This is a genomic window from Streptomyces sp. NPDC048171 (assembly GCF_043202655.1).
Classification (GTDB): domain Bacteria; phylum Actinomycetota; class Actinomycetes; order Streptomycetales; family Streptomycetaceae; genus Streptomyces.
In genome coordinates this window covers 111,808-169,478 of the sequence record NZ_JBIDAU010000006.1, presented here as the reverse complement: position 1 = coordinate 169,478, position 57,671 = coordinate 111,808, and the positions used below count along the sequence as shown (strand labels likewise).

Sequence of the window (57,671 nt, the reverse complement as noted above, 5' to 3'; positions counted from 1 at the left end):
GATCACCACCTTGACGATGCCGGTGAGGGCGATCTGGGCGAGGGAGAGGGGGACGAGGAGGGTCCAGGAGAGCTTCTGGAGCTGGTCCTCACGCAGTCGCGGGTAGGTCACGCGCAGCCAGATCACGACGAAGGCGAGGACCGCCGTCTTCAGCAGGGTCCACACCCAGCCCAGGCCGTCCGCGCCCCAGGGCCCGTGCCAGCCGCCCAGGAAGAGGACCGTGGTCAAGCCGCACAGGACGACGATCCCGGCGTACTCGGCGAGGAGGAACAGAGCGAAACGCAGGCCGGTGTACTCGGTGTAGGCGCCGAAGATGATCTCCGAGTCGGCGACCGGCATGTCGAACGGAGGGCGTTGCAGTTCGGCCAGCCCGGCGACGAAGAAGACGATCGCGCCGACGATCTGCCAGGGCAGCCACCACCACTCGAAGGCGTTCAGGATGCCGACGAGTGAGACCGTGCCGGCCGCCATGGCCACCGAGGCGGCGGTGAGCAGCATCGGGAGTTCGTAGGCGAGGAGTTGGGCGGCGGTGCGCAGGCCGCCGAGGAGGGAGAACTTGTTGGCGGAGGACCACCCGGCCATGAGCGAGCCGAGGACGCCGACGCCCATCACGGCGAGCACGAAGAAGACGCCCGCGTCGACGACCTGGCCGACCGCGCCCTCGCCGGGGCCGATGGGGATGGCCAGGAGCACCAGGAGGTACGGCAGCAGGGCGACCGCGGGGGCGAGCTGGAAGATACGGCGGTCCGCGTCGGCCGGGACCACGTCCTCCTTCTGCGCGAACTTCACACCGTCCGCGACGAGCTGGGCCCAGCCGTGGAAGCCGCCGGCGTACATCGGGCCGAGGCGGCCCTGCATGTGGGCCATCACCTTGTGCTCGGTCTGACCGACGATCAAGGGGAACGTGAGGAAGACGGCGAACACGATCAGGAGGCGCAGGGTGACGTCGAGGGCGTCGTTCACCGCGGGCCTCCTGGGGGGTTCGGGGGGTTCTTGCGGTTCTCGGGGTGCTTCCGGTCCGACTCCTGAGGCGCGTCCGACTCCTGAGGCGCGTCCGACTCCTGAGGCGCCTCCGACTCCTGAGGCGCGTCCGACTCCTGAGGCGACTCCGGCGCGGCCGCGTCCCGCGCGTCGGGAGTCTGCGGCTCCCCGGAGGCGTCGCCTTCGGCGCGCTTGTCCGTCGGCTCGTCGAACGCCGGGCGGTCGTGATGCCACGGGGCGTCCGGACTGCGGGGTGCGGAGGCGGGGGCCTCGCCGGACGCCCCGGTCTTCTCCGGCTGTCCCGCGTCGGTGGCGGCCCGCTGGCTCGCCGAGCCCTGCGACGCGCTTCGGCTGCGTCGAGGCGCCGGCGCCGCCGAAGACCCCTCGGCCGGAGACGTCTGACCGGCCGGAGGCGTCTGGCTCGCCGAGCCCTCCGCCGCCGTACGGGAGCGACGCGGAGTGGACGGCGCTTCGGTGCCGATGTCGGTGTCGGTGCTGGGCGGCGATGCCTGACTGGCGGAGCCCTCGCCCGCCGTACGGGTGCGGCGGACCGGCCGGTCACCGGCCGCGCGAGCCGGGCGTTCTCCGGCCGCACGTCCCGCGCCGCGTGCCGGGCGGGCCGGGGCGGGCGGCAGCTGGCCCTTCTGCGGGCCCCACTCGTTGGGGTCGGGGACGCCCGGCGGCAGCATCTGGCGGCGACGGGGTCCGCCGTGGTCGGACTCGCCCGGTTCCTTGGCACCGGGCCAGGCCTTGGCCACGCGAGCGGCAAGGACGAAGTCCTTCCGCAGCGGGTGGCCCTCGAAGCCCTCCGGCAGGAGCAGATGGTCCAGCGCGGGATGGTCCGCGAACTCGACGCCGAACATCTCGTGGGTCTCGCGCTCGTGCCAGGCCGCGCCCGCGTACACCGCGACGGCGGTGGGCAGGGCCGGGGACTCGTGCGGGACCGTCGTGCGCAGGAGCAGCCGGCGTACGGGTCCCAGGGCCACGACGTGTGCCGCGACGCGGAACCCGGTACCCGGCTCGTCGACCGCGCTCAGCCAGTCGAAGTACGTGCAGCCCAGCCGGTCACGCGCGGTCTCCAGGGCGGAGATCCAGGAGGTCGGCGGTACGTCGACGGTCAGGACGTCGTACGACTCCTCGGCCGTGGCTTCGGGGCCGAAGAGCTCCTCGGTGGCGGCGGGCAGCCAGCCGACCGCCGTCATCGCGCACCCCCTGAGCCCGATCCCGATCCCGAGCCCGAGCCCGATTCCGGTCCGGCCCCCGACCCCGACCCCGACCCCGGCGGTCGCACCAGTCCGCTCTGCAGCGCGGCCGTCGACGGCCGGCCCGACGTGCCGTACCGCTCGCCCAGCGACTCCCGTGCGATCTTCTCCTGGAGCTTGAGGATCCCCTGGAGCAGCGCCTCGGGGCGCGGCGGGCAGCCGGGGACGTAGACGTCGACGGGGATGATCTGGTCGACGCCCTTCGTCACGGAGTAGGAGTCCCAGTACGGGCCGCCGCAGTTGGAGCAGGCGCCGAAGGAGATGACGTACTTGGGCTCGGGCATCTGCTCGTACAGGCGCTTGACGGCGGGCGCCATCTTGTCGGTCACCGTGCCCGAGACGACCATCAGGTCGGCCTGGCGGGGGCCCGGCGCGAAGGGGATGACGCCGAGCCGGATGAAGTCGTGGCGGGCCATCGACGCGGCGATGAACTCGATCGCGCAGCAGGCGAGGCCGAAGTTGAAGACCCAGAGGGAGTAGCGGCGGCCCCAGTTCAGGACGACCTTCATCGGCTCGGGGGCCAAGCGCGCCAGGGTGCCCAGCCGCTTCGGCTCGGGAAGCGGTACGGGCTCCGGGAGCGGTACGGGTCCGGAGGGGTTCACGTCCACGACAGGACGCCCTTCTTGTATGCGTAGAGCAGGCCCACGGCCAGGAAGCCCAGGAAGATGAACATCTCCACGAGGGTCGTCGCTCCATAACCAGGATCGGCGAAGACCGTCGCCCAGGGGAAGAGGAAGATCGAGTCGACCGCGAAAATGACGTAGAGGAACGCGTAGACGTAGTAGCGGACCTGGGTGTGTGCCCAGCCCTCGCCGACGGGGTCCACGCCGCACTCGTACGTCAGCAGCTTCTCGGGCGTCGGGACCACGGGCCGCAGCAGCCGCCCGGCTCCGAAGGCCACGGCGACGAAGAGCACGCCCACCCCGGCGAGCAGTGCGACGACCGAGTAGGACTGGAAGTAGTCCGCGGCGAGCCCGACGGTCGGTTCCGGCACGTGCGCCCCCTCGATCCCTGTCCTGAACGCCTGCTGATCGACGATCTGTACGCACGGGAGTCTAGGGCCTGATAAAGAGACGGTAAGCAGCCCGTCGTACGTTGAGACGTGGGCCGGGGCCGGGGTGGGGTTTTCCTCAGTACATCCCGGCGGTCCACCTCATGGCGCGGTGCCGTGCCGCACGGCACGCTGATCCGTATGACCGAACACCTCGCGACTTCGCCCCCCGCCGGGACCGCCGGTGGGGCGGACGGCGACCGCCTGCCGCCGGCCCGTCTCGCCTTCGACTGGCACACCTGGAAAGAGATCGCCCACCTGCTGGCGAACCTTCCGGCGGCGCTGCTCGGCTTCGTCTATGTCTCGACGGTGCTGTCGGTCGGGTTCGGGTTGACGGTCACGGTGATCGGGCTGCCGCTGCTGGCGGCCGGACTGCTCGGCGCGCGTCAGCTCGGCAAGCTGGAGCGGGCGCGGGCCCGGGCACTGCTCGGAGTGCGGGTGGAGGAGCCCAGTCCGCTGCCGCTGCACGGCGGGGGCGGGTTCTTTCCCCGATTGTGGATGGCACTGAAGGACCCGGTGGGCTGGCGCGCGGTCCTGTACGACTTCATGCGGCTCCCCTGGGGAGTGGTCACCTTCGTCATCACGCTGACGTCGCTGTTCGTGCTGTGGCCGGTGCTGCCGTTCATCGCGCGGGGCCTGGCCAACGCCGACCGGGCGATGGTGCGCGCGCTGCTGTCCCCGTCCGACGAGCTGGAACGGCGGATCGCCGAACTGGAGTCGGACCGCGGGGTCGTGGTGGACACGGCCGCGGCCGACCTGCGGCGCATCGAGCGCGACCTGCACGACGGGGCACAGGCCCGTCTGGTCAACCTGGCCATGGGGCTGGGGCTGGCCAAGGAGAAGCTCCTGGAGGATCCCGACGCGGCGGCGGCGATGGTCGACGAGGCGCACGGCGAGGTGAAGCTGGCCCTTCAGGAGCTGCGGGACCTGGCGCGGGGCATTCACCCGGCCGTCCTGACCGACCGCGGTCTGGACGCGGCGCTCTCCTCGGTCGCCTCCCGCTGCACCGTGCCGGTCAGAGTGACCGTCGACCTGGCGGAGCGTCCGGCGGCGGCCATCGAGGGCATCGCCTACTTCACCGTCTCGGAGCTGCTCCAGAACGTCAGCAAGCACAGCGGGGCGCGTTCCGCCTCCGTGGAGGTGTGGCGGTCGTCCGACCGGCTGCTCATACAGGTGGGGGACGACGGCCAGGGCGGCGCCCGCCTCGACGCCGGTACGGGGATGAAGGGCCTCGCCGACCGGCTCTCCGCGGTCGACGGCCTCTTCGTCGTCGACTCGCCGGAGGGCGGACCGACGGCGATCACGGCCGAGCTGCCGTGGCGCGACCGCACCGCGGCGGACGCGGCTCCCGGCGCGTCCGACGCCGGCCACGCGCGGCCGGCGTCCGGGACGCGGTGACGGACGACACCGCCCCGCACGCGGGGCACCCGGGCGCGCGCACCTCCCCGCCCGAGGTCTCGGGGCCCCGGGGTAGGGAAAACCCCCCTCTCCAGACGCCGACGGGCTCCATGGCCCGTGGAGGCGCGGGCGAGGAGGCTGAAGTTACGACAGCAGAGCCGTAGGACGAGGAGAAGGACGGCACCGATGGCCACGGATTACGGACAGGGTTACGGGTTCGGGAGCGGGCCCGGCTTCGCCGGGGACACCGGGGCGCGCCGCCACCGGCTGCCGGCCGGGCTGCGGGCACCGTTCGAGGCACGCAGCTGGCGTGAGTTCGGCTATGTGCTGGTGGGCCTGCCGATCAGCATCCTGCTCTTCACCTACGCGGTCACGATGGTGTCGCTGGGAGCGGGCCTGCTGGTGACGTTCCTCGGGGTGCCGGTGCTGGCGGCGGCGCTCGCGGGCTGCCGGGGCTTCGGGGTGATGGAGCGGGCGCGGGCCCGGGCGCTGCTGGGGCTCGAGGTGGCCGACCCGGAGCCGCTGCGGGTGCGGAAGCGCGGTGCGATGGGCTGGATGGGGGCCGTGCTCAAGAGCGGCACCTCCTGGCGGAGCCTGCTGTACGCGTTTCTGCAGTTCCCGTGGGCGGTGTTCTCGTTCGTGGTCGCCGTGAACTTCTGGGCGGTCGGGTGGGCGATGCTGACGTACCCGCTCTGGTTCTGGGTGTTCCCGATGTACGCGGGCCAGGACGGGCTCCAGCTCTACGGCGACGAGACGCACCGGATCTACCTGGACAATCCGTTCGAGATCGCCGTGACCGCACTGGTCGGGCTGCTGTTCACGCTGGCGACGCCGTGGATCGTGCGGGCGCTGACGACGGTGGACCGGGTGATGGTGCACGGGCTGCTCGGACCGTCGCGACTGGCGACGCGCGTCGTGGAGCTGGAGTCGGACCGCGGGGTCGTGGTGGACACGGCCGCGGCCGACCTGCGGCGCATCGAGCGCGACCTGCACGACGGGGCACAGGCCCGCCTGGTCAACCTGGCCATGGATCTCGGCCTGGCGAAGGAGAAGCTGCAGGAGGACCCGCGGGCGGCGGCGATCATGGTGGAGGAGGCACACGGCGAGGTGAAGACGGCCCTTCAGGAGCTGCGGGACCTGGCGCGGGGCATCCACCCGGCCGTCCTGACCGACCGCGGTCTGGACGCGGCGCTCTCCTCGGTCGCCTCCCGCTGCACCGTGCCGGTCAGGGTGGAGGTCGACCTCACCGAGCGGCCGGCATCGGCGATCGAGGGCATCGCGTACTTCACGGTGTCGGAGCTGCTGCAGAACATCAGCAAGCACGCGCGGGCCACGGCGGCCGTCGTGGAGGTGTGGCGGGTGGAGAACCGGCTGCTCCTCCAGGTCGTGGACAACGGCGTCGGCGGGGCGGACGTGACGGCCGGCTCGGGACTCGCCGGACTGGCGGAGCGGCTCGACGCGGTGGACGGGATCCTGGTGGTGGACTCCCCGGCCGGGGGGCCGACGCGAGTGACGGCCGAGCTGCCCTGGCGCAACGAGCCGATATCAAGCTGAGGCGCGGCGGCGCGCCCACCCCGCTCTCTCTCTCCCCCCCCCACGCCGCTCCGGGCGGCCCGAGGGCCCCGGAGCGGCTGCGTGGGCGGCCAGGGCGGCCCGGGTGACGCGTTCACCGCGGGGCGAAATCCGGCCATCGTGGCGCCGAAGCCGGACTGTACGGCCGGGACTTGCCGTCCTCTTCCCGTTGCCCCCGGGCATCCGGCCTCCGATGCTGGAATGCTGGACCTGTCGTACGAACGGTTCGTGGACGCGGTGTGGGCCGCGGGGACCGTGAGGCGGACGGGCTGTGGGGGGCCGAAAAATCGTGGAGGACAGGGTGCGGGTGGTCATCGCCGAGGATTCAGTGCTGCTCCGGGAGGGGCTGACCCGGTTGCTGACCGACCGCGGGCACGAGGTCGTGGCCGGTGTCGGCGACGGTGAGGCACTGATCAAGACCATCACCGAGCTGGACGCCCAGGGCGAACTGCCGGACGTCGTGGTCGCGGACGTGCGGATGCCTCCGACGCACACGGACGAGGGAGTGCGCGCGTCGGTGCGGCTGCGCAAGGCGCATCCGGGCCTCGGGGTGCTGGTGCTGTCGCAGTACGTGGAGGAGCGGTACGCCACGGAGCTGCTGGCCGGTTCCAGCCGGGGCGTCGGTTATCTGCTCAAGGACCGGGTGGCCGAGGTGCGGGAGTTCGTGGACGCCGTCGTGCGCGTGGCGGACGGGGGGACCGCGCTGGACCCGGAGGTGGTCGCGCAGTTGCTCGGGCGCAGCCGCAAGCAGGACGTGCTGGCGGGGCTGACCCCGCGGGAGCGGGAGGTGCTGGGGCTGATGGCCGAAGGCCGGACGAACTCGGCGATCGCCCGGCAGCTCGTCGTGAGCGACGGAGCGGTCGAGAAGCACGTCAGCAACATCTTCATGAAGCTGGGTCTGTCCCCGAGCGACGGTGATCACCGGCGGGTGCTGGCCGTGCTCACGTACCTCAATTCGTGACTCCCGGTTCCTGATCCCCAGGGGCCGCGCACCGTGGCCCGGCGGCGCTCCCACTCGTCCGGCTCATCCGGACGAATGAGAAACCGGAGCGTGGGCGGGGGACGTCGTCATGGGTGTCGAGGGGCGGGAAATTCCCGGAATTACAGGGCTGTGGGCCATCTCGAAGTCGTGTCCATCATGCGAATCTCCACCGGAAGTCAGCATCCGCGGACGTAGGGTTGATCCTGGGACGGTCGCGGGAGACCTGTCCCCGGACAGCCGCCTCGAGGGAGGTCCAGTTCAGTGACCAGCCAGGTCAGCAGCCCAGCGGAGCAGGCCGACGGAACCGACGAGACCGTCGTGGGAGCGCAGCGCAAACCGGTCGGGGCGAAGGACGTCCGCCGGCTGGACCGGGTGATCATCAGGTTCGCCGGGGACTCGGGCGACGGGATGCAGCTCACCGGCGACCGTTTCACCTCGGAGACCGCGTCGTTCGGGAACGACCTGTCGACGCTGCCGAACTTCCCGGCCGAGATCCGCGCGCCCGCCGGCACCCTGCCCGGTGTCTCGTCCTTCCAGCTGCACTTCGCCGACCACGACATCCTCACCCCGGGCGACGCCCCCAACGTGCTGGTCGCGATGAATCCGGCCGCGCTGAAGGCGAACGTCGGCGATCTGCCGCGCGGCGCGGAGATCATCGTCAACACGGACGAGTTCACCCGGCGGGCGATGCAGAAGGTCGGCTACGACACATCTCCGCTGGAGGACGGTTCCCTCGACGGCTACCACCTGCATCCGGTCCCGCTGACCACGCTGACCGTCGAGGCGCTCAAGGAGTTCGACCTCAGCCGCAAGGAGGCCGAGCGCAGCAAGAACATGTTCGCGCTCGGGCTGCTCAGCTGGATGTACCACCGGCCCACCGAGGGCACGGAGAAGTTCCTGAACACGAAGTTCGCGAAGAAGCCGGACATCGCCGCGGCCAACATCGCGGCCTACCGCGCGGGCTGGAACTTCGGGGAGACGACGGAGGACTTCGCGGTCTCCTACGAGGTGGCGCCGGCGGCGACGGCGTTCCCGCCCGGCGTGTACCGCAACATCTCAGGGAACCTCGCCCTGTCCTACGGGCTGATCGCGGCCTCCCGGCAGGCGGACCTGCCGCTCTTCCTGGGCTCGTACCCGATCACCCCGGCGTCGGACATCCTGCACGAGCTGAGCCGGCACAAGAACTTCGGGGTGCGGACCTTCCAGGCCGAGGACGAGATCGCCGGGATCGGCGCCGCGCTGGGTGCCGCGTTCGGCGGCTCGCTGGCGGTCACCACCACCTCCGGTCCCGGCGTGGCGCTCAAGAGCGAGACGATCGGACTCGCGGTCTCCCTCGAACTGCCGCTGCTGGTCGTGGACATCCAGCGCGGCGGGCCGTCCACCGGTCTGCCGACCAAGACGGAGCAGGCCGACCTGTTGCAGGCGATGTACGGACGCAACGGCGAGGCGCCGGTCCCGATCGTCGCACCGCGCACCCCGGCGGACTGTTTCGACGCGGCGCTGGAGGCGGCGCGGATCGCGCTGGCGTACCGCACCCCGGTCTTCCTGCTGTCCGACGGCTACCTGGCCAACGGCAGCGAGCCGTGGCGGGTCCCGGAGACGGACGAGCTGCCGGACCTGGCGGTGCAGTTCGCGCAGGGCCCCAACCACACGCAGGACGACGGCACCGAGGTCTTCTGGCCGTACAAGCGCGACCCGCAGACCCTGGCCCGGCCCTGGGCCGTGCCCGGTACCCCGGGGCTGGAGCACCGGATCGGCGGCATCGAGAAGCAGGACGGTTCCGGGAACATCTCGTACGACCCGGCCAACCACGACTTCATGGTCCGCACCCGGCAGGCCAAGATCGACGGCATCGACGTCCCCGAACTGGCGGTCGACGACCCGGGCGGGGCGCGGGCCCTGGTGCTGGGCTGGGGCTCGACGTACGGCCCCATCACCGCCGCGGTGCGCCGGCTGCGCAGGGCCGGGGTGCCGATCGCGCAGGCCCACCTCCGCCACCTCAACCCCTTCCCGCCCAACCTGGGCGAGGTGCTGAAGCGGTACGACAAGGTGGTGGTCCCCGAGATGAACCTCGGTCAGCTCGCCACCCTCATCCGGGCGAAGTACCTGGTCGACGCCCAGTCGTACAACCAGGTCAACGGCATGCCGTTCAAGGCGGAGCAGCTCGCCGCGGTGTTGAAGGAGGCCATCGATGACTGACGCCAACGCGCTGCTCCACCTCGTCCCCAGGGCCGAGGGCAAGCAGTCCATGAAGGACTTCAAGTCCGACCAGGAAGTGCGCTGGTGCCCCGGCTGCGGCGACTACGCCGTCCTCGCCGCCGTGCAGGGCTTCATGCCCCAGCTCGGCCTGGCGAGGGAGAACATCGTCTTCGTCTCCGGCATCGGCTGCTCCTCCCGCTTCCCGTACTACATGAACACGTACGGGATGCACTCCATCCACGGCCGTGCCCCCGCCATCGCGACCGGGCTCGCCGCCTCCCGCCGCGACCTGTCCGTCTGGGTCGTCACCGGTGACGGCGACGCGCTCTCGATCGGCGGCAACCACCTCATCCACGCGCTGCGCCGCAACGTCAACCTCAAGATCCTGCTGTTCAACAACCGGATCTACGGGCTGACCAAGGGCCAGTACTCCCCCACCTCCGAGGTCGGGAAGATCACCAAGTCGACCCCGATGGGGTCGCTGGACGCGCCCTTCAACCCGGTCTCGCTGGCCATCGGCGCGGAGGCGTCCTTCGTCGCCCGGACCGTGGACTCGGACCGCAAGCACCTCACGGAGGTGCTGCGCCAGGCCGCCGAGCACCCGGGCACGGCGCTGATCGAGATCTACCAGAACTGCAACATCTTCAACGACGGCGCCTTCGACGCGCTCAAGGACCGGGAGCGGGCCGAGGAGGCGGTGATCCGGCTGGAGCACGGGCAGCCGATCCGGTTCGGCGCCGACGGCGCCAAGGGCGTGGTGCGTGATCCCGGGACCGGTGACCTGAAGGTCGTCACCGTCACCGCGGACAACGAGGCGGACGTCCTGGTCCACGACGCCCACGCCACCTCGCCGACCACGGCCTTCGCCCTCTCCCGGCTGGCCGACCCGGACACCCTGCACCACACCCCCATCGGGGTGCTGCGCTCGGTGGAGCGGCCGGTCTACGACACGCTCATGTCCGACCAGCTCGACGCCGCCGTCGAGCGGGACGGGAAGGGCGACCTCGCCGCGCTGCTCGCGGGCAACGACACCTGGACGGTCGTCGGCTGAGAGCGACCACTGGCGAGGACCGACGAGAACCGAGGGGCCCGGGCGGGGAACGCCCGGGCCCCTCACGCTTACCCAAGCGTTAGTACCTTACTTCAAAGTGGGCACTGTCCATAAGTTAGCGCAGCTCCTATGGTGGGTGACATCGCACCCCACAAGGAGTACTGAACCCATGAGCATCGTCGTCACCGGAGCCACCGGACACCTCGGCCGCCACGTCGTGCGGCAACTGCTGGAGAAGGTGCCGGCCGACCAGGTCACCGCGGTCGTCCGGGACCGCGACAAGGCCGCCGACCTCGCCGCCCGCGGCGTACGGCTCGCGGTCGCCGACTACAACGCCCCGGAGACCTTCGACGGCCTGTTCGCCTCCGGCGACCGGGTGCTGCTGATCTCCGGCAACGAGTTCGACAAGGGCCGCGTCCAGCAGCACACGGTGGTGATCGACGCGGCGAAGAAGGCCGGCGTCGCCCTGCTCGCCTACACCAGCGCGCCCAGCAGCCTCAAGGCCGCGCTCGCGGACGACCACCGCGCCACCGAGGACGTCCTCGTCGGCTCGGGCGTGCCCTACGTGTTGCTGCGCAACGGCTGGTACCACGAGAACTACACCGAGCAGCTCGCCCCGGTCCTGGAGCACGGCGCCGTCGTCCAGGCGACCGGCGAGGGCCGGATCTCCTCCGCCTCCCGCGCCGACTACGCGGCCGCCGCCGTCGCCGTACTGACCGGCGAGGGCCACGAGAACAAGGCGTACGAGCTGGGCGGCGACGAGGCGTGGGGCTTCGCCGAGTACGCCGCCGAGCTGAGCCGGCAGACCGGGAAGGAGATCGCCTACACCCCCGTCTCCGCCGAGGCATACACCGGCATCCTGGCCGGCGCGGGGCTGCCCGCGCCGCTGGCCGCCATCCTCGCGGGCGTGGAGGACTCCATCGAGAAGGGTGAGCTGGTCGTCACCAGCGGCGACCTGTCCCGGCTGACCGGCCGCCCCACCTCCCCGCTCGCCGAGGCGGTCGCCGCCGCGGTCAGGAGCTGACGCCCACGCGGGCCCGTCCCCGCCGCCTCCCCCACGGCACCCACCCCGCCTGTCATGACCGTATGGCGATACGGGCATGACAGGCGGCCGGGTGCGGCGCTACCTTTCGTCGTGGCATGCGTCCGTCCCGGCATGCCGTGTGCGAGAAGGAGGTGCCCGTGGCCGGGTCGTCCAGGAGTGAGCAGCGCATAGGCCTGCTGAACGGCTTCGCGGCATACGGGCTGTGGGGGCTCGTCCCGCTGTTCTGGCCGTTGCTCAAGCCCTCCGGGGCCGGGGAGATCCTCGCCCACCGCATGGCGTGGTCCCTCGTCTTCGTCGCCGTCGCGCTGTTCTTCGTACGGCGCTGGGCCTGGGCCGGTGAGCTGCTGCGGCAGCCGCGCAGGCTCGGCCTGGTCACCGTGGCCGCGGCGGTCATCACCGTCAACTGGGGCGTCTACATCTGGGCCGTGAACAGCGGCCATGTCGTCGAGGCCTCGCTCGGGTACTTCATCAACCCGCTGGTCACCATCGCGATGGGTGTGCTGCTGCTCAAGGAGCGGCTGCGGCCCGCGCAGTGGGCGGCGGTCGGCACCGGCTTCGCCGCCGTCCTGGTCCTCGCCGTCGGCTACGGACAGCCGCCGTGGATCTCCCTCTGCCTCGCCTTCTCCTTCGCCACGTACGGCCTGGTGAAGAAGAAGGTCAACCTCGGGGGCGTGGAGTCGCTGGCGGCCGAGACGGCGATCCAGTTCCTGCCGGCGCTCGGCTATGTGGTGTGGCTGTCGACACAGGGCGAGTCGACCTTCACCACCGAGGGCCTCGGGCACTCGGCGCTGCTGGCCGCCACCGGTCTGGTCACCGCGATCCCTCTGGTCTGCTTCGGCGCGGCCGCGATCCGCGTGCCGCTGTCCACGCTGGGGCTGCTGCAGTACCTGGCGCCGGTCTTCCAGTTCGCCCTCGGGGTCCTCTACTTCCACGAGGCCATGCCGCCCGAGCGCTGGGCCGGTTTCGCCCTGGTCTGGCTGGCGCTGACGCTGCTCACGTGGGACGCGCTGCGCACCGCCCGCCGGACCGCGCGGGCACTCAGGGAGCAGCTGGACCGGACGGGCGCGGGCGTACCGCCGGCCAAGGAGAGCGACGCGGCGCGGGACTCCGGCGATTCCGTTGCCCACTCGGCCACGTAACCCATATGACTGGTCCATGACCTCGACACCACGACCCGCTCCCCTGCACTTCAAGATCGTCGTCGACGCCGCAGCCCCGCACGCGCAGGCGGACTTCTGGGCCGCCGCCCTGCACTACGAGGTGGAGGACAACAGCGCGCTCATCGGGAAACTGCTGGGCCTCGGGGCCGTACCGGAGGAGCTGACCCTGGAGTCCCACGGGCGCCGCGCCTGGCGGGACCTGGTGGCCGTACGGCACCCCGACGACCCCTACGACGAGGAGAGCGGGACGGGGCTGGGGCGGCGGCTGCTGTTCCAGCGCGTACCGGAGGCCAAGACCGGCAAGAACCGCGTCCACCTCGACGTGCACTCCCGGGAAGGGGAACGCGAGGCGGAGGTCGGCCGGCTGGAGGCGCTGGGGGCGAGCGTGCTGCGGCGGGTGAGGGAACAGGGCGGGGAGTGGGTGGTGATGGCGGACCCCGAGGGGAACGAGTTCTGCGTTCACTAGGGATCGTCCGTGCTGCTCGGGCCGGGGGTGCTGCCCGTGCAGCCCGAGCAGCCCGTGCAGCCTGTGCCGCCCTGCCGTCCGCGCCGTCCCACGGGGGCCGCCCACCGGCGGGGTGCAGTTTCCGATATCCGCTACGCCATGGCCGAATAGCGGTCTTGACGGGCGGTCAGTCCCGGCCACACCATCCAGGCACCCCATTCACTGCGGAGTTCCCTCCCCAGGGACTCCCTAGGAATCCGGAGCCCCCCACATGAAGCTCCCCTACCCGAAGCTCCCCCTGTCCGGACGGGCGCTGACGGCCGGTGCCGTCGCGGTCGTCACACTGGCGGCCGGCGGTTCCGTGGCCGGCGCGGCCTCCGCCGCCGAGCGGTCCGGCCCGGCCCCGGGCACCGCGGCCGTCGCCGCAGCGCCCGACCTGCCGATAGCCAACATCAAGGCCCACCTCACCCAGTTCCAGTCGATCGCCACGGCGAACGGCGGGAACCGCGCCCACGGCCGCCCCGGCTACAAGGCCTCGCTCGACTACGTGAAGGCCAAGCTGGACGCCGCCGGATTCACCACCAGCATCCAGCAGTTCACCGCCTCCGGCCGCACCGGATACAACCTGATAGCCGACTGGCCCGGCGGCGACGCGAATCAGATTGTCATGGCCGGGTCACACCTGGACAGCGTCGGCTCCGGGCCCGGCATCAACGACAACGCCTCCGGCTCCGCGGCCGTCCTGGAGACCGCCCTCGCCGTGGCCCGGTCCGGCTACCAGCCCACCAAGCACCTGCGCTTCGCCTGGTGGGGAGCGGAGGAGCTGGGGCTGGTCGGGTCCCGCTACTACGTCAACCGCCTCTCCTCCGCCGACCGCGCGAAGATCAGCGGCTACCTGAACTTCGACATGATCGGCTCGCCCAACCCGGGCTACTTCGTCTACGACGACGACCCCACCATCGAGAAGACCTTCAAGGACTACTTCGCCGGGATCGGCGTCTCCACCGAGATCGAGACCGAGGGCGACGGCCGCTCCGACCACGCGCCCTTCAAGAACGTGGGCGTCCCCGTCGGCGGCCTCTTCAGCGGCGCCGACTACCGCAAGACGTCCGCCCAGGCGGCCAAGTGGGGCGGCACCGCGGGCCAGCCCTTCGACCGCTGCTACCACTCGTCCTGCGACACGACCGCCAACATCAACGACACGGCCCTGAACCGCAACGGCGACGCCATCGCGTACGCGATCTGGGGACTGTCGCAGTAGGACAGCGCTCCGAGGCGGGGCGGGCCGACCGGTCAGCCGGCCTGGGCCCGGGCGCGATCGGCGAGGCGGCCCATGCGGGTGCGGGCCGACTCCAGCTGCTCGGCGTCCTCGGCCGCCGGGCCCTCCTCGGCGGCGAGTTCGTCCCACAGGCCGACCAGGTCCTGCCCCAGCTCCATGCCCCGTTCGGGGTCGCGTACGGCGCGCCAGGCGGTTGCCGCGCTCTGGACGTTGCCGTACGCGGCCTCGGCGTCGCCCGCGCGGCGGTGTATCCGGGCCAGGTCCAGTGAGAGGCGGAAGGCCCGGTCGGGATCGCCGGACAAGTAGGCGATGTACGCGGTGAGCTCACGGAGCCGGAGCACCTCGGGGTGCTCCGGCCCCAGCGTCTGCGAGGCCTCCGCCACGGCCTCCTGCGCCAGCAGCGCCGCGTCCTGCGTACGCCCCTCCTTGACGGCCTCGTTGACCCGCGCGGTCGGCTGTGCGAGCAGCGCGGGGACGGTCGAGTCACCGGGCGCGGTGAGCGGCCCGTCCCCGAGCACGGCCTCGGCCACGGCGTCGAACCCGCGGGCGGGGGTCGGCTTGGGGTCGGGGTCGACGAAGGGGCCCGGGTCGACGAGGGGCTTGGCATTGGCGACCGGCTTGGCATCGGCGATCGGCTTGGTCTCGGCGACCGGCTGCGCGCCAGCAAGCGGCTGCAAGTCAGCGACCGGCTGCGCGTCGGCGACCGGTTCGTGCCCGGCGAACGGGCGGGGGCCGGCGGCGGGGCGGGCCGCGGGCTCGGACGGCTCGCTCACAGGCACCCCGGTCACCGGCACTCCGGTCACCGGCGCCCCGCTCACGGGCGCCTCGCTCACGGGCACCTCGCTCACGGGCATCTCGGCCTGCGACGCCGCCCCGGCCGCCGTCACGACCCCCGGCACGCCCCCTGACGCGTACCCGGCACGGGCGAACGGCCCCGCAGCCTCCGGCGGGACCACCCCCGTCGCGCCCCCGTCACCCTCCATCCGCGGCGGCGGTCCGAACTCCCCCGTCGGCGGCGCCACCGTGCCCGGTGCCGTACCGCCGGAGGCTCCCGGCAGGACTCCGAGGGTGAACGTCGGCGGAGAGTCGCCGGCCGGCGTCCGCTCGGCGTCGGGCACCGCCGGGAGCGGGAACGTCGGGGCGCTGTCCCGTACGGCCTCCAGCGACCGGAGGACGTGCGTGGGCCGGTCCCACCCGGCCGGCGCCTCCTCCTCGGGAGCCGTCGGCACCGGGTCGGCGGCGAGGTGGCTGGAGCCGTCCGGGTCGACGCGGAGCGGGACGGAGTAGCCGATGCGCCGGTCGTGGATCGTGGCGAGGACGGGGCGTCCGACGGCGAGGGCGAGGCGGTGGAGGCGGTTCAGGACGGCGTTCTGGATCTCCTCACCGGGTCCGGCGACGACCGTCGAACCGTCGATCGTGGCCGTCTGCGCGCCGGCACCGGCCTCCGGCACGCACACGTCGATCGGCGTCACCGCGGGGTCCGGCGAACCTTCGGCGTGCTCGTGTTCCCGCTGCCTGTCGCGACCGAGTCGAGACATCGTTCCCCCACTCATCGGCGGCTTCCGTCGGCGGTCCCGTGTTCCCTGCCGTCCAGAGCCTGTCATGCCAGTCCTGCACCTACTGTCGAGTCTCTCCGCTCGCTCGCGATTCTCACGTCACCGGGGTGTCACAGGCTCGTTCCAGGAGGTCACGCGCGTATCGGCGGGTCGGCGCGGGGCCGGTGGGCGGGGTGCGTGAGCCGGGGGGAGAGCGGGCAGGCGGTCAGGCATGCGACAGGGACCGGAGATATGGATCCGCGGACCGGTGGCGGCGCCCGAGTCGCCCGACCGGGGCCCGGCCGCCCCCGAGATGCCACGCGGCCCCTCCCCCACCGAAGCGCCGGGCTTCTCCTGGATCGGCGTACACGGAGGTGCCGGGGTGACGACGCTCGCCGGGGTGTTCGGCGGGCAGGACTGCGGACAGGGATGGCCCGGCCCCGGCGACCCGCCGTCGGTGCTGCTGGTGGCCCGCACGCACGCCGCCGGTCTCACGGCCGCCGGCCGGGCCGTGGAGGAGTTCCGGCTCGGACGGGTGCCCACGGGGGTCGGGCTCGACTCCGTCGTCCTCGTCGCGGACGCTCCCGGGCGGCTTCCCCGGCCGCTCGCCCAGCGGGTGCGGCTGCTCGAGTCGGCCGTGGACGTCCACCGCGTCCCGTGGGTCCCCGCCTGGCGCCTGGACGGGACGCACGAGGGCCCGCCCCGGGGGACGGAGTCGCTGGTCCGCCGCACGCGGCGGGTGCGCTGAGCCCGGTCGGCACCCATGGACGGCGACAGATAGATGCACACGCATGGACAAGTGAATGCGTACGCATATAATGCATGTGCTGGTATTCACTCTTCGCCGATCACTCCAGGGGACACCATGACGCGCCGCTTTCTCTTCCTGCTGGGCAGCAGCCGCCCCGACGGCAACACCGAGCTGCTCGCCCGCCGGGCCGCCGAACAGCTCCCCGCGGACGTCGAGCAGCGCTGGATCGACCTGGCCCGGCACCCGTTGCCCGAGTTCGAGGACCTGCGGCACGACAGCGACCACACGCGCCCCACCGAGGGCAACGCCGGTCTGCTGCTCGACGCCACGCTCACCGCGACCGACCTCGTGATCGCGTCGCCGCTGTACTGGTACTCGGTGTCCACGCCGGTCAAGCGCTACCTCGACCACTGGTCGGGCTGGCTGCGCACGCCCGGCCTCGACTTCAAGGCGACCCTGGCCGGCCGCACCCTGTGGGGCGTCACCGCGCTGGCGCACCAGGAGCAGGAGGTCGCCGACCCGCTGGTCGGCACCCTCAGCAACTCCGCGGCCTACATGGGCATGCGCTTCGGCGGAGTACTGCTCGGCAACGGCAGCCGGCCCGGTGACGTACTGCGGGACACGGACGCGCTGTCCCGCGCCAAGACCTTCTTCGCGGGTGAGGCACCGCTCGCCCGGTTCCCGTACGACAAGGAGACGGCCGCCGTCTGAGGACCGCCGCCGGAATGCCTACGCGGTGATGTCCTTCGCCGTGAACCGCGCCCACGCCGCCGAGCCGAAGACCGCCGCGTAGAGGGCCTGGAGGCCCAGGTTCTTCACCAGGTCGTCCCAGTAGACCGGTTCGCGCATCAGGTCGGCGAAGGACAGCCAGTAGTGCGAGAAGAAGTACGGCTGGAGCGCGTGCAGCTGGGGGATCTGGTCGAGGATCTGAACCGTGATCAGCAGCCCGACGGTGGTCGCCATCGCCGCGATGCCGCTGCCCGTCAGGGTCGAGACGAACAGGCCGAGGGCCGCGACGCCGACGAGTGAGGCGGCCACCACCAGGGCGATCAGCAGGGCGCGCCCCAGGCCCTCGGCGTAGCCGATCCGGGTGCCGGAGATGGTGACCAGGTCGCCCAGCGGGAAGAGCAGCGCCCCGACCGCGAGCGCCGAGACCGCGACCACCAAGGTGGCGGCGAGGCAGAAGGCGATCACCGTCGCGTACTTGGTGAGCAGCAGCCGGGTGCGCCCGGCCGGGGCGACCAGGAGGTAGCGCAGCGTGCCCGCGCTCGACTCGCCGGCGATCGCGTCACCCGCGACGACGCCGACGGCCATCGGCAGGAAGAACGGGAGGGTCGCGGCGAGCGCGGTGAAGACCAGGAACAGGCCGTTGTTGCTGATCTGCGAGATGAAGGCCGGGCCCTCGCCGCCACCCCCACCGCCGCCACCGAACGACGACGACCCGTCGCTCGTCTCGATCTTCACCGCGATGCCGACCAGGACCGGCACGGCGGCCAGGACGCCCAGCAGGGCGAGGGTGCGCCAGCGCCGGAAGGTGATCAGCAGTTCGCTGCGCAGCAGCCCGAGGGACCACAGCGGATTCGGTGTGCGAACCTCGTCCACGCCCGCACCCGCACCCGGCGTCTGGGCCCGCGCCACCGGCACGTTCCCCGTCTCAGCCCGCGACGTCTCAGCCCGCGACATCGAATCCCTCTCCGGTCAGGGCCACGAACGCGTCCTCCAGGGAGGCCCGTTCCAGCGCGAAGCCGCGGACACGGACATGGGCCGCGACCAGGGCCGCGTTGACCTCGGCCAGGTCGCGGTCCGGAGGCTCTGCGGTCACCCGGTCCTCGGCGACGACCACGTCCCCGGCGCCCTGCTCCTTCAGCACCCGCGCCGCCTCGCCCGCGTCCGGCGTGGTCACCACCAGCCGGCCGCGCGCCCCGGCCGACAGGTCGGCGACCGCGCCCTGGGTGATCAGGCGTCCCTGGGCCATCACGGCGGCGTGCGTGCAGACCTGCTCGATCTCGTCCAGCAGGTGGGAGGAGAGGAAGACGGTGGTGCCGTCGGAGGCGAGTTCCCGGACCAGCGCGCGGATCTCGCGCATGCCCTGGGGGTCGAGCCCGTTGGTCGGCTCGCCCAGGACCAGCAGGCGGCGCGGCTGGAGCAGCGCCGCGGCGAGGCCGAGCCGCTGCTTCATGCCGAGCGAGTACGCCTTCGCCTTCTTGCCGGAGGCGGCCGCGAGGCCCACCCGGTCCAGCGCCGCCCCGACGCGCTCGCGCCTGGTGCGCGGGTCGGCGGTCGGGTCGGCGGCGTCGTAGCGCAGCAGGTTGTCGCGGCCGGAGAGGAAGCCGTACAGGGCCGGGCCCTCGATGAGGGCACCGACCCTGGGCAGCACGGTGCGGGCGGCGCGCGGCATGGGCCGGCCGAGGACCCGGGCACTGCCCGAGGTCGGTTCGATCAGGCCCATCAGCATGCGGATGGTGGTGGTCTTGCCGGAACCGTTGGGGCCGAGGAAGCCGAAGACACTGCCCGCCGGGACGGTCAGGTCGAGACCGTCGACGGCGAGCTGTCCGCCGCGGTAGCGCTTGGTGAGCCCGCGGGTGGAGATGACGGCGTCGTCCGCCCGCTCCGGCTGTGGCTCCGGCTCCGGCTCCGTGACGGACGGTTCGGCCATCGGCTTCCTCTCCTGTGCCTCTTGTCGTACGGAAGGCCGCTGGGTTACTTCGCGGCGTTCGCGGCCTTCACCAGCGCGTCCTTGGTGACCGCACCGGCGTAGACCGTGCCGTCCTCGGTGATCAGGGCGTTGACCAGGCGGGTCTTGAAGACCGTGCCCGAGCCGAAGTCGCCCTTGACCTGGTCGCCGAGGGAGCCGAGGAAGCCGCCGAGGTCGCCGCCGCCAGCGGCGCCCGTGGGCAGGCCCTGGCCGCCGGTGTCGAACGCGGCGATCGAGTTCCAGCCCTCGCCGATGACCTTCAGGCCGTCCAGCTCCTTGGCGAGGTCGCCTTCGGCCTTGCGCCCGTGCTCGGGGGCCTTGGCGGCCTTCTCGTCGGCCTCGGTGACCTTCGCGCCCTTGGGCGGGGTGAAGTCGAACGTCGACGCGTCCGGCTTCGCGAAGCTGACCTTGGTGAAGCCCGCGTCCACGACGGCGGCGCCGCCGCTCGCCGGGGTCAGCGTGAACTTCAGCGGGGTGCCGGTCTCGGCGTCCACGGCGACGGTGATCGCACCGACCGTGGACCCCTTCTGCCTGGGCTCGACGACGAGCCGGTACGCGTCGCGGCCGGCCACCTGGGCGGTGCCGCCGACCTTCACGGACGTGGTGTCGTCGATCGCCTTGAGCGCCTGGTCGGCGAAGTCCTTCGGGGTGGCCGGCACGTCCTTCTCCGGCCGCTCCGCGCCGTCGGACGCCGAGTGGTAGACCTCGTTGGACTTGCTGTCGTAGCCCCAGACGTCCTTGCCGTCGTGGATGAGGCTGTACTCGGCGGCGTCCTCCAGCAGGGACACCTTCTGCCGGTCGGGGCCGTCGGCCGCGACGCGCAGGGTGTGGGAGCCGGAGGCCAGCTGGGTGAGCTTGGCCGAGGGGTCGGCGGACGAGCCGCCGTCCTTCCCCTCCCCGCCCGGACCGCCGGACATTCCGGACATCAGGCCGCTCTCCAGGCCGCCGAGGTCCGGCAGACCCAGGTCGGTGCTGATCCGGACCGTGCCGGAGAGCTGCTGGACGTCCGACTCGGCGATCTTCTGGACGAGTTCCTCCGCCGTGACCTTCGGCAGGTCGGGGTCCCCGGAGTCGGCGAGAGCGGGGACCAGCCCGATCGTCGCGGCCGCCACTCCCATCACCGCGACCGGGACGACGTACCGCGCGGCCTTGCGCCGTCGGGCACTCAGCTCCTCGCCCGCCCCGGGGGTCGTGTTGTCGTCGGAATCGATCGGTGCCATCTGTGCCCTACCTCCGTCGTCGGCGGCGGCTGTCTCGCGACCTCGCACTCGTTCACCCGTGAGCCGCCATTCTCACCCGAATCGGTGAGGATTGGTGTTTTCCGTGGTGTCCATCTGACCAAATCACCGGAGCGCAATCGTCAGACCGCGGGCTCAACTCCACGTACTCCTGCGGGATGACACCAAGGGGCGGTTCCTCCCCCGCCCCGTAGGGGACGGGTGCGCCGCCGGCCGGCGGAGGGCACCCGTCCGTGGCGCGGCGCACGGGCGGGGCGGGGTTCAGCCGGCCCGGTGCACCACGGCGTCGCACAGTTCCACCAGCGCGGCCTTCGCCTCGCACTCCCGCAGCGGAGCCAGGGCCGCGCGGGCCTCCTTGGCATAGCGGACGGTGTCCCGCCGGGCGTGCTCCAGCGCGGGGTGGGCGCGCAGCAGACGCAGCGCCTCGGCGTGCCGGGCGTCGTCGCTCAGGTCGGAGTCGAGCAGCTCGCTCAGCGCGATGTCCTCGGCGAGGCCCAGCCGGGCCGCACGCTCGCGCAGCCGGAGCACCGGCAGGGTGGGGATGCCCTCGCGCAGGTCCGTGCCGGGCGTCTTGCCCGACTCGTGGGAGTCGGAGGCGATGTCCAGGACGTCGTCCGCGAGCTGGAAGGCGACGCCGAGCCGCTCGCCGTACTGGGTGAGTACGTCCACCACCGTCTCGTCGGCGCCCGACATCATCGCGCCGAACCGGCAGGAGACGGCCACCAGCGAGCCGGTCTTGCCGCCCAGCACGTCCAGGTAGTGGTCGACGGGGTCCCGGCCGTCCTGCGGGCCGGCCGTCTCCAGGATCTGGCCGGTGACCAGCCGCTCGAACGCGAGGGCCTGCACGCGGACCGCTTCGGGCCCGAGGTCGGCGAGGATCTGGGAGGCGCGGGCGAACAGGAAGTCGCCGGTCAGGACCGCGACCGAGTTGTCCCAGCGGACATTGGCGCTGGCGACCCCGCGCCGCACGGCGGCCTCGTCCATCACGTCGTCGTGGTACAGCGTGGCCAGGTGGGTCAGCTCCACCACCACGGCCGAGGGCACGATCCCGGGGGCGTAGGGGTCGCCGAACTGGGCCGAGAGCATCACGAGGAGCGGCCGGAACCGCTTGCCGCCGGCCCGCACCAGGTGCTGGGCGGCCTCCGTGATGAAGGGCACCTCGCTCTTGGTTGCCTCAAGCAACCCTTCCTCGACCGCGACCAATCCGGCCTGGACATCGGCTTCCAGAGCCTGGTCCCGCACGCTCAGCCCGAACGGCCCGACGACGGTCACGAGGGGTCTCCTGTCTGCTGGTGTCTACTGGCGATTACCTGGTTTGTCGATAGGTCGCTGCCACCACTCGAGTCAGCGTATCCGGTCACCTTTCGATCACCGCTAGCGCCCACCGCTACAGGCCGGGCTGTATCGGATCATGAGCGGTATGTTTTTGATCAGTCGATATGAGCACATATTGGCCGATTTCAATATCGCCTCCCCGGCCCCGAACGGATGCCCGCCCGGCACACGAAAACACCGGAAGGGCGAAGCGCTCTGCATTGAGGGCCGGTTGGGGCATAGTTGGGACTAATGCCCGTTTTGCCGCGCTTGTTGAGGCCCGTGAGTTGGCTCACTCCGGAGCCCTCTCGGGCAACCCCGCCGCAACCTGTGCCCTCCCTTTGCCCCGCAAGCCAGTTGAGACTTGGCAACCGCAAAGGATCAAGAGCCTCAAACACCTCAGACCAAGGTCAACAGGACGTTGGGTGATTCCTGCACTTGTTTCGGACATGTGCTCTCGCATACGTTCCCGGCCTGTCGGGCGGACGCCGAATCCTGCCATCGCCCGTACGCACAGTCATCCACTCAACTCACTCGCCGGCAGGAGCGGGGGACCCAGGTAAGTCGCCGCACCGGTCACCACCGGAGCGGCTCGGGGTGAAGCCGTACCCGTCAGGGCGCGGCCGGGCACCTCCCCGCCCGAACCCGACAGCTCACCTCGCAGGCGTCAGGAGAGGGACACAGATGTCTGCCAACGGTCAGAACCGTCACGCCCGGACCACCCGGATCGCCCGCAAGCTCGCCCTGGCCGGCACCGGTGCCGCGGTGCTCGCCCTGCCGCTCATCGGCGCCACCGGCGCGTCCGCGGCCACCCCGGCCGCCCCGGCCGCCACCAAGACGGCCGCCACGGCGGCGACCGCCTACCCGGACAACCTCGACGGCTGGATCCGCGAGTCGCTCGACGTCATGGCGCAGCACGGCATCCCCGGCTCGTACGAGGGCATTCACCGCAACATCATGCGGGAGTCGTCCGGCAACCCGCTCGCCATCAACAACTGGGACATCAACGCCATCAACGGCACCCCGTCCAAGGGCCTGCTCCAGGTGATCGACCCGACCTTCCAGGCGTACCACGTCGAGGGCACCTCCTGGGACCCGTACGACCCGGTCGCCAACATCACCGCGGCCTGCAACTACGCGGCCGACCGGTACGGCTCGATGGACAACGTCTTCGGCGCGTACTGAGCCGCACCGCGACATTCAGAAGACCCGTTCGAGGACGACGGCCACGCCGTCGTCCTCGTTCGTCGTCGTGACCTCGTCGGCCACCGCCTTGAGTTCGGGGTGGGCACCGGCCATGGCGACGCCGTGCGCCGCCCAGTCGAACATCGGGATGTCGTTGGGCATGTCGCCGAAGGCGATCGTGCGCCGCCGGCCCACTCCCAGTCGCTCTGCGGCCAGCGCCAGGCCGGTCGCCTTGGTGATGCCGCACGGCTGCAGCTCCACCGTGCCGGGCCCCGACATGGTGACCGTCGCGAGGGAGCCGACCACCGCGCGCGCGGTCGACGCCAACTCGTCGTCGCTCAGGTCGGGGTGGCGCAGCAGCACCTTGCTGATCGGGGTGCGCCACAGCTGGTCGCGCCGCTCCACCCGCACCGCGGGCAGCGTGGGGTGGGGCATCAGGTACCCGGGCTCGATGAGGGTCAGGCCGTCGACGCCGTCCTGGTCGACCGCGGCGTACACCTGGCCCACCTCGGCCTCGATCTTGCCGAGCGCCGTCTCCGCCAGCTCCCGGTCCAGGGTCACCGACCACGGCATCCGGTGCGCGCCGGCGTCGTACACCTGCGCGCCCTGCCCGCACACCGCGAGCCCCGTGCACCCGAGGCGGTCGAGCAGGGGCCGCACCCGGGGTGCCGGGCGCCCCGTCACCACCAGATGCCGCGCACCCGCCCGGGCCACCCGCGCCAGCGCGGCCAGCGACCGTTCGGAGACGGTGTCGTCGCCGCGGAGCAGCGTGCCGTCGAGGTCGGTGGCGACGAGTGAGTATGCGGTGCGGTCCATGATCAGAGAATACGGACGCGACACCGGTCCGACTCACCCGCGACCGGTTCCGAACGAGGACGCGGCGAGTACGTTCGAACGCGCACGACGACGCACGAACATGTCCGAAACCTGACACATCATCGGCTAAAGCCGGTTAAGGGCCTGTGCACCGGTTGGCAACAACATGGTCTGCTACCTACCCCCGGGGCGGCCCCCGGGGTACCTTCCTGTTGTCCAGGGGGGACTTGATCGGGGGGTCGGGTTGAACAGCGGACGCGTACGTGTGCTCAGGCCACAGGAGCTGGGCGAGGGGGAACGGGAGCTCTGGCGGGAAATGCGCGCCAAGTCGACGGCGCCGCGCAACCCGTTCATGGAACCGGAGTTCACCGACGCCGTGGGCCGGGTACGGCCGCGGGCGCGGGTGGCGGTGCTGTACGACGGCGGTGAGGCGGCCGGATTCCTGCCGCACGAACGCGGGCCGCTGGGCCAGGGCCGGGCGATCGGGCTGGGGGTGTCGGACTGCCAGGGCGCGGTCCTGCGCCGGGGCCTCGCCCCGGATCCCCGCCGACTGCTGCGGGCCTGCTCCCTGTCGAGCCTCGCCTTCGACAACCTGGAGGCCGAGCAGGGGCTGTTCGTGCCGTACGCCGCCGAGGAGCACACCACCTACGTCATCGACGTGGAGAAGGGCTACGAGGCGTACGAGAACGTCCTGCGCACCCAGTCGCCGAAGTTCCTGAAGACCACCCTCGCCAAGGAGCGCAGGCTGGGCCGCCAGGCCGGCGACGTGCGCTTCGTCTTCGACGAACGCGAGCCGGCCGCGCTGCGCACGCTCATGGAGTGGAAGTCGGCGCAGTACCGCAGGACGGGACGCCGGGACCGGTTCGCGCGGGAGTGGATCAGCCGGCTCGTCGGCAGGCTCGCCCGGACGCGCGCGCCGGAGTGCACGGGCACCCTGTCCGTGCTCTACGCGGGCGGCCGGCCGGTCGCCGCCCACTTCGGGCTGCGTTCGGCGACGGTCCTGGCGTGCTGGTTCCCGGCGTACGACCCGGACTTCGCCAAGTACTCGCCGGGCCTCGTCCTGCACCTGCGGATGGCGGAGGCCGCGGCCGCCGAGGGCATAGGGCTGCTGGACCTGGGGCGGGGCCCGGCGGAGTACAAGGACTCGCTGAAGACCGGGGAACTGCCGGTGTACGAGGGGGCGGCGACGCGACCGGGGGCGGGCACCGCCCTGCACTGGCTCGGCCGCGAACCGGCCCGCCGCGCGCACGGCTTCGTGCGCGACCGCCCGCGGCTGGCGTCGCTCGCGGTACGGACGTTGAGGGGCGCGGCCCGGCTGCGCAGGTCCTGACGAGGTCAACCACGAGGGGGTGGGCGCATGGCCGGTGTGCGGCGTGCGCGGCAGAAGACATTGCGGGAGACACGACGGGAGATCGACGCCTTCCTGCGCATCGGGGCGGTGCAGGTCGCCGAGCTGGACCTCGGCGACGGCACCGGCGCGGAGGACGAGGCGGAGGCGGCGGTGCTGCGGCCGGGCCCGGGGAGCCCGCCGGTGTCGTCCGGCGCGGTGTTCGTGCTGGTCAGACGGGCCGGCCTGCCCGTGGGCACGCTGCTCGGCCACGTCCCCGGGGGCGCGGACCCCACGCGGGTGCTGGCCGGGCTCGCGCGGGAGCTGCCCCGGGGAGCGCCGCCCGAGCCGTGGCCCGCGCCACCGTCCGCCGGTGTCGTGGTCGCCACCCGGGAACGCGCGGACCAGCTGGCCCGCGCCCTGGACTCGCTGCTCGCCCAGGACCACCCGGACTTCGAGATCGTCGTGGTCGACAACGCGCCCGTGACCGGCGAGACCCGCGAACTGGTCGAGCGGAAGTACGGCGAGCGGGTGCGGTACGTGTGCGAGCCGGTCCCCGGACTCGCCGCCGCGCACAACCGGGGCCTCGCGATGGTCCGCGGCGAGGTGGTCGCCTTCACCGACGACGACGTGGTCGCCGACCCGCGCTGGCTCACCGAACTGACCGCGCCGTTCGCCGCCGACCCGCACCTCGGCTGTGCCACCGGCCTGATCCTGCCCGCGCGGCTGCGCACCCCCGCCCAGGTGCTCCTGGAGAGCCACGGCGGCTTCGCGAAGGGGTTCGTCCCGCGGACGTACGACCCGGAGCACCCGCCCGCCGACGAGCCGCTGTTCCCGTTCACCGCGGGCCGGTTCGGCTCGGGCGCCAACATGGCCTTCCGTACGGCGGTGCTGCGGACGGTCGGCGGCTTCGACCCGGCGACCGGCGCGGGCACCCGCGCGCGGGGCGGCGACGACCTCTACGGGTTCGTGCGCGTGCTCGCCCAGGGGCAGCGACTGCGCTACACGCCCCGGGCGCTGGTCTGGCACCACCACCGGGAGACCTGGCGCGACCTGGAGACCCAGGCGTACGGATACGGCGCCGGCCTCACCGCGTACCTCACGGCGATCCTGGTGAACCGGCCGGCGCTGCTGCCGGCCCTCCTCGCCCGGGTGCCGGGCGGACTCGCGCACGCCCGGCGCCTGACCGCCGTACGCGCCACCGGCGAGGGCGCGGGCGCGGAGGCGGTGGGGGCGCCGGGCGGGCACGACTCCCGTACGCACCCCTGGCCACGGCGCCTGGCGCGGTTGCAGCGCCGGGGCATGCTGTACGGCCCCGTCGGCTATCTGCGCGCCCGGCGCGCGCTGCGTGCGGCCGGGGTCGAGGCCCGGTGAGCGGGGCCGGGGCACCAGGGGCGGGTGGGGCGCGCGAGGGCGTCCGGGCGCCGGGCGGGGGACACATCCCCGTGTTCCTGTACCACGCGGTGATGGAGGACCCGCCGTCGTGGATCGCCGAGTTCACCGTCACGCCGAAGGAGTTCGCCGCCCAACTGGACGCGATCGTCGACAGCGGCATGACGCCCGTCACGATCAGTGTGCTCGCGGACCATCTCGCCGGGCGGGCGCCCCTGCCGCCCCGGCCGGTGCTGCTCACCTTCGACGACGGCTTCGCCGACCTGCCCGGGCCCACCGCCGAGGCGCTGGCCGCGCGGGCGCTGCCCGCCACCGCGTACCTCACCACCGGGGCCATCGTGCCGGGGGGCCGCAGTCTGCTGCCGCCGGCCCCGATGATGACGCTGGACGCGGTGGCCGGGCTGGAACGTTCCGGCATGGAGATCGGCAGCCACACCGTCACGCACGCGCAGCTCGACACCCTGTCCGCCTCGGCGCTGGCGCACGAACTCCGCGAGTCCAAGGCGGTCCTGGAGGACGCCCTCGGGCATCCGGTCCGCCACCTCGCCTACCCGCACGGCTACAACAGCGCCAAGGTGCGGGCGTCGTCGGCGCGGGCCGGGTACGAGACGGCGACCGCGGTGCGGCACGCGCTCAGTTCGGACCGCGACGAGCGGTACCGCATCGCACGGCTGATCGTGCGGCGGAGCCATACGGTCGCCGACGTCGAGTCCTGGCTGGCGGGCGGCGGCGCCCGCGTCGCCCCCTACCGCGACGGCCCGAAGACCGTCGCGTGGCGCTGGTACCGGCGGGGGCGGGCGATGGTGCGGGGCCCCGAGTTCGCGGGGTAGGGCCCGCCCGGCGGGGTGGCGGTCAGCCGTGCGGCTGGTTGAGGTGCGGGTCGGCGGCCACCTCCCGCAGGCTGTCCCACGCCTGGTCGTTCGCCACGGCCAGGTCGCAGTGCGGTCCCGGGTCGCGGTAGTTCCACTGGAGGGCCGCCTTGACGCCGTCCAGGTCCTTGAGCACCCGGGGCACCTGCGCGTACCAGTCCGCCTGCCGGTCCGGGCGCTTCGGGTCGGAGGCGCTGCCGAACTCCGAGAGCATCAGGGGCTTGTCGTCGGAGATGTTGGCGCGGATCCAGTCGTGGGTGGCGTACTGCGTCTGCGCGAAGCTGAGCCAGCCGGTTTTGTGGCAGAGGTAGTAGTTGTACTGGTTGTAGCCGATCCAGTCGACGTAGTCGTCGCCCGGGTACATCCGCTCGAACAGGTCGCCGTGGTTCAGGTAACCGGTGATGATCCAGGTCCACACCACGTTGTCGACGCCCAGTTCGCGGAAGCGGTCGTGGATGTGGCGGTGGGCGCGGACGTAGTCGGCGGGGGTGCCGTTGTCCGGGGTGCGGGTGTCCATCTCCAGGTCGAAGGAGAGGAACACCTTCTTGCCCGTGCGCTGCCCGTACTCCTTGATACGCCGCGCCTGGACGTCGATCACGGACTCGTCCAGCTCGCCGGCCGCGATCTGCTTCCAGGTGGGCTGCTGGTCCTTGGTGCCGCCCCACCACTTGCTCTCCCAGGACAGCAGCAGCATGCGGTCCTCGCCGACGCGCTGTTCCTGCTCGGTGAGGAGCTGGCCCTCCAGCCGGGTCTCCGTGACGGCGGACATGTCGTGGTACGTGTACACGATGTCGAGCCCGCGGCCGACGTTCTTCTCGTACTCCCGGACCTTCGCGGCCAGGTCGGACTTGTCGTGCGGCACGAAGGCGCCGAACCAGGCGCCGCAGGGCGGTTCGAGGAGGGCGCTGGGGCGGCACCCCGGGTCGTCGGCCGGGTCGGCGGGTCCCGAGGCGTCGCGCAGGGCGAGCACCGCGACCAGGACCGCGCAGGTGGCGGTGATGGACGTGATCAGCAGGCGGCGCCTGCCGGGGGGCGCGGGACGCGCGGAGTGGGTGGGGTGCGTCGGGTGCGTCGGTCGGCGGTGCTGTCCGGTCGTCGAGTCCGCGTTCGTGCGGCGAGCGGGACGGGCGAACCTCACAGAGTGGAACCCTTCCGTGTCGGTGGCGCGGCGCCCGGCGCCGTCCTGGGTGCCGGCAGGGCACGCAGGCTCGGGCAGAAGGCGGCGAGGGTGGTCAGCAGGGTGAGCGTCAGCAGGACGCGGTCGCCGCTGAGGGCATGCGTGGCGATCAGCGCCGTGGCGACGAGGATCGCGGCGCTGACGCTCAGCAGGACGGCCAGCACCAGCTGTTCCAGCAGGTCGGAGTGGTGCTCGAAGACGTCGTCCCGGCGTTCGGCCGGTGCCTCGGCACGGCGGGCGCGGAGCGCGGGCCCGCAGATTCTGACCAGGGCGGCGCCGGGGCCGACGGCCAGGAAGACGGCGACGGCCGCGCCGCGCAGCGGGGAGCCCCCGGGCAGGGCGAGCGCGGCGAGCGCCAGCCAGCCGGCGAAGGGTGGCAGCATGCGGATCACGAGGTCCTGCGGTGTCATGGCGGGTGCCCTCCTCAGCTCGCCGGTTTCAGGACGTAGAGCACGCCCGCGCTGTTCTGCGCCACGCGCTCGAAGCGCGGCGAGTCCGCGACGGACTCCCGGACGCGTCTCAACTGGGCCGTGTTCAGCTGGCCGTTCATCTCGGAGTTGGCCACCTGCCCCTGGGTGAGCAGGAAGTAGGCGCGGGCCGGTGCTTCCACGCCGGCCATGTCGCGGGCGAGGACGGTTGCCGGATCGCGGACGATGTCGTCGACGTGGGTCCGGGTGTCCTCGAGGAACCAGTAGTGGTCGACCCGCCAGTACTGCTCGTAGGCGAGCGGGTAGTTGCGGTTGGCGGCGACGACGAGGGAGTCGTCGGGAGCCTGGTCGAAGAGCTGCCGCACGAGCGCCACCTCGCCGGGCGGGAAGTAGTTGACGCGGTCCTTGCCCGAGTAGCTCGGTACGAAGGCGAGGGTCCCGGCGAGCAGCACGAGCGGTGACAGCCAGGCCGCGTACCGCAGGGGCGGCAGTGAGGGCAGGGGGGACCGGCGGCGTTGGGCGGGGGCGGGCGGTCCCCCGCGCTCCGTCTCCCGCGCGTCGGTGGTCGGCGCGGGGATTCTGGGCAGCAGCGCGGCGGCGGCGAAGAAGGCCGCGCCGGGCAGCATGAACATCAGCACCCGGAAGATCATCTCGCTGCCGTAACTGCTCGCCACGAACATCGGCAGCGGGGCCGCCGCGACCAGCAGCAGCGGCAGCGCCCGCTGCCGCAGCGCCTTCTGGCGCAGTACGCCGGCCAGCGCCAGCAGCAGCACGGAACCCGAGAGCAGCCGGGCCGCCCAGGAGGTGGCGACCGCGCCGGTGCCGGTGGGCGTGGACCCGTAGCCGGTCTCGACGTTGGCCCCGATGTCGCCGACGGAACGGATCATGTCCGGCATGGCCGCGGACAGGAAGGGCAGCGCGGCGGTGAGACACCAGGCCAAAAAGATCACGACTGTGGTGACCAGCGGGACCCAGTCGCGGTGGCGTCGGGTGAAGGCCAGCGCGAGGAGCGTGACGACGAGCATGCCGGGCGTCAGCTGGTGCGAGACGACGATGGCGATGACCAGCACGCTGAGCAGCACGGTCCACACCGCCTGCCGCTGCCGGTCGCCACGGCCGCCGGGCCGGCCGTAGCGGCGCAGGACGACCGCGAGGACGCCCAGGTGCAGGGCGAAGGCGACGGACTGCGGCGAGAAGTAGTCCTGGCCCACCCAGTTGCCGACGCAGAACAGCCACACGGCGGTCCAGATCAGGCGCCGGTCCTCGGTGAAGGTCCGGTAGATCAGCAGCAGCGGCAGGAGCAGCAGCACGCTGGAGACCAGCGGCCACCACGCCATGTACATCGCCGCGTTGTCCACGCCAAGGAGCCGCACCAGCGCGGCCTGCGCCGCGAAGAAGCCGGGCCACTGGTCGTACACCGCCATGTCGCCGAGCCGGTCCGCGCTCTGGAGTCCGCCGGACGTCAGCAGGTGGTCGATGACGGCGTCGTGCTTCCACGCCCACGCGTAGAGCGGGGTCGGGTAGAGCACGGCCTGGGTGGCCCGCTCGATCACCAGCAGGCCGAGGACGTACGCCGTCGGCCAGCCGACCCGACGGCGCGGGTCGCGGACCGTGAACCAGAAACCCGCGGTGAGCACGGCGAGGCCCGCCCAGAAGGTGGGGTGCAGCGCGCTGACGAGGCCGTAGTCGTCCAGGGCGGACACGTCGGTGTGCCGCACCGCGTGGACCCACAGGGCGAGCGCGACGAGCAGCGGAACGGCGGGCCAGGCGGCCGCCACGCGCGCCGGCCGGGCGGCGGGGGCGGGGACGGACGGGTCCGGCCGGGCGGAGGCCTCGTGCGCAGGCGTGGTGGCCGACTCCTGCGAGGTGCGGGAGTCCTGCTCGGGGTGTTCGGGGGTCTCCCCGGCCTCGGGCACGGGCTCTGGTGCGGATCTCTCCCGTGGAGTTGCTGGCGGACGCACGACGGTTCCCCCCTGGCGAATCGGCTCTGTGCTTGATCAGTCCCGGAACGTGTCTGTCGGTCTGGTGTGGCTGGTGTGGCTGGTGAAGCTGGAGTGGCTGCTGTCGCTGGTGTGGCTGCTGTCGTCGGTGTGTCTTGTGTGGTGCGGAGTCTCGGCGGCCGGGCGGCGCACTGACAGCAGCACGGCGGCGAGGACCAGCAGCACGAGGAGCGGCGGCGCGACCGGTGCCAGTTCCTGCCGCCAGAGCCAGCTCCCGACCGCGGCGAGATAGAGGACACCCCAGCGCCCCTGCCAGGGCAGCCGGCCGCCCGTCCTCGTGAGCAGGGTCCACAGCGGCACGAGGCACAGCAACTGGAGGACGAGCGGTGCCCAGCGCAGGACCGGGCCGGGTCCGTCGAGGCCCAGCGCCTCCGCGAGGAATCCGGCGGCCCTCGCGTACAACTCCCCTCCGACCGGGTCCGGTTCGCGGCCGAGGGCGACGGGCGCCGCGTGCAGCGCGAGTACGGCGGAGCCCAGCGCGGCGCCGGGCAGCCACGGGTCGGGGCGTACGGACAGGGTCACCGCCGCGACGAACACCACGAGCAGTACGGCACCCGCGACCAGCGCCGGGAGGGGCAGCCCGCGCAGCAGCTCCCGGCCGGTGAGGTCGGCGCCGGTCCCGGACGTGCCGTCCAGCCAGGGCAGTCCGCGCAACGCCGCCCAGAAGACGACGGTGGCGGCGCCGGACAGCAGCCACAGGGCGGGCCTGAGCCAGCGCTCGGGGATCGGGCCCGGGTCGTCGTCGTGGGGACCGTGGGCGTCGGCCTTCGCGGCGTGGACGTGGACGTCCGGGTCGTGGACGTGCGTGCCCGGGTCCGGGTCCGGGCCGTGGACGTGCGTGCCCGGGTCCGGGTCGTGGACGTGCGGGTCCGGGTCGTGGATGTGGACATGGGCGTCCGGGTCGGGGTGGCGTGGCCGGCGGATCACCGCGAGGGTGTCCGCCTCCAGGGCCTCCCGTTCGTACCCGGGGCGCCCTATGAACAGGGCGACGGTGTCCTCCCCGGACGCGTCCTCGGGCCGTCCGTCCCCGGACGCCGCCCGCCGCGCCCAGGTCGTGCCGTACCCGGCGGTGGGGTTCAGCCGGGCCGGGCCGTGGGAGGTACCGGGCCGTGGCTTCGGTCCGAGCGGGCCGGCGTCCACCGTCGCGCCCGGGTCGCCGGAACGACCGGCCCCGTCGATGCCCCGCAGGGCGGAGCGCAGGCCGGGTGCGCAGCCCAGGGCGACCACCGTCATGCTCACCAGCACCGCCCAGCCGGCGCCGGAGATCCCGGCCGGCGTGAACAGCATCGCCGCGCTGCCCAGGACGAGGACGCACATGGCGCCCTGCACCGCGGCCAGTACGCCGGTGCGCCCCTGAACGCGGAGTACGCCGATGTACAGCTCGACCACGATCCTCGGCAGCGCCCCGAGGGCGAGCAGCCGCAGCACCGTGGAGCCGTGCTCGGCGTAGTCCTCGTCGAAGGGCGCGAGGATCTGCGGGGCGAAGACGACCAGGAAGAGCACCACCGGCACCAGCAGCACCGTCATGCGGCGCAGCGCTCCCCGGATGCCGTCGGCGAGGCGGCGCGGGTCGTGCGAGGCGTGCGCGGTGAGCGAGGAGGCCATGTTGATGGCCATGAACTCCATCGTGCCGCCGACGGTGTAGGCCACGTAGAAGTAGCCGTTCTGCGCTGCGCTGAAGTTGACCGCGACCATCACCGGCAGCAGGTTGATCATCGCCAGGCTGAACAGCGCCCCCAGCGAGTCCCCGGCCAGGAAGCGGCCCATCTCGCGGGTCTTCGGCGGCTCCACGTCTCGGTCGGCCTCGGCCTGGCGCGGGATCAGCCTGCGGAAGATCAGCCAGCCCAGCGGCACGGTGGAGAAGGCGATGGCCACGGCCCAGGACACGAAGATGCCGAGCACCGGCAGCGAGGCGGCGAAGACGGCGAGCAGGATCAGCTTCCCGACCGAGAACACCGCGTTCCCCGCCGGCACCCACTCCGCCTTGCGCAAACCGGTCAGCACGCCGTCCTGGAGGGTGAGCAGCGCCCAGGCCACGCACGCCAGGACGAACAGGGTCCCCATGGCGGCGGTGCCCAGTGGGGCGTACGAGGCACCCCACAGGTCGAGGGTGAGCAGGAAGACCACGGCGGCGACGGCGACGACCACCGAACTCGCCGCGTACGCACGCCACACCAGCGGTCCGGTGGCGCGGCCGGCGCGGGGCACGAAGCGGACCACGGCGCCGATCATCGTCGTCGCCGTGATGCTGGCGAGCAGCCGCATGGCGGCGATGGCGGCGGAGCCCTGTCCGACGGCCTCCTCCGAGTAGTAGCGGGCGGCCACGAGCCAGAAGCCCAGGCCGAGCACGGCCGAGACGCCGGTGCTGAGCATCAGGAAGTAGGCGTTCTTGAAGAGCGAGTCGCCCCCGTGCCCGCTCTCGGGCAGCGCGGTGCCGCCGTCCGCCGGTTCGACGGCCGTCTCGTGCACCCGGGTCTCAGCCACCGGACGGAATCAACCCCTCCGGTGCCTTGGCCGGTCGTACGCCGGACTCCTCGAGCGCCGCGATCACGGCGCGGGCCCGCAGCGGTTCGACGGGCAGCGCGTGCCGCGCGAACCAGCGTGCCCCCTCGGGCGCGGGCGACGGGTCGGTGAAGGCGGCGCCCGCGTAGTCGTCGAGCGGCGGGTCGTAGAGGTAGCCGACGACGATGCCGCGCCGGGCCAGCGCCCGGACCGCCGCGTCCCGGTCGGCCACGAGCAGCGGCACCCGGAACAGGGGCTGTGCCCCGCCGGGAGTCCGGCTCCGCGTTCCCTCCCAGGCGGCCGGTCCCGCCCAGGGCGTCGACAGCAGCAGCTCCGTCCCCGCCCGGCAGTCCGCCAGTACCCGGTCCAGCCGGTCGAGCCCGCGCCCGATCCGGCCGAGCCGGAACCGGCCGCCCCGCAGCCGGTAGTCGTGCATGTCGACGCGGACCCAGGGGTCGTGGGCGTCGAGGCCGGGTGCCGAGGCTGCGGCGCGGGCCAGCTCCCGCGGGCGCAGCGGCATCCGGATCTCCTCGCGCTCCATCCGCCCCAGCAGCCGCAGCGTGGCCCAGGCGGCCCGGCGCAGCCCCAGCCCGCGCACGGCGGCCTCCGCGTACGGCCGTGCGGCGTAGGCGACTTCGGCCCTCGTACGGCGCGGCAGCAGCAGGTCTTCGCAGGTCTTCGCCAGCGTCTCCCGCAGCCCCGGGTCGGCGACCGCGAGGATGCCCCCGGCCTTGGCGCCGACGTGCTTGGACAGGCTGAAGACCGAGGCGTCGCCCCAGGCGCCGACCGGCCGGCCGCCCACCTCGCTGCCGATCGCGTGCGCCGCGTCCTCGAACAGCGGGATGCCCAGGGCGTCGCAGCGGGCGCGCAGCCGGGGCGCCTGGTCCGGGTTGCCGTACAGGTTGGTCGTCAGCACGGCGGACAGCGAGCCCCAGACGTCGTCGGGCACGGCGTCCACGTCGATGGACGCGTCCGACGGGTCCAGCGGCGCCTGTACGGGGCGCAGCCCGGCCGCGAGCACGACGAAGAAGATGACGTCGTCGTTGACCGGCGACATCAGGACCCGGCCGCCGGGCGGGCACCAGTGACGCAGTGCCGCGTACAGCCCGAATCGGCATGACGGTACATACACGCATTCCCGGTCGAGCCGGCCGCGCATGGTCTCTTCCAGCCGTCTGCCCGGCCGTGAACCATCCCGCCCCGAACCCGGACCGGCCTCCCCAACGGCCATCCGTTCCCCCCAGATGTGCCGTCGAAGGCCCCCTCCCCGAGACCTCCCGGCACCCGCCCAGAGTCTCCCTGTTCGCACCGCTCCGTCAAGATTGCGTGTCGGCCTGTGGACAACTTCCCGCACACGAACGGACGCGGAGCGCCACATCCACAACCGTGCGCGCGGGCGTGCGCCGTCCGCGAAGGTCCCGTCCCACGGTCACTTTCCGCCCCTCGCGCACCGGGGCGCGGGCCGCTCCGCGCACGTCAGCCCGCCTGCGCACGCCCTCGTCCCCCACATGGAGCCACCTCCCGCCGCACTGCCCAAGACGGCCGTGTCACCCGTAACGTGTGGCCAGTCCAGGCACCACGCGGCGCACACCCGTCACGTGGCGCACACGGCGCGCACGGCGCACATGGCGAGCACGAAAGCGAGGCAGCACCCGATGCCCCCCTTCGATGTCCCCGAGGGCGACCCCTTCGGCCCGCACAACCTTCCGTACGGCGTGTTCTCGATCCCCGGCACGCAGGAGCGGACGGTGGGCGTCCGGCTCGGCGACCACGTCCTCGACGCCGGAGCGGCGGCCCACGCGCTCGGATCGCCGTACGCCTCCCTGCTCGCGCGGCCCACCCTCAACCCGCTGCTGGCGGCGGGCCGCACGGCCTGGTCCGACGTGCGGCGCGCGCTGACGGCCTGGGTGACGGTGCCCTCCCACCGCGAGACGCTGGAACCCCTCTTCCACCCGCTGTCGTCGGTGACCCTGCACCTGCCGTTCGAGGTCGCGGACTACGTCGACTTCTACGCCTCCGAGAACCACGCCCGCAACGTCGGCCAGATCTTCCGCCCCGACGCCGCCGACTCCCTCACCCCGAACTGGAAGCACCTCCCGATCGGCTACCACGGCCGCTCCGGCACGGTGTTCGTCTCGGGCACGGACGTCGTACGCCCGTCGGGGCAGCGCAAGGCACCGGCCGACGCCGCGCCCGTCTTCGGCCCGTCCGTCCGCCTCGACATCGAGGCCGAGGTCGGGTTCGTGGTGGGGGTGCCGTCCGAACCGGGCGACCCGGTCGCGCTCGCCGACTTCCGCGAGCACGTCTTCGGGCTGTGCCTGCTCAACGACTGGTCCGCGCGGGACGTCCAGGCCTGGGAGTACGTCCCCCTCGGCCCGTTCCTCGGCAAGTCCTTCGCCACCTCGGTGTCGGCGTGGATCACGCCGCTGGACGCCCTGGAGGAGGCGCGGGTGGCGCCCCCCGCGCGCACGCACGAGCTGCTGCCCTACCTGGACGACACGGCCGACGACCACGCCGAGCCCGGCGGCTACGACCTGCGGATCACCGTCGCGGTCAACGGTCACGTCGTCTCCGAGCCGCCGTTCTCCACCATGTACTGGACGGCCGCCCAGCAGTTGGCCCACATGACCGTCAACGGCGCCTCACTGCGCACCGGCGACCTCTACGGCTCGGGCACGGTGAGCGGACCCGGCGAACGGGAACGCGGGTCGCTCCTCGAACTGACCTGGAACGGCCGCGACGCGCTGGAACTCCCCGACGGCAAGCGGACGTTCCTGGAGGACGGGGACGTGGTGACCCTGTCGGCATGGGCACCGGGTCCGGACGGGATCCGGGTGGGGCTGGGCGAGGTGACGGGGCGGGTGGCCGGACGGGGGGAATGAGCCGGGGCCGGGTGGCGAAGGGGCATTCGGAACCGGTGGGCGCCGGCACCTGACTCACACCGTCCGACGGCGGCATACTGGCGTCGGACGGTGTGCGCGGGCACCCCGTCCGCACTGCCAGAGCCGCCCGTCCTCTCGACCAGGATCCGGAGCCAGTGGCATGACCGTCTGCCTGCTCCTGCTGTTCGCCGTCGCCGTGACCGCCGCGGTGCCGGTGCCGCGCGCGCTGACCCGGTCCGCGTGGCCCGAGCGGGACCCCGTGGTCGCGCTGTGGGTGTGGCAGTGCCTCGTCGCCACCGTCCTGCTGTGCTGTCTGACGGCCCTCGCCCTCGGTGCCACCGCCGTCTTCGGCACCGTCCGCGCCCAGCTCTTCGCACCGGCGCCGCCCGCGGTGACCGCCGCGTACAACCTCTCCACCGGTCCTGCCTGGGCGGCCGCCCTGACCCTGCTGCTGGCCGCCGGCGCCGCCTGGACGACCGCGATGCTGGGCCGCGAACTCGTCGAGGCCCGCAGGCGGCGCGCCCGGTCCCGCGCCCACCTGCGCGAGCGCGCCCCGGACCTGCCCGCCGGGCTCCCCGCCGCCCGCGGGCCGCTGCTGGTCCTGGAGGACGAGTACCCGGACGCCTGGTGGCTGCCGGGCAGCCCGGCGCAGCTGATCGTCACCACGGGCGCCCTGCACCGCCTCACCGACCACCAGCTCGACGCCGTGCTCACCCACGAGCGCGGCCACGCCCGGGCCCGCCACGACTGGCTGCTGCACCTGTCCACCGCGCTGGCCACCGGCTTCCCGCGCGTCCCGCTCTTCGCCCACTTCTGCGACCAGACGCATCGCCTGGTCGAACTGTCCGCCGACGACACGGCCTCCCGGCGCTGCGGCCACCTGACCACGGCGCTGGCCCTGATCGAGCTGAACCAGCACCGCGGCGTCCTGTCCTGCGCCTCCAGCCACCGCCTCCTCGGCGAACGCGTCGACCGCCTCCTGGAGCCCCCACCCCGCCTGACCCCACGCCACCGGGCCCTGACCACGGCAACGGCCGCACTGGTGCCCCTCGTCCCTCTCCTGATCACCTTCGCCCCGGGCTTGACGGCGCTCACGTAAATCCGCACGACACCCGCCCTCGGCCCACGACGGCGCCGGGCAACTCCGCGAACCGGTGGCAGAAGTCCCGCCTCGCTCCCGGAAACCCCAGCTCACCCCACCACCCGGCGGAGCCCCGGGTGGCGCAACAATCCAGCAACACCACTAACCCCACCGGATGGGTATGGTTCCAGCCATGCCGCCCACCGACCGCATCCGCGACCACGCCGGCCAGGGCGCGACCACCGTCGCCGCCCACCGCGCGCGCCGCCGGTTGCGCGCCGACCGGGCCCGTCAGCTCGCCGACCTGCTCCGCCGCCAACTCCTGGACGACGCCTTCCCCGACGGCGCACTCCCCCACGAGGACGCCCTCGTCGTCGACTACGGCGCCACCCGCAACACCGTCCGTCAGGCTCTCGACCTGCTGCGCGCCGAGGGCCTCGTGGCCCGCCGGCCCGGTATCGGCACCGTGGTCGTGGCCCGCAAGTACGCCCACGGGCTCGACCGCCTGATGGGCCTCGCGGAGACCCTGCACGAACAGGGCCGCGTCACCAACGAGGTCCGCACCACGGTCCCCGTACCGGCCCCCGCCCCGGTCGCCGAACGCCTCCGCGTACCGCCCGGCGCCGACGTCCTCTACATCGAGCGTCTGCGCCGCCTGGGCGGCGTCCCCCTCTCCCTCGACCTCACCTACCTGCCCCTCGACATCGGTACCGCGCTGCTCGGCGCCGACCTGGAGAACACCGACGTCTTCCGGCTCCTGGAATCCGTCACCGGCCGGCCGCTCGGCCACGCCGACATCACCCTGGAGGCGGTGACCGCGGACGCGCACACCGCCGCCGTGCTGGAGGCGCCACGCGGCACCGCCGTCCTCATGCTGGAACGGCTCACCCACCTCGCCGACGGGCGCCCCGTGGACCTGGAGTTCGTCCGCTTCCGCGGCGACCGCATCGCGATGAGCGGCCTGCTGCACCGGTCCCTCTGAACACCCCTTTCGCGCACCCTCCCTGGAGACAGCCATGCCCTTGGCGCCCCAGCGGGCCGACGTGCCCGTGACCATCGACGAGTCGAAGTGCATCGAAGGCTGCACCCTCTGCGTGGACATGTGCCCGCTGGACTCCCTCGCCATCGACGAGCGCAACGGCAAGGCCTACATGCACGTCGACGAGTGCTGGTACTGCGGCCCGTGCGCCGCCCGCTGCCCCACCGGGGCGGTCACGGTCAACATGCCCTACCTGCTCCGGTGAGAGGCCGACTCCCATGAAACCGAAACGCACCGCGCTCCCCGCCACCGCGTCCGCAGCCGCCGTGGCGCTGCTCCTCTCCCTCACCGCTTGCGGCGGCGACGCGTCGGCCGACGGGGACGGCTCCACGGTCACCGTGACCGTCGGCTACCAGTCCCGGACGATCAACACGGTCACCGCGGGAACGCTCCTCCGCTCCCTCGGCCACTTCGAGCAGCAGCTCAACGCCCTCGGCGACGGCGTCACCTACAAGGTGGACTGGCAGGACTACGCCACCGGCGCCCCCATCACCGCCCAGATGACCGCCGGGAAGATCGACATAGGCTCGATGGGCGACTTCCCGCTGCTCATCAACGCGGCCCGCGGCAAGCAGCTCGGCAAGCCGACCCGCCTGGTCTCCGTCACCGGCTACAACCTCCGCGGCGGCCTCAACACCATCGTGACCGCACCCGGTTCCTCACTCACCTCCCTGAAGGACCTCAAGGGCAAGAAGGTCTCGACGAGCGTCGGCTCGGCCGCCGACGGCACGCTCGTACGAGCCCTGCAACGCGCCGGCCTCGACCCCGCCGAGGACATCGAGAAACTCAACCAGCAGCCCGCGGTGGGCGCCTCGGCCCTCTCCTCGGGCAGCGCGGACGCCCTGTCCCAGTTCGTCGCGTGGCCCGGCCTGCTCGCCCACCAGGGCAAGGCGAAGGCCCTGTACGACGGTGCCCGGCTCGACCTGCCCACCTTTCACGGCGTCACCGCCCGCGAGGACTTCGCCGAGGAGCGCCCCGCCGTACTGGAGGCGTTCCTGAGGGCCCAGGCGCAGGCCACCGACTATCTCGACGCCCACCCGGTGGCCGCCGCCGAGAAGGTCGCGAAGGCCACCGGCCTGCCCGCCGAGGCCGTCTACCTCTACAACGGCGCCCAGGGCATCGCCACCTTCGACCCGGCGATCAAGCCCCGGCTCGTCGCGGCCCTCAAAAAGGACGTGTCGATCCTCCGGGACGCGAAGCTCACCGGCGACGTGGACGTGGACGCCTTCGTCGACGACCGGTACGTCAAGAAGGCGCTCGGTCCGGCCGCGTACGCCCAGCGGCTCGCCGCCGGACCTCCGAAGCCGGCCGGGGAGGTCTGGCCGAAGGGAGCGAGCAAGACGCTCTCCTTCACCTCCCCCGTCGCCCTGCTGAAGCACGTGGCCGCCCACCGCGACGAGGTGCGCGCCGCCTATGTCCCCGACGCCACCACCGGCACCCTGTGGTTCGCCGACCAGTCGGTGTGGGTGGCCGACGGCACCGGACTGCTGCCCTTCCTCGCGCCGGAGACCGCGCGGGAGTACGTCGCCGACCACGGCGGAGCCCGCGTCGTCACATACGCCGAGGCGCTGGAGCGGGCGTCGTGATCCGGTACGCGCTGCGCGCCGGCTCGCTCGCCGCCGCCCTCGGTCTCTGGCAGTTGCTGACCAGCCGGGACGTCGACCTGTGGCTGCGCTTCTCGCAGTTCCCCACCGTCCGCGACGTGGCCCACGCCTTCGCGGACCGGCTGGCGGGACCCGACTACTGGACGGACCTCACCGACAGCCTCACCCGCATCCTCACCGGCTTCCTGCTCGCCGCCGTCCTGGGCGTGGCGACCGGTGTGCTCGTGGCCCGGTCGCGGCTGGCCGAGGACCTGCTCGGCCCGGTGCTGGAGGTGATCCGCCCCGTCCCCGCGATCGCCCTCGTCCCCGTGGCGATCCTCCTCTTCCCCTCCAACGAGCAGGGCATCGTCTTCATCACGTGCACCGCGGCCTTCTTCCCGGTGCTGGTCTCCACCCGGCACGCGGTCCGCGCTCTCGCCCCGACGTGGGAGGAGGCGGTCCGCACCATGGGCGGCGGCCGGTGGCGGGTGCTCGCCTCGGTGGTGCTGCCGGGCGCCCTGCCCGGCGTGTTCGGCGGTCTGTCGGTCGGCATCGGCGTCTCGTGGATCTGCGTGATCTCCGCCGAGATGATCTCCGGCCAGTACGGCGTCGGCTACCGCACCTGGCAGGACTACACCGTCGTCGACTACCCGGGCGTCTTCGTCGGCATGGTCACCATCGGCGTACTCGGCTGGCTGACCTCCACGGCCGTCGAACTGCTGGGCCGCCGCCTGACCCACTGGCTGCCCCGCACGGCGTACGTCCCCGCCGCCCGGCCGAGGTCCGTACGGCGGGCCGGCGAGGCACCCCGGTCCACGGACACCGCCGTGCCCACGAGCACCGAACCCGAGGAGGCACGCGATGAGCACCTCGTCCGAGACTGAGGCCGGGACCGACACCGGGGCCGGGACGGCGACCGGAACCGGTACCGCGACCGGAACCAGTACCGCGACCGGCACGAAGAACGCCACCGGCACGAAGACGGCCACCGGCACCCGAACCCCGCGCGGCACCCGGCTCACCCTCCGCGACGCGGCCCTCGGCCGCCCCGGCGCCACCGCGCTGACCGGCGTGGACGTCGACGTCCCACCCGGCAAGATCCTCACCGTCGTCGGCCCGTCCGGCTGCGGCAAGTCGACCCTGCTGCGCACCCTTGCCGGGCTGCTGCCCCCACTGGCCGGGACGGCGGAACAGGACGGACACCTGATCACCGGCCCGGGAGCGGACCGCGCGCTGGTCTTCCAGGAGGACGCCCTCCTGCCCTGGCGCACCCTGCGCGCCAACGTCGAACTCCCCCTCGCCATCCAGCGCCTCCCCCGCGCCGAACGCCGGGACCAGGCCACGTCCTGGCTGGACCGCGTCGGGCTCACCGCGCAGGCACGGCAGTTGCCCCACCGGGTCTCCGGCGGACAGCGCCAGCGCGCCCAGTTGGCCCGCGCGCTCGCCGGGCACCCCCGCGCCGTCCTGATGGACGAACCCTTCGGCGCCCTCGACGCCCAGACCCGCGCCGGCATGCAGGACCTGCTGGTGGAGGTGTTGCGCGGCACCGGCGCAACCGTCGTCTTCGTCACCCACGACGTGGACGAGGCCCTGTTCCTCGGCGACCGGGTGGCCCTGCTCGGCGCCGGCCGCCTCACCGCCGTACGCGACGTGCCCCGGCCCCGGGAGCGTGCCGCGCACGACGATCCGGCCCGGGTGGCGCTGCGGCGCGACGTACTGACATCCCTCGGCACCTGAAAGGCCCTCTGGTGGAGATCCCCGCGCTCACCGACGCCGAAGAACTCACCTGCGACGTCCTCGTCATCGGTGGCGGTACCGCCGGCACGATGGCCGCGCTGACCGCGGCCGAGCACGGTGCGGACGTGCTGCTCCTGGAAAAGGCCCACGTCCGCCACTCCGGCGCCCTCGCCATGGGCATGGACGGCGTCAACAACGCGGTCGTCCCCGGCCGTGCCGAACCCGACGACTACGTCGCCGAGATCACCCGCGCCAACGACGGCATCGTCGACCAGTCCACCGTCCGCCAGACCGCCACCCGCGGCTTCGCCATGGTCCAGCGGCTGGAGTCGTACGGGGTGAAGTTCGAGAAGGACGAGCACGGCGACTACGCGGTCCGGCAGGTGCACCGCTCCGGCTCCTACGTGCTGCCGATGCCCGAGGGCAAGGACGTCAAGAAGGTCCTGTACCGGCAGTTGCGGCGGCGCGAGATGCGCGAGCGGATCCGCATCGAGAACCGCGTGATGCCGGTGCGGGTCCTGACGGCGGAGGGCCGGGCGGTGGGCGCGGCCGGGTTCAACACCCGCACGGGCGCCTTCGTGACCGTCCGCGCGGGCGCCGTGATCCTGGCCACCGGAGCCGCCGGACGGCTCGGCCTGCCCGCTTCCGGCTACCTCTACGGCACCTACGAGAACCCCACCAACGCCGGTGACGGCTACGCCATGGCCTACCACGCGGGCGCCGAACTGACCGGCATCGAGTGCTTCCAGATCAACCCGCTGATCAAGGACTACAACGGCCCCGCCTGCGCCTACGTCGCCAACCCCTTCGGCGGCTACCAGGTCAACCGGCACGGCGAGCGCTTCGTCGACTCCGACTACTGGTCGGGTCAGATGATGGCCGAGTTCGCCGCGGAGGTGGCCGGCGACCGGGGGCCGGTGTACCTGAAGCTCAGCCACCTCCCGGAGGAGTCCGTCTCCGCATTGGAGTCGATCCTGCACTCGACGGAGCGCCCGACGCGCGGCACCTTCCACGCGGGCCGCGGGCACGACTACCGCACCCACGACGTCGAGATGCACATCTCCGAGATCGGCCTGTGCGGCGGCCACTCCGCCTCGGGGGTACGGGTGGACGACCACGCCCGCACCACGGTCCCGCGCCTCTACGCCGCCGGCGACCTGGCCTGTGTGCCGCACAACTACATGATCGGCGCGTTCGTCTTCGGCGACCTGGCGGGCGCGGACGCGTCGCGACACACGGCGTACCCGGGCGAACTGCCGTCCGACCAGTTGCGTGAGGCGCACGAGCTGGTCTACCGCCCGCTGCGCAACCCCGACGGCCCGCCGCAGCCCCAGGTCGAGTACAAGCTGCGCCGCTTCGTCAACGACTACGTGGCCCCGCCGAAGTCCGGCGCCCGGCTGTCGCTCGCCCTGGAGTCCTTCGAGCGGATGCGGGCGGACATCGCGGCGATGGGCGCGCGTACCCCGCACGAGCTGATGCGCTGCGCCGAGGTCTCCTTCATCCGCGACTGCGCGGAGATGGCCGCCCGGGCCTCGCTGGCCCGCACCGAATCCCGCTGGGGTCTCTACCACGAGCGCGTGGACATCCCGGAGCGCGACGACGCCGCCTGGTTCCACCATCTCGATCTGCACAAGGCCCCCTCCGGTGCGATGGAGTTCACGGCCCGTCCCGTGGCTCCGTATCTGGTGCCGATCGACGAGTTCACGCCGGTCGGCGGTGTCTCCCGGCACCTCGGCGAGGTGCACCCCGAGCAGGTCTCGACCGCCGGCCCGCGCGACGCGGCGCCCCGTGCCGCGGGTACGCCGCTCACGGGCACCGGCGACGAGCACGGAGGCGGCTCCGCCGAGCCCACCGCCACGACCTCCCCCCGCCTCCTCGAACTGCTGGCCCTCGCCGACGACGAACCCGAACTGCCCGCCCTCCGGCCGTACCTGTCCGATCCCGAACCCGCGGTACGGCGCACGGCGGTCACCGTGCTCACCGAGACCACCCCCGTCGGCACCGGCCCTGTCCTGGCCACCGTCCTGTCCGACGCGGACGGCGAGGTGCGCGCCGCCGCCGCGGCCTCGCTCCGCGAACTGGCCGACACGCTGGCGCCCGAACCGGCCCTGGGCGAACCCCTGGTGCGGGCCCTGGCCGAGGCCGACCCGGTGGTCCGCGCCACCGCCCTCGACCTGCTGCGCATTCTGCGGCTGGGCGAGACCGGCACCTTCACCGCCTACCTCGGCGACCCGGACCCGTCGGTGCGCATCGAGGCGGTGCGCGGGCTGGTGGCCCTGGACGCGGCGGAGTCGCTCTCCCCGGCGGCGGAGGATCCGTCCCGCGAGGTCCGGGTCACCGTCGCCAAGGCGCTGGGGACGCTGCGGGCGTCCAATGGTGCCGGCGGTGCGCTCGACCGGCTCACCGAGGACCCCGACGCCCTGGTCCGCGGCGCGGCCTTCGCGGCCCTGGCCCGGACGGGCTGCCCGGCACCGCTGGCAGAACGGGCGGTCGCCGCGCTGTCCGACCCCGCCTGGCAGGTCCGGGCCGGAGCGGCCGGCGCTCTGTCCGCGGCGGTCCCCGGCAGCGCGGTCCCCGTCCTCGCCAAGGCCCTCGCCGATCCGAACGCCGACGTGCGCAAGGCCGCGGTGCTGGCCCTGACCCGGCACGCGGACGGTACACCGGACGCCAGGTCGGCCCTCGCGACGGCGACCACCGACAGCGACGCCGACGTCAGGGCGTACGCGGCCCGGGCCCTGTGACGCCGAGGACCGGCCGGGACGTCCGGCGCCCGGCCGCGTCCTCTACAACCAGGTCCAGCCCTCTATATCCAGTCCTCGGGCTCCGGCTCGGGCTCGGTGTCGGGCCACTCGTCCGGGCCGGGCCCGGTGTCGCCGCCGGAGGCGGGAGTCGCCTGCGAGGACCCGGAGAGTCCCGCGAGCACGGCCACCACTCCCTCCCCGTAGGTCGCGAGCTTCTTCTCACCGACGCCGCTGATGCCGCCGAGCTGTCCGACGGAGGTGGGCCATACCGTGGCGATCTCCCTGAGCGTGGCGTCGTGGAAGATCACGTAGGCCGGGACGCCCTGTTCGCGAGCCTGCTCGGCCCGCCAGGCGCGCAGCGCCTCGAACGCCGGCTGGAGCTCCTCGGGCAGTTCGGCCGCGGCGGCCTTGGCCTTGCGCTCGCCGCGGGCGGCCGTCCCGCGTGCCGCCGCCGGCTTCTTGGGTTCCTTGCGCAGCGGCACCTCGCGCTCCCGCCGCAGCACCGCACCGCTGTCGTCGGTCAGCACCAGCGTGCCGTACTCCCCCTCGACCGCGAGCAGTCCCTGGGCGAGGAGCTGCCGGGCGACGCCCCGCCACTCGCCCTCGGCGAGATCCTCGCCGATGCCGAACACGGAGAGCTGGTCGTGGTCGAACTGGATCACCTTGGCGGTGCGCTTGCCCAGCAGGATGTCGATGATCTGCCCGGCGCCGAACTTCTGCCCGCGCTCCCGCTTCAGCCGCACCACCGTGGACAGCACCTTCTGCGCCGCCACCGTGCCGTCCCAGGTCTCCGGAGGGGTGAGGCAGGTGTCGCAGTTGCCGCAGCCGGACGGGTCCGGATCCTGGCCGAAGTAGGCGAGGAGCTGGCCGCGGCGGCAGCGGACGGTCTCGCACAGCGCGAGCATGGAGTCCAGGTGGGACTGGGCCCGACGGCGGAAGGCCTCGTCGCCCTCGCCGGACTGGATCAGCTTCCGCTGCTGTATGACGTCGTTGAGTCCGTACGCCATCCACGCGGTCGACGGCAGTCCGTCGCGGCCGGCGCGGCCGGTCTCCTGGTAGTACCCCTCGACCGACTTGGGCAGGTCCAGGTGGGCGACGAACCGCACGTCCGGCTTGTCGATGCCCATGCCGAAGGCGATGGTGGCCACGACCACCAGGCCCTCCTCCCGCAGGAACCGGGACTGGTGCGCCTCGCGGGTGCCCGCGTCCAGGCCCGCGTGGTACGGCACCGCCTCCACGCCGTTGCGGGACAGGAACTCGGCGGTCTTCTCGACGGAGTTGCGCGAGAGGCAGTACACGATGCCCGCGTCGCCCGGGTGTTCCTCGCGCAGGAAGCTCAGCAGCTGCTTCTTGGGGTCCGTCTTCGGCACGATCCGGTACTGGATGTTGGGCCGGTCGAAGCTGGCCACGAAGTGCCGCGCCGTCGGCATGTTCAGCCGCTCGGTCAGCTCGCGGTGGGTCGCGTGTGTGGCCGTAGCCGTGAGCGCGAGGCGGGGGACGTCAGGCCAGCGCTCGCCGAGCAGCGACAGGGCGAGGTAGTCGGGCCGGAAGTCGTGGCCCCACTGCGAGACGCAGTGGGCCTCGTCGATGGCGAAGAGCGAGATCTTGCCGCGGGAGAGCAGATCGAGGGTGCCCTGGAGGCGCAGCCGCTCGGGGGCCAGGTAGAGGAGGTCCAGCTCACCGGCGAGGAATTCGGCCTCCACGACGCGCCGCTCGTCGAAGTCCTGCGTGGAGTTCATGAAGCCGGCCCGCACGCCGAGCGAGCGCAGGGCGTCCACCTGGTCCTGCATCAGCGCGATGAGCGGAGAGACCACGACGCCGGTGCCTGGCCTGACCAGGGCCGGAATCTGATAGCACAGCGACTTTCCGGCGCCGGTGGGCATGAGCACGACGGCGTCGCCGCCCGCGACCACGTGGTCGACGACCTCTTCCTGCTCGCCGCGGAAGGCCTCGTACCCGAAGACCCGGTGCAACGTGGCCAGCGCCTCGCTGCCCCCGTCGTCCACGCGCCTCGCCTCTGCCGCCTCTGCCGCCTCTGCCATCTCGCCGATCACACCCGTCCCGCCCATCGTCCCGTCCCCCGTACGTCCTGCCTCGCCCGTCTGGTCTGTCTGGTCCGTCCTGTCCCGACCACTGCCTCAACGATAGGGGCCCGCGCCGACAGCCTCGGAGTTATCCACAGGGTGCCTGTTGCCGCCCGCGTCAAGGACACGATGACCGTTCACACGTTCGCAGAAGACGCGCCCGATTCCGGCGGATAGTCTGATTGCACCCGCGAGACTCCGTCCCATGGGAGCACTGATGAGCGTCGCACCGAAGGCGTCCACGCCCGACTGGCCGGTCCCGCCGGAGGGCGGCTGGACCGCCGACGACCTGGACCGGCTTCCGAACCTGCCTCCGCACACGGAGCTGATCGACGGGAGCCTCGTCTTCGTGAGTCCGCAGACCCTTTTCCACTCACGCGCTGTCGACTTTTTCAACTGGCAGCTTCAGTCCCTCGCCCCGGCGGACTTCGAGGTCATTCGCGAGTTCACCATCGACATCGACCGGCAGAACCGGCCCGAACCGGACGTCATCATCGTGCGCGGCGACGTGGTCGACGACCCGCAGCAGACCCGCTACCCCGCCGAGGCCGTCACCCTGGCCGTCGAAGTCGTCTCCCCCGAATCCGTCTCCCGCGACCGCGAGACCAAGCCCCTCAAATACGCCCGCGCCGGCATCGCCCATTACTGGAGGGTGGAGAACGAGAAGGGGCTCGCCGTCGTCCACGCCTTCGAGCTGGAGCCCACCACCGGCGCCTACACCGGCGTCGGCATCTTCCGTGAGCGCATGAAGCTCAGCGCCCCATTCCCGATGGACCTGGATCTCACCGCCATCAAGGCGCGTCGCGGCGTCGAGTAGCCCCGCACTCACGACGGCGGCCCGGCACCCCCGAGGGGTGCCGGGCCGCCGTCTCAGGCACAGCAGGCGCCGCGTCAGCGCACGAAGACCCCCGCCTGGCCGGCCAGGTCCAGGAAGTACTGCGGTGCCACGCCGAGCACCACCGTGACCGCGACTCCGACGCCGATCGCCGTCATCGTCAGCGGGGACGGGACCGCCACCGTCGGGCCCTCCGGCCGGGGCTCGCTGAAGAACATCAGGACGATCACGCGGATGTAGAAGAACGCCGCGATCGCCGAGGAGATCACGCCGATCACGACCAGCGGGGCCGCGCCGCCCTCCGCCGCCGCCTTGAACACGGCGAACTTGCCGGAGAACCCGGAGGTCAGCGGGATGCCCGCGAAGGCCAGCAGGAAGATCGCGAACACCGCCGCCACCAGCGGTGACCTGCGGCCGAGCCCGGCCCACTTGGACAGGTGCGTCGCCTCGCCGCCCGCGTCGCGCACCAGCGTCACCACGGCGAAGGCACCGATCGTGACGAAGGAGTACGCGGCCAGGTAGAAGAGGACGGACGAGATGCCGTCCGGCGTGGTCGCGATGACACCGGCGAGGATGAAGCCCGCGTGCGCGATCGACGAGTACGCCAGCAGCCGCTTGATGTCGGTCTGCGTGATGGCGACGATCGCGCCGCCCAGCATGGTGACGATCGCCACGGCCCACATCACCGGCCGCCAGTCCCAGCGCAGGCCGGGCAGGACGACGTAGAGGATGCGCAGCAGCGCGCCGAAGGCGGCCACCTTGGTCGCCGCCGCCATGAAGCCGGTCACCGGCGTCGGCGCGCCCTGGTACACGTCCGGCGTCCACATGTGGAACGGCACCGCGCCCACCTTGAACAGCAGGCCCATGACGATCAGCGCGGAGCCGACGAGCAGCAGCGCGTCGTTGCCCATGGTGTCAGCGAGTGCCGGGGTGACGTTCTGCACGGTGCCGTCGACGACCTGGGCGATCGTGCCGTACGACATGGAGCCCGCGTAGCCGTAGAGCAGGGCGATGCCGAAGAGGGTGAACGCGGAGGCGAAGGCGCCGAGCAGGAAGTACTTGACCGCCGCCTCCTGCGACATGAGCCGCTTGCGGCGGGCCAGCGCGCAGAGCAGGTACAGCGGGAGGGAGAAGACCTCCAGGGCCACGAAGAGCGTCAGCAGGTCGTTGGCGGCCGGGAAGACCAGCATGCCGGCGACCGCGAAGAGCAGGAGCGGGAACACCTCCGTGGTGGTGAAGCCCGCCTTGACCGCCTTCTGCTCGCTCTCGCTGCCCGGTACGGCCGCGGCCTGCGCGGCGAAGGAGTCGACGCGGTTGCCGTGCGTCTCCGGGTCGAGCCGCCGCTCGGCGAAGGTGAACAGGCCGACCAGCGCCACCAGCAGGATCGTGCCCTGCAGGAAGAGGGCCGGTCCGTCGACGGCGATGGCGCCCATCGCCGCGATGCCCGCCTTGGTCGTGCCGTATCCGCCCGCCGCGAGCGCGACGACCGCGGCGAAGGCGGCGACCAGCGCGACGGCCGACACGAACATCTGCACGTAGTAGCGGGCCCTGCGGGGCACGAAGGCCTCGACCAGGATTCCGATGATCGCCGCGCCGACGATGATGAGGGTGGGCGCGAGCTGCCCGTACTCGATCTTCGGCGCGTCGATCTTGGCGATCGGGTCGGCCGCCGCCGTTGTCCACAGGCTGTGGACGGCTGTTGCGCTCACTTGGCCGCCTCCACCTCAGGCTGGGGGTCCTTCTTGTGTACGTCGGACATGGTCTGCTCCACCGCGGGGTTGACGATGTCCGTGACGGGCTTCGGGAAGACGCCCAGGAAGATCAGCAGCGCGACCAGCGGCGCCACCACGACCAGCTCACGCACCCGCAGGTCGGGCATGGCGGAGACCTCCGGCTTCACCGGGCCCGTCATCGTCCGCTGGTAGAGGACGAGGGTGTAGAGCGCGGCGAGGACGATGCCGAAGGTGGCGATGATGCCGATCACGGGGTAGCGCGTGAACGTGCCGACCAGGACCAGGAACTCACTGATGAAGGGCGCGAGGCCCGGCAGGGAGAGGGTCGCGAGGCCGCCGATCAGGAAGGTGCCGGCGAGTACCGGCGCCACCTTCTGCACCCCGCCGTAGTCGGCGATCAGCCGCGAGCCGCGCCGCGAGATCAGGAAGCCGGCGATCAGCATCAGCACCGCGGTCGAGATGCCGTGGTTGACCATGTACAGCGTCGCGCCGGACTGGCCCTGGCTGGTCATCGCGAAGATGCCCATGATGATGAAGCCGAAGTGCGAGATCGACGCGTACGCGATCAGCCGCTTGATGTCGCGCTGGCCGACCGCGAGCAGTGCGCCGTAGATGATGCTGACCACCGCCAGGACCAGGATGACCGGCGTCGCCCACTTGCTCGCCTCCGGGAAGAGCTGGAGGCAGAAGCGGAGCATCGCGAAGGTGCCGACCTTGTCGACGACCGCCGTGATGAGCACCGCGACCGGGGCGGTCGACTCCTGCATGGCGTTGGGCAGCCAGGTGTGCAGCGGCCACAGCGGCGCCTTCACCGCGAAGGCGAAGAAGAAGCCGAGGAAGAGCCAGCGCTCGGTGCTGGTCGCCATGTCGAGTTCGCCGCTCGCGCGGGCCGCCGCGATCTCGGTGAGCGAGAAGTTCCCCGCGACCACGTAGAGCCCGATCACCGCGGCCAGCATGATCAGACCGCCGGCCAGGTTGTAGAGGAGGAACTTCACCGCGGCGTACGACCGCTGCGTCGCCGCCGTCTTCTCGCCGTGCTCGTGGGCCCGGTCCCCGAAGCCGCCGATGAGGAAGTACATCGGGATGAGCATGGCTTCGAAGAAGATGTAGAAGAGGAAGACGTCGGTGGCCTCGAACGAGATGATCACCATCGCCTCGACGGCCAGGATCAGGGCGAAGAAGCCCTGCGTCGGCCGCCACCGGCTGCTGCCGGTCTCCAGCGGATCGGCGTCGTGCCAGCCCGCGAGGATGATGAACGGGATCAGCAGCGCGGTCAGCGCGATCAGCGCCACCGCGATGCCGTCCACGCCCAGTTCGTACCGGACGCCGAAGTCCGCGATCCAGGAGTGCGACTCGGTGAGCTGGTAACGGTCGCCGCCCGGGTCGAACCGGACCAGGACCGCGATCGCCAGCGCGAGCGTGGCCAGCGAGACGAGCAGCGCGAGCCATTTGGCCGCGGTGCGTTTCGCGGCCGGCACGGCGGCCGTGGCGATCGCCCCGACGGCCGGGAGGGCCGCCGTGACTGTCAGCAGGGGAAAGGACATCGGTATCAGACCGCCCTCATCAGCAGGGTCGCGGCGACGAGGACCGCCGCACCGCCGAACATCGAGACCGCGTAACTGCGCGCGAACCCGTTCTGCAGCTTGCGCATCCGCCCGGACAGGCCGCCGACCGAGGCCGCCGTGCCGTTGACGACCCCGTCGACCAGGGTGTGGTCGACGTAGACCAGGGAGCGCGTGAGGTGTTCGCCGCCGCGGACCAGTACGACGTGGTTGAAGTCGTCCTGGAGCAGGTCGCGCCGGGCGGCCCGGGTGAGCAGCGACCCGCGCGGGGCGACCGCCGGGACCGGACGGCGCCCGTACTGCGCCCAGGCGACGGCGACACCGATCACCATCACGGCCACCGTGGAGACGGTGACCGTCAGGGCGCTGATCGGGGCGTGTCCGTGGTCGTGCCCGGTGATGGGCTCGAGCCAGTGCACGAACCGGTCGCCGATGCTGAAGAACGCACCGCCGAACACCGAGCCGACGGCCAGCACGATCATCGGGATCGTCATGAGCTTCGGCGACTCGTGCGGGTGCGGAGGCTCGTACGCGCCGCGGGTCTCGGCGGCCGGCTCCACATCCGGCGACGCGGGCGACGCCGTCGGCGCCTTGCGCCAGCGCTCCTCGCCGAAGAACGTCATCAGCATCACGCGTGTCATGTAGTACGCCGTGATGGCCGCACCCAGCAGGGCCACGCCGCCGAGGATCCAGCCCTCGGTACCGCCCTTGGCGAACGCCGACTCGATGATCTTGTCCTTGGAGAAGAAGCCGGACAGACCCGGGAAGCCGATGATGGCGAGATAGCCGAGGCCGAAGGTGACGAAGGTGACCGGCATGTACTTGCGCAGTCCGCCGTAGCGGCGCATGTCGACCTCGTCGTTCATGCCGTGCATGACGGAACCCGCGCCGAGGAACAGGCCGGCCTTGAAGAAGCCGTGCGTCACCAGGTGCATGATCGCGAAGACGTAGCCGATGGGGCCGAGTCCGGCGGCCAGCACCATGTAGCCGATCTGCGACATCGTCGAGCCGGCCAGCGCCTTCTTGATGTCGTCCTTGGCACAACCGACGATCGCACCGAACAGCAGCGTGACCGCGCCCACGATGGCGACCACCAACTGCGCGTCGGGCGCGCCGTTGAAGATCGCGCCGGAGCGGACGATCAGGTAGACGCCCGCCGTCACCATGGTCGCGGCGTGGATGAGGGCCGAGACCGGGGTCGGGCCCTCCATCGCGTCCCCGAGCCAGGACTGGAGCGGCACCTGGGCGGACTTGCCGCAGGCGGCGAGCAGCAGCATCAGGGCGATCGCGGTGAGCTTGCCCTCGCCGGCCGAGCCCGCGAGCCCGGCCTCGCCCTCGCCGCCGAGCACCGGCCCGAAGGCGAAGGTCCCGAACCAGAGGAACATCAGCATGATCGCGATGGACAGGCCCATGTCGCCGACGCGGTTGACCAGGAAGGCCTTCTTCGCGGCGGTGGCGGCGCTGGGCTTGTGCTGCCAGAAGCCGATCAGCAGGTAGGAGGCGAGTCCGACGCCCTCCCAGCCGACGTACAGCAGCAGGTAGTTGTCGGCGAGCACGAGCAGCAGCATCGCCGCGAGGAACAGGTTCAAATAGCCGAAGAAGCGGCGGCGGCGCTCGTCGTGCTCCATGTAGGAGACGGAGTACAGGTGGATCAGCGAGCCGACGCCGGTGATCAGCAGGACGAACGTCATCGACAGCTGGTCGAGCCGGAAGGCGACGTCGGCCTGGAATCCCTCCACGGGGATCCAGCTGAACAGGTGCTGCGTCAGAGTGCGGTCCTCGGCGCCGCTGCCGAGCATGTCGGCGAAGAGGACGACGCCGATCACGAAGGACGCGGCCGCCAGCAGCGTGCCGATCCAGTGGCCGACGGCGTCGAGCCGGCGTCCGCCGCACAGCAGAACCGCAGCTCCGAGCAAGGGCGCCGCGACAAGCAGCGCAATCAGATTCTCCACGATTCAGCGACCCCTCACAGCTTCATCAGGCTGGCGTCGTCGACCGAGGCCGAGTGGCGGGAACGGAACAGGGACACGATGATCGCGAGCCCGACCACGACCTCCGCGGCGGCGACGACCATCGTGAAGAAGGCGATGATCTGGCCGTCGAGGTTGCCGTGCATGCGGGAGAAGGCGACGAACGCGAGGTTGCAGGCGTTGAGCATCAGCTCGATGCACATGAAGACGACGATCGCGTTGCGCCTGATCAGTACGCCGGTGGCGCCGATCGTGAACAACAGCGCCGCGAGGTACAGGTAGTTGACGGGGTTCACTTCGACGCCTCCTCGGACCGCTTGGAGTTGTCCGGCCCGGCCGCGCCACGCTCCAGGCGCTCCTCGGCCCGCTGCTCCAGGGCCTTCAGGTCGCCCAGCGCCTGGGTCGACACGTCGCGGATCTGGCCCCGCTCGCGCAGCGTCCTGCTGACGGTCAGCTCGGACGGGGTGCCGTCGGGCAGCAGGCCCGCGATGTCGACCGCGTTGTGCCGGGCGTAGACGCCGGGTGCCGGGAGCGGTGGCAGGTGCTTGCCCTCGCGGACGCGGCGCTCGGCCAGTTCGCGCTGGGTCGCCGCGCGTTCGGTGCGCTCGCGGTGGGTGAGCACCATGGCGCCGACGGCGGCCGTGATGAGCAGCGCGCCGGTGATCTCGAAGGCGAAGACGTACTTGGTGAAGATGAGGGACGCGATGCCCTCCACGTTCCCGTTCGCGTTCGCCTGGGCGAGGCCGGTGGTCTCCTGCAGCGACGCGTTGCCGATGCCGGCGATCAGCAGGATGCCGAAGCCGAGTCCGGAGACAAGGGCCAGCCAGCGCTGGCCCTTGATGGTCTCCTTCAGGGAGTCCGCCGCGGTGACGCCGACGAGCATCACCACGAACAGGAACAGCATCATCACCGCGCCGGTGTAGACGACGATCTGCACGATGCCGAGGAAGTAGGCGCCGTTGGCGAGGTAGAACACCGCCAGCACGATCATGGTCCCGGCGAGGCAGAGCGCGCTGTGCACGGCCTTCCGCATGAAGACGGTGCACAGGGCGCCGATCACCGCGACCGTGCCGAGGATCCAGAACTGGACGGCCTCCCCGGTGGAGGTGCCGGCGGCGAGAGTCGCCGCGGCGGCGAGCTGCGCGCTCATCGGCGGATCACCTCCTCCGACGCCGGTTCGGTCCCGCCGAAGGTCGAGTCGCCCTCCTGGACCACCTCGCCCTTGGAGTGCGCGACCTGCTGCTCGGTGCCGGGGGCCGCCTCGGTCACCAGGCCCCGGTAGTAGTCCTGCTCGTCCGTGCCCGGGTAGATGGCGTGGGGCGAGTCGACCATGCCCTCCTCCAGGCCGGCCAGCAGCTGGTCCTTGGTGAAGATGAGGTTGGCGCGGCTCGAGTCGGCCAGTTCGAACTCGTTGGTCATCGTGAGCGCGCGCGTGGGGCACGCCTCGATGCACAGGCCGCACAGGATGCAGCGGGCGTAGTTGATCTGGTAGACGCGGCCGTACCGCTCGCCCGGCGAGTAGCGCTCCTCGTCGGTGTTGTCCGCGCCCTCCACATAGATGGCGTCCGCGGGGCAGGCCCAGGCGCACAGTTCGCACCCGACGCACTTCTCCAGGCCGTCCGGATGGCGGTTGAGCTGGTGCCGTCCGTGGAAGCGCGGAGCGGTGGTCTTCTGCTGCTCCGGGTACTGCTCGGTCAGCCGCTTCTTGAACATGGCCTTGAAGGTCACGCCGAAGCCGGCCACGGGGTTCTGGAAACCGGGGTTGGTCTCCTTGGGTTCCTCAGCCATCGGACGCCTCCTTTCCATCCGTAGATCCGCCCGCAGGTCCGTCACTCTGAGTATCGGGCCCGCCACTGACAATCAGCTCCCGCTCCCGGCGCGGGCGACGCCGTGGCACCGGCGGCAACTCCTGTCCGGGCATCGGCGGTACGGGGAATCCGCCGGCCATCGGGTCGAAGGCGGCGGGCTCCTCCGCGGGTGCCTCGGCCCGCTTGCCCTTGTCGCGGAAGATGTCCACGGCGAAGGAGAGCAGCAGCAGGGCCAGGACGCCGCCGCCGATGTAGAGGGCGATGTCGGCGAAGTCGTAGTTCTCGTTCCGCAGGGCCCGCACGGTCGCGACCAGCATCAGCCAGACCAGGGAGACCGGGATGAGGACCTTCCAGCCGAGCTTCATCAACTGGTCGTAGCGCACGCGCGGGAGCGTGCCGCGCAGCCAGATGAAGAAGAACAGCAGCAACTGGACCTTGACGACGAACCAGAGCAGCGGCCACCAGCCGTGGTTGGCGCCCTCCCAGAAGGTGCTCACCGGCCACGGGGCCCGCCAGCCGCCCAGGAACAGCGTGGTGGCGACCGCCGAGACGGTCACCATGTTCACGTACTCGGCGAGCATGAACATCGCGAACTTGATCGACGAGTACTCGGTGTTGAAGCCGCCCACCAGGTCGCCCTCGGACTCCGGCATGTCGAAGGGGGCGCGGTTGGTCTCGCCGATCATCGTGACGACGTAGAGGATGAAGGAGACCGGCAGCAGCACGATGTACCAGCGGTCGCCCTGCTGCGCGACGATCTCCGACGTGGACATCGACCCGGAGTAGAGGAAGACCGAGGCGAACGCGGCGCCCATCGCGATCTCGTAGGAGATCATCTGCGCGCAGGACCGCAGTCCGCCGAGGAGCGGGTACGTCGATCCCGAGCTCCAGCCCGCCAGCACGATGCCGTAGATGCCGACCGAGGCGACCGCCAGGATGAACAGCATGGCGATCGGCAGGTCGGTGAGCTGCATCGCGGTGCGGTGACCGAAGATCGAGACCTCGTTGCCGGCCGGGCCGAAGGGGATCACGGCGATCGCCATGAAGGCCGGGATGGCCGCGACGATCGGTGCGAGGACGTACACCGCCTTGTCGGCGCGCTTGACGATCAGGTCTTCCTTGAGCATCAGCTTGATGCCGTCGGCGAGCGACTGGAGCATGCCCCAGGGGCCGTGCCGGTTCGGTCCGATGCGCAGCTGCATCCAGGCGACGACCTTGCGCTCCCACACGATGGAGAACAGCACGGTCACCATCAGGAAGGCGAAGCAGAACACCGCCTTGACGACGACCAGCCACCACGGGTCGGTGCCGAACATCGAGAGGTCTTCAGCGGCGAGGTACGGGCTCATGCCTCCACCTCCTTGAGGGCCTCGCCGGCGGACGTCGCCGGACCGATGCGGACGAGGGACCCGGGCAGCACCCCGGCGTCGGAGGCGACGCCCGTGCCGGCCGAGTTCAGCGGGAGCCACACCACCCGGTCGGGCATCTCGGTGACCTGGAGCGGGAGGGCGACGGCCCCGGCGGGTCCGGTCACGGCCAGCAGGTCGCCGTCCTCGACGCCGGCCTCCGCGGCCGTGGCGGCCGACACGCGCGCGTGCGCGGCGTGCCGGGTGCCGGCCAGCGCCTCGTCGCCCACCTGGAGCAGGCCCTGGTCGAGCAGCAGCCGGTGACCGGCCAGGACGGCCTCACCGGCGGCCGGGCGCGGCAGCGCGCTCGCGGTCTGCAGCGGCTCGCCCGCCCGCGGCCCGTCCCAGGCGCCGAGCCGGTCGATCTCCGCGCGTGTGGTGCGCAGATCCGGCAGGCCGAGGTGGACGTCCATGGCGTCGGCCAGCATCTGCAGGACGCGGCCGTCGGTGGGCGTGAGGCGGCGGGTCATCTGGTCGGGCTTGAGCGCCGCCTCAAAGAAGCGCACCCGGCCCTCCCAGTTGAGGAAGGTGCCCGGCTTCTCGGCGACCGCGGCGACGGGCAGGACCACGTCGGCGCGTTCGGTGACCTCGCTGGGCCGCAGCTCCAGCGACACCACGAATCCGGCCTCGTCGAGCGCCGCACGCGCGCGTGCCGGGTCGGGCAGGTCGGCGACCTCCACGCCCGCCACCAGCAGCGCCTGGAGTTCGCCCCGGGCCGCGGCCTCGACGATCTCGCCGGTGTCCCGGCCGAAGCGGTGCGGGAGGTCGGCCAGGCCCCAGACCGAGGCGACCTCCTCACGCGCGCGCGGGTCGGTCGCCGGGCGGCCGCCGGGCAGCAGCGACGGCAGCGCACCCGCCTCGATCGCGCCGCGCTCCCCGGCCCGGCGCGGGATCCACACCAGCCGGGCGCCGGTCGCGGCGGCGGTCCGTACGGCGGAGGTCAGGCCCCCGGCCACGGAGGCCAGCCGTTCGCCGACGACGATCACGGAGCCCTCGGCGCGCAGCGCCTCGGAGGCCTGGCTGCCGCCGTCCTCAAGGCCGACGCCGCTCGCGAGGGCGTCCAGCCACTCGGTCTCGGTGCCGGGAGCGGCGGGCAGCAGCGTGCCACCGGCCTTCTCCAGGCCCCGGGTGGCGTGCGTGGCCAGCGAGAAGACCTTCTGTCCGTGCCCCCGCCAGGCCTTCCGCAGCCGCAGGAAGACGCCGGGCGCCTCCTCCTCGGCCTCGAACCCGACCAGCAGGACGGCGGGCGCCTTCTCCAGCGCGGTGTAGGTGACGCCCGTACCGTCCAGGTCGCGGCCGCGTCCGGCGATCCGGGCGGCCAGGAAGTCGGCCTCCTCGGCGCTGTGCACGCGCGCGCGGAAGTCGATGTCGTTGGTGTCGAGCGCCACGCGCGCGAACTTGCTGTAGGTGTACGCGTCCTCGACGGTGAGCCGGCCGCCGGTCAGCACACCGGTGCGGCCCCTGGAGGCGAGCAGCCCCTGCGCGGCGATCTGCAGGGCCTCCGGCCACGAGGCCGGTTCCAGGTCGCCCTCCGCGTTGCGCACCAGGGGCGTGGT

At 72.2% G+C, this 57,671-nt stretch carries 48 protein-coding genes and 1 riboswitch (2 of these 49 only partly in view); of the genes, 24 read left to right on the top strand and 24 right to left on the bottom strand.

All coding sequences use genetic code 11. The features are described 5' to 3' along the window. The 4 genes in view from ACGF3J_RS18280 to ACGF3J_RS18265 are tightly spaced (each overlapping or abutting the next) and all read right to left on the bottom strand, a layout consistent with a single transcriptional unit that may run on beyond the window. Window positions 1–963: the 5' portion of an NADH-quinone oxidoreductase subunit H gene (locus tag ACGF3J_RS18280; protein WP_386931401.1), read on the bottom strand. The gene continues 6 nt to the left of window position 1, outside the view; 963 of the gene's 969 nt are visible here — the first part of the coding sequence; the start codon lies at window positions 961–963; its stop codon lies off the left edge, out of view. Continuing rightward, window positions 960–2,183 carry an NADH-quinone oxidoreductase subunit C gene (locus ACGF3J_RS18275; protein WP_393854276.1) on the bottom strand — a complete coding sequence of 408 codons (1,224 nt, stop codon included), beginning with the start codon at window positions 2,181–2,183 and terminating at the stop codon, window positions 960–962. The genes ACGF3J_RS18280 and ACGF3J_RS18275 overlap by 4 nt, the downstream gene beginning before the upstream one ends. After that, the gene (locus tag ACGF3J_RS18270; RefSeq protein WP_393854275.1) at window positions 2,180–2,851 is read right to left on the bottom strand and encodes an NADH-quinone oxidoreductase subunit B; all 672 of its coding nucleotides are present in this window, start codon (window positions 2,849–2,851) and stop codon (window positions 2,180–2,182) included. Before ACGF3J_RS18270 ends, ACGF3J_RS18275 begins: the two co-directional genes overlap by 4 nt. Further along, window positions 2,842–3,237 (bottom strand): NADH-quinone oxidoreductase subunit A, encoded by a 396-nt coding sequence (locus ACGF3J_RS18265; protein WP_386931404.1) that lies wholly within the window; start codon window positions 3,235–3,237, stop codon window positions 2,842–2,844. The genes ACGF3J_RS18270 and ACGF3J_RS18265 overlap by 10 nt, the downstream gene beginning before the upstream one ends. A 198-nt stretch (window positions 3,238–3,435) precedes the next feature. Between ACGF3J_RS18265 and ACGF3J_RS18260 the strand changes: the two genes are divergently transcribed. From ACGF3J_RS18260 to ACGF3J_RS18220, 9 genes are all read left to right on the top strand, one after another. After that, complete coding sequence (locus tag ACGF3J_RS18260; protein WP_393854274.1) at window positions 3,436–4,692, top strand: sensor histidine kinase; 1,257 nt, start codon at window positions 3,436–3,438, stop codon at window positions 4,690–4,692. Window positions 4,693–4,878: 186 nt separating this feature from the next. Further along, complete coding sequence (locus ACGF3J_RS18255; protein ID WP_161326366.1) at window positions 4,879–6,246, top strand: sensor histidine kinase; 1,368 nt, start codon at window positions 4,879–4,881, stop codon at window positions 6,244–6,246. Window positions 6,247–6,565: 319 nt separating this feature from the next. Then, on the top strand, window positions 6,566–7,225 hold the full coding sequence (locus tag ACGF3J_RS18250) for a response regulator transcription factor (protein WP_277343293.1): 660 nt from the start codon (window positions 6,566–6,568) through the stop codon (window positions 7,223–7,225). 282 nt (window positions 7,226–7,507) lie between these two features. After that, entirely contained in the window at window positions 7,508–9,445 is a 1,938-nt protein-coding gene (locus ACGF3J_RS18245; RefSeq protein WP_161326365.1) for a 2-oxoacid:acceptor oxidoreductase subunit alpha, read from the top strand. After that, window positions 9,438–10,496: a 2-oxoacid:ferredoxin oxidoreductase subunit beta gene (locus ACGF3J_RS18240; protein WP_161326364.1), complete on the top strand. Its 1,059-nt coding sequence runs from the start codon at window positions 9,438–9,440 to the stop codon at window positions 10,494–10,496. The genes ACGF3J_RS18245 and ACGF3J_RS18240 overlap by 8 nt, the downstream gene beginning before the upstream one ends. A gap of 169 nt (window positions 10,497–10,665) precedes the next feature. Beyond that, window positions 10,666–11,520: an SDR family oxidoreductase gene (locus ACGF3J_RS18235; RefSeq protein ID WP_393854273.1), complete on the top strand. Its 855-nt coding sequence runs from the start codon at window positions 10,666–10,668 to the stop codon at window positions 11,518–11,520. Window positions 11,521–11,678: 158 nt separating this feature from the next. Then, a complete protein-coding gene (gene rarD, locus ACGF3J_RS18230; protein WP_161326362.1) occupies window positions 11,679–12,680 on the top strand; it encodes an EamA family transporter RarD in 1,002 nt (333 codons plus the stop codon). A gap of 16 nt (window positions 12,681–12,696) precedes the next feature. After that, entirely contained in the window at window positions 12,697–13,167 is a 471-nt protein-coding gene (locus tag ACGF3J_RS18225) for a VOC family protein (protein WP_161326361.1), read from the top strand. Between the two features lie 250 nt (window positions 13,168–13,417). After that, window positions 13,418–14,407 carry a M28 family metallopeptidase gene (locus tag ACGF3J_RS18220; RefSeq protein WP_161326360.1) on the top strand — a complete coding sequence of 330 codons (990 nt, stop codon included), beginning with the start codon at window positions 13,418–13,420 and terminating at the stop codon, window positions 14,405–14,407. A 32-nt stretch (window positions 14,408–14,439) separates the two neighbouring features. Here ACGF3J_RS18220 and ACGF3J_RS18215 read toward each other — a convergent pair whose 3' ends face one another. Beyond that, entirely contained in the window at window positions 14,440–15,963 is a 1,524-nt protein-coding gene (locus ACGF3J_RS18215; RefSeq protein ID WP_161326359.1) for a tetratricopeptide repeat protein, read from the bottom strand. Between the two features lie 229 nt (window positions 15,964–16,192). On the opposite strand from ACGF3J_RS18215, the gene ACGF3J_RS18210 reads away from it, so the two are divergent. Together ACGF3J_RS18210 and ACGF3J_RS18205 are read left to right on the top strand one after the other, a co-directional pair. Continuing rightward, on the top strand, window positions 16,193–16,708 hold the full coding sequence (locus ACGF3J_RS18210) for a DUF6668 family protein (protein ID WP_393854272.1): 516 nt from the start codon (window positions 16,193–16,195) through the stop codon (window positions 16,706–16,708). Window positions 16,709–16,825: 117 nt separating this feature from the next. Then, complete coding sequence (locus ACGF3J_RS18205; protein WP_161329180.1) at window positions 16,826–17,422, top strand: flavodoxin family protein; 597 nt, start codon at window positions 16,826–16,828, stop codon at window positions 17,420–17,422. Window positions 17,423–17,440: 18 nt separating this feature from the next. On the opposite strand, the gene ACGF3J_RS18200 is transcribed toward ACGF3J_RS18205, so the two are convergent. From ACGF3J_RS18200 to ACGF3J_RS18185, 4 genes are all read right to left on the bottom strand, one after another. Next, window positions 17,441–18,394, bottom strand: coding sequence for an ABC transporter permease (locus tag ACGF3J_RS18200; protein ID WP_202558206.1), 954 nt, complete (start codon window positions 18,392–18,394; stop codon window positions 17,441–17,443). Continuing rightward, window positions 18,381–19,367 carry an ABC transporter ATP-binding protein gene (locus ACGF3J_RS18195; RefSeq protein WP_393854271.1) on the bottom strand — a complete coding sequence of 329 codons (987 nt, stop codon included), beginning with the start codon at window positions 19,365–19,367 and terminating at the stop codon, window positions 18,381–18,383. The genes ACGF3J_RS18200 and ACGF3J_RS18195 overlap by 14 nt, the downstream gene beginning before the upstream one ends. 44 nt (window positions 19,368–19,411) lie before the next feature. Continuing rightward, window positions 19,412–20,626, bottom strand: a complete 1,215-nt coding sequence (locus tag ACGF3J_RS18190; protein ID WP_161329177.1) for a DUF2092 domain-containing protein — start codon at window positions 20,624–20,626, stop codon at window positions 19,412–19,414. A 279-nt stretch (window positions 20,627–20,905) separates the two neighbouring features. Further along, on the bottom strand, window positions 20,906–21,916 hold the full coding sequence (locus ACGF3J_RS18185) for a polyprenyl synthetase family protein (protein ID WP_161329176.1): 1,011 nt from the start codon (window positions 21,914–21,916) through the stop codon (window positions 20,906–20,908). Window positions 21,917–22,483: 567 nt separating this feature from the next. Next, window positions 22,484–22,639, top strand: a riboswitch (cyclic di-AMP (ydaO/yuaA leader). 3 nt (window positions 22,640–22,642) lie between these two features. On the opposite strand from ACGF3J_RS18185, the gene ACGF3J_RS18180 reads away from it, so the two are divergent. Further along, the gene (locus ACGF3J_RS18180) at window positions 22,643–23,143 is read left to right on the top strand and encodes a transglycosylase SLT domain-containing protein (protein ID WP_161329175.1); all 501 of its coding nucleotides are present in this window, start codon (window positions 22,643–22,645) and stop codon (window positions 23,141–23,143) included. Window positions 23,144–23,158: 15 nt separating this feature from the next. Here the strand turns inward: ACGF3J_RS18180 and ACGF3J_RS18175 are convergent, their stop codons facing one another. Further along, window positions 23,159–23,959, bottom strand: coding sequence for an HAD family hydrolase (locus tag ACGF3J_RS18175; protein ID WP_161329174.1), 801 nt, complete (start codon window positions 23,957–23,959; stop codon window positions 23,159–23,161). Between the two features lie 265 nt (window positions 23,960–24,224). Here ACGF3J_RS18175 and ACGF3J_RS18170 point away from each other — a divergent pair, with 265 nt between their 5' ends. The 3 genes from ACGF3J_RS18170 to ACGF3J_RS18160 all read left to right on the top strand — a co-directional run bounded on the left by ACGF3J_RS18170 (window position 24,225) and on the right by ACGF3J_RS18160 (window position 27,508). After that, window positions 24,225–25,289 (top strand): GNAT family N-acetyltransferase, encoded by a 1,065-nt coding sequence (locus ACGF3J_RS18170; protein WP_346346123.1) that lies wholly within the window; start codon window positions 24,225–24,227, stop codon window positions 25,287–25,289. Between the two features lie 27 nt (window positions 25,290–25,316). Beyond that, window positions 25,317–26,660, top strand: a complete 1,344-nt coding sequence (locus ACGF3J_RS18165; RefSeq protein WP_393854270.1) for a glycosyltransferase — start codon at window positions 25,317–25,319, stop codon at window positions 26,658–26,660. A 71-nt stretch (window positions 26,661–26,731) separates the two neighbouring features. Then, window positions 26,732–27,508 carry a polysaccharide deacetylase family protein gene (locus tag ACGF3J_RS18160; protein ID WP_161327984.1) on the top strand — a complete coding sequence of 259 codons (777 nt, stop codon included), beginning with the start codon at window positions 26,732–26,734 and terminating at the stop codon, window positions 27,506–27,508. Between the two features lie 22 nt (window positions 27,509–27,530). Here ACGF3J_RS18160 and ACGF3J_RS18155 read toward each other — a convergent pair whose 3' ends face one another. The 5 genes from ACGF3J_RS18155 to ACGF3J_RS18135 form a co-directional block, all read right to left on the bottom strand. Next, window positions 27,531–28,685, bottom strand: coding sequence for a glycosyl hydrolase (locus ACGF3J_RS18155; protein WP_161327983.1), 1,155 nt, complete (start codon window positions 28,683–28,685; stop codon window positions 27,531–27,533). Further along, window positions 28,682–29,134, bottom strand: coding sequence for a hypothetical protein (locus ACGF3J_RS18150; protein ID WP_393854269.1), 453 nt, complete (start codon window positions 29,132–29,134; stop codon window positions 28,682–28,684). The genes ACGF3J_RS18155 and ACGF3J_RS18150 overlap by 4 nt, the downstream gene beginning before the upstream one ends. Window positions 29,135–29,148: 14 nt before the next feature. After that, entirely contained in the window at window positions 29,149–30,930 is a 1,782-nt protein-coding gene (locus tag ACGF3J_RS18145) for a glycosyltransferase (RefSeq protein WP_393854421.1), read from the bottom strand. A 219-nt stretch (window positions 30,931–31,149) separates the two neighbouring features. After that, window positions 31,150–33,636 (bottom strand): lipopolysaccharide biosynthesis protein, encoded by a 2,487-nt coding sequence (locus ACGF3J_RS18140; protein WP_393854268.1) that lies wholly within the window; start codon window positions 33,634–33,636, stop codon window positions 31,150–31,152. Next, window positions 33,629–34,813: a DegT/DnrJ/EryC1/StrS family aminotransferase gene (locus ACGF3J_RS18135; protein WP_237552448.1), complete on the bottom strand. Its 1,185-nt coding sequence runs from the start codon at window positions 34,811–34,813 to the stop codon at window positions 33,629–33,631. The genes ACGF3J_RS18140 and ACGF3J_RS18135 overlap by 8 nt, the downstream gene beginning before the upstream one ends. A 496-nt stretch (window positions 34,814–35,309) precedes the next feature. On the opposite strand from ACGF3J_RS18135, the gene fahA reads away from it, so the two are divergent. The 8 genes from fahA (at window position 35,310) to ACGF3J_RS18095 (ending at window position 44,717) form a co-directional block, all read left to right on the top strand. Continuing rightward, entirely contained in the window at window positions 35,310–36,536 is a 1,227-nt protein-coding gene (fahA, locus tag ACGF3J_RS18130) for a fumarylacetoacetase (protein WP_161327979.1), read from the top strand. 160 nt (window positions 36,537–36,696) lie between these two features. Continuing rightward, window positions 36,697–37,635, top strand: a complete 939-nt coding sequence (locus ACGF3J_RS18125) for a M56 family metallopeptidase (RefSeq protein WP_161327978.1) — start codon at window positions 36,697–36,699, stop codon at window positions 37,633–37,635. A 175-nt stretch (window positions 37,636–37,810) separates the two neighbouring features. Further along, on the top strand, window positions 37,811–38,599 hold the full coding sequence (locus ACGF3J_RS18120; protein WP_161327977.1) for a GntR family transcriptional regulator: 789 nt from the start codon (window positions 37,811–37,813) through the stop codon (window positions 38,597–38,599). A gap of 34 nt (window positions 38,600–38,633) precedes the next feature. Beyond that, window positions 38,634–38,861, top strand: coding sequence for a ferredoxin family protein (locus ACGF3J_RS18115; protein ID WP_030145386.1), 228 nt, complete (start codon window positions 38,634–38,636; stop codon window positions 38,859–38,861). A 13-nt stretch (window positions 38,862–38,874) separates the two neighbouring features. Continuing rightward, the gene (locus tag ACGF3J_RS18110; protein WP_161327976.1) at window positions 38,875–40,242 is read left to right on the top strand and encodes an ABC transporter substrate-binding protein; all 1,368 of its coding nucleotides are present in this window, start codon (window positions 38,875–38,877) and stop codon (window positions 40,240–40,242) included. Further along, window positions 40,239–41,123, top strand: coding sequence for an ABC transporter permease (locus ACGF3J_RS18105; RefSeq protein WP_161327975.1), 885 nt, complete (start codon window positions 40,239–40,241; stop codon window positions 41,121–41,123). The genes ACGF3J_RS18110 and ACGF3J_RS18105 overlap by 4 nt, the downstream gene beginning before the upstream one ends. Continuing rightward, window positions 41,101–41,976 (top strand): ABC transporter ATP-binding protein, encoded by an 876-nt coding sequence (locus ACGF3J_RS18100; protein WP_161327974.1) that lies wholly within the window; start codon window positions 41,101–41,103, stop codon window positions 41,974–41,976. The genes ACGF3J_RS18105 and ACGF3J_RS18100 overlap by 23 nt, the downstream gene beginning before the upstream one ends. Window positions 41,977–41,987: 11 nt before the next feature. Further along, window positions 41,988–44,717 carry a fumarate reductase/succinate dehydrogenase flavoprotein subunit gene (locus ACGF3J_RS18095; protein ID WP_161327973.1) on the top strand — a complete coding sequence of 910 codons (2,730 nt, stop codon included), beginning with the start codon at window positions 41,988–41,990 and terminating at the stop codon, window positions 44,715–44,717. A 62-nt stretch (window positions 44,718–44,779) separates the two neighbouring features. Here ACGF3J_RS18095 and recQ read toward each other — a convergent pair whose 3' ends face one another. Then, window positions 44,780–46,786: a DNA helicase RecQ gene (recQ, locus tag ACGF3J_RS18090; RefSeq protein WP_161327972.1), complete on the bottom strand. Its 2,007-nt coding sequence runs from the start codon at window positions 46,784–46,786 to the stop codon at window positions 44,780–44,782. Window positions 46,787–47,018: 232 nt separating this feature from the next. On the opposite strand from recQ, the gene ACGF3J_RS18085 reads away from it, so the two are divergent. Next, window positions 47,019–47,618, top strand: a complete 600-nt coding sequence (locus tag ACGF3J_RS18085; RefSeq protein WP_161327971.1) for a Uma2 family endonuclease — start codon at window positions 47,019–47,021, stop codon at window positions 47,616–47,618. A 74-nt stretch (window positions 47,619–47,692) separates the two neighbouring features. On the opposite strand, the gene nuoN is transcribed toward ACGF3J_RS18085, so the two are convergent. The 8 genes in view from nuoN to ACGF3J_RS18045 are tightly spaced (at most 14 nt apart) and all read right to left on the bottom strand, a layout consistent with a single transcriptional unit that may run on beyond the window. Then, the gene (gene nuoN, locus ACGF3J_RS18080; protein ID WP_161329691.1) at window positions 47,693–49,345 is read right to left on the bottom strand and encodes an NADH-quinone oxidoreductase subunit NuoN; all 1,653 of its coding nucleotides are present in this window, start codon (window positions 49,343–49,345) and stop codon (window positions 47,693–47,695) included. Continuing rightward, entirely contained in the window at window positions 49,342–50,913 is a 1,572-nt protein-coding gene (locus tag ACGF3J_RS18075) for an NADH-quinone oxidoreductase subunit M (protein ID WP_161329692.1), read from the bottom strand. The genes nuoN and ACGF3J_RS18075 overlap by 4 nt, the downstream gene beginning before the upstream one ends. Window positions 50,914–50,918: 5 nt before the next feature. Beyond that, window positions 50,919–52,883: an NADH-quinone oxidoreductase subunit L gene (gene nuoL / locus ACGF3J_RS18070; protein WP_161329693.1), complete on the bottom strand. Its 1,965-nt coding sequence runs from the start codon at window positions 52,881–52,883 to the stop codon at window positions 50,919–50,921. Between the two features lie 14 nt (window positions 52,884–52,897). Next, the gene (gene nuoK / locus ACGF3J_RS18065) at window positions 52,898–53,197 is read right to left on the bottom strand and encodes an NADH-quinone oxidoreductase subunit NuoK (RefSeq protein ID WP_003974374.1); all 300 of its coding nucleotides are present in this window, start codon (window positions 53,195–53,197) and stop codon (window positions 52,898–52,900) included. Then, entirely contained in the window at window positions 53,194–54,051 is an 858-nt protein-coding gene (locus ACGF3J_RS18060; RefSeq protein ID WP_161329694.1) for an NADH-quinone oxidoreductase subunit J, read from the bottom strand. The genes nuoK and ACGF3J_RS18060 overlap by 4 nt, the downstream gene beginning before the upstream one ends. After that, window positions 54,048–54,689 (bottom strand): NADH-quinone oxidoreductase subunit NuoI, encoded by a 642-nt coding sequence (gene nuoI / locus ACGF3J_RS18055; protein WP_064729267.1) that lies wholly within the window; start codon window positions 54,687–54,689, stop codon window positions 54,048–54,050. Before nuoI ends, ACGF3J_RS18060 begins: the two co-directional genes overlap by 4 nt. Next, window positions 54,682–56,058 (bottom strand): NADH-quinone oxidoreductase subunit NuoH, encoded by a 1,377-nt coding sequence (gene nuoH, locus ACGF3J_RS18050; protein WP_161329695.1) that lies wholly within the window; start codon window positions 56,056–56,058, stop codon window positions 54,682–54,684. Before nuoH ends, nuoI begins: the two co-directional genes overlap by 8 nt. Further along, on the bottom strand, window positions 56,055–57,671 hold the 3' portion of the coding sequence (locus tag ACGF3J_RS18045; RefSeq protein ID WP_161329696.1) for an NADH-quinone oxidoreductase subunit G. The gene runs 888 nt beyond the window's last position; only the last 1,617 of its 2,505 coding nucleotides appear in the window; the start codon falls outside the window, past its right edge — the gene reads right to left on this strand; its stop codon occupies window positions 56,055–56,057. Before ACGF3J_RS18045 ends, nuoH begins: the two co-directional genes overlap by 4 nt.

Bases quoted from the DNA above. Each gene is read 5' to 3' on its own strand.
- ACGF3J_RS18240 (WP_161326364.1), top strand. From the start codon at position 9,438: ATGACTGACGCCAACGCGCTGCTCCACCTCGTCCCCAGGGCCGAGGGC.
- ACGF3J_RS18225 (WP_161326361.1), top strand. From the start codon at position 12,697: ATGACCTCGACACCACGACCCGCTCCCCTGCACTTCAAGATCGTCGTC.
- ACGF3J_RS18075 (WP_161329692.1), bottom strand. From the start codon at position 50,913: ATGTCCTTTCCCCTGCTGACAGTCACGGCGGCCCTCCCGGCCGTCGGG.
- ACGF3J_RS18235 (WP_393854273.1), top strand. From the start codon at position 10,666: ATGAGCATCGTCGTCACCGGAGCCACCGGACACCTCGGCCGCCACGTC.
- ACGF3J_RS18205 (WP_161329180.1), top strand. From the start codon at position 16,826: ATGACGCGCCGCTTTCTCTTCCTGCTGGGCAGCAGCCGCCCCGACGGC.
- nuoH (WP_161329695.1), bottom strand. From the start codon at position 56,058: ATGAGCCCGTACCTCGCCGCTGAAGACCTCTCGATGTTCGGCACCGAC.
- ACGF3J_RS18165 (WP_393854270.1), top strand. From the start codon at position 25,317: ATGGCCGGTGTGCGGCGTGCGCGGCAGAAGACATTGCGGGAGACACGA.
- ACGF3J_RS18195 (WP_393854271.1), bottom strand. From the start codon at position 19,367: ATGGCCGAACCGTCCGTCACGGAGCCGGAGCCGGAGCCACAGCCGGAG.
- ACGF3J_RS18115 (WP_030145386.1), top strand. From the start codon at position 38,634: ATGCCCTTGGCGCCCCAGCGGGCCGACGTGCCCGTGACCATCGACGAG.
- ACGF3J_RS18085 (WP_161327971.1), top strand. From the start codon at position 47,019: ATGAGCGTCGCACCGAAGGCGTCCACGCCCGACTGGCCGGTCCCGCCG.
- ACGF3J_RS18275 (WP_393854276.1), bottom strand. From the start codon at position 2,183: ATGACGGCGGTCGGCTGGCTGCCCGCCGCCACCGAGGAGCTCTTCGGC.
- ACGF3J_RS18110 (WP_161327976.1), top strand. From the start codon at position 38,875: ATGAAACCGAAACGCACCGCGCTCCCCGCCACCGCGTCCGCAGCCGCC.
- ACGF3J_RS18150 (WP_393854269.1), bottom strand. From the start codon at position 29,134: ATGACACCGCAGGACCTCGTGATCCGCATGCTGCCACCCTTCGCCGGC.
- ACGF3J_RS18125 (WP_161327978.1), top strand. From the start codon at position 36,697: ATGACCGTCTGCCTGCTCCTGCTGTTCGCCGTCGCCGTGACCGCCGCG.
- ACGF3J_RS18215 (WP_161326359.1), bottom strand. From the start codon at position 15,963: ATGTCTCGACTCGGTCGCGACAGGCAGCGGGAACACGAGCACGCCGAA.
- ACGF3J_RS18120 (WP_161327977.1), top strand. From the start codon at position 37,811: ATGCCGCCCACCGACCGCATCCGCGACCACGCCGGCCAGGGCGCGACC.
- fahA (WP_161327979.1), top strand. From the start codon at position 35,310: ATGCCCCCCTTCGATGTCCCCGAGGGCGACCCCTTCGGCCCGCACAAC.
- recQ (WP_161327972.1), bottom strand. From the start codon at position 46,786: ATGGGCGGGACGGGTGTGATCGGCGAGATGGCAGAGGCGGCAGAGGCG.
- ACGF3J_RS18060 (WP_161329694.1), bottom strand. From the start codon at position 54,051: ATGAGCGCGCAGCTCGCCGCCGCGGCGACTCTCGCCGCCGGCACCTCC.
- nuoI (WP_064729267.1), bottom strand. From the start codon at position 54,689: ATGGCTGAGGAACCCAAGGAGACCAACCCCGGTTTCCAGAACCCCGTG.
- ACGF3J_RS18220 (WP_161326360.1), top strand. From the start codon at position 13,418: ATGAAGCTCCCCTACCCGAAGCTCCCCCTGTCCGGACGGGCGCTGACG.
- ACGF3J_RS18255 (WP_161326366.1), top strand. From the start codon at position 4,879: ATGGCCACGGATTACGGACAGGGTTACGGGTTCGGGAGCGGGCCCGGC.
- ACGF3J_RS18180 (WP_161329175.1), top strand. From the start codon at position 22,643: ATGTCTGCCAACGGTCAGAACCGTCACGCCCGGACCACCCGGATCGCC.
- ACGF3J_RS18135 (WP_237552448.1), bottom strand. From the start codon at position 34,813: ATGCGCGGCCGGCTCGACCGGGAATGCGTGTATGTACCGTCATGCCGA.
- ACGF3J_RS18190 (WP_161329177.1), bottom strand. From the start codon at position 20,626: ATGGCACCGATCGATTCCGACGACAACACGACCCCCGGGGCGGGCGAG.
- ACGF3J_RS18175 (WP_161329174.1), bottom strand. From the start codon at position 23,959: ATGGACCGCACCGCATACTCACTCGTCGCCACCGACCTCGACGGCACG.
- ACGF3J_RS18260 (WP_393854274.1), top strand. From the start codon at position 3,436: ATGACCGAACACCTCGCGACTTCGCCCCCCGCCGGGACCGCCGGTGGG.
- ACGF3J_RS18200 (WP_202558206.1), bottom strand. From the start codon at position 18,394: ATGTCGCGGGCTGAGACGTCGCGGGCTGAGACGGGGAACGTGCCGGTG.
- ACGF3J_RS18210 (WP_393854272.1), top strand. From the start codon at position 16,193: ATGCGACAGGGACCGGAGATATGGATCCGCGGACCGGTGGCGGCGCCC.
- ACGF3J_RS18100 (WP_161327974.1), top strand. From the start codon at position 41,101: ATGAGCACCTCGTCCGAGACTGAGGCCGGGACCGACACCGGGGCCGGG.